This is a genomic window from Azospirillum doebereinerae, from assembly GCF_003989665.1.
GTDB classification, from domain to species: Bacteria; Pseudomonadota; Alphaproteobacteria; order Azospirillales; family Azospirillaceae; genus Azospirillum; species Azospirillum doebereinerae.
In genome coordinates, this window is sequence record NZ_RZIJ01000029.1 from 1 (window position 1) to 57,671 (window position 57,671).

Below are 57,671 nucleotides of genomic sequence, written 5' to 3' on the forward strand. Positions count from 1 at the left end.
GCCAAGGGCCCGCAGGGCAGCGTCAAGGCCGGCTCGGCCGAGGACGCCGCCTACATCATGAAGAACGCGCAGTCGGTGATCGTCGTGCCGGGCTACGGCATGGCGGTGGCGCAGGCGCAGCACGCGCTGCGCGAGATGGCCGACACCCTCAAGCACGAGGGCGTGGACGTGAAATACGCCATCCACCCGGTGGCGGGCCGCATGCCGGGCCACATGAACGTGCTGCTGGCCGAGGCCAACGTCCCCTACGACGAGGTCTTCGAGCTGGAGGACATCAACCGCGACTTCGGCACGGCGGACGTGGCTTTCGTCATCGGCGCCAACGACGTGACCAACCCGGCCGCCAAGACCGACCCGTCGAGCGCGATCTACGGGATGCCGATCCTCGACGTGGAAAAGGCCAAGACGGTGTTCTTCATCAAGCGCGGCATGGCCGCCGGCTACGCCGGGGTCGAGAACGAGCTGTTCTTCCGTCCCAACACGATGATGCTGTTCGGCGACGCGAAAAAGGTCACCGAAGAGGTGGTGAAGGCGATGGAGTAAGGGCCATCGCCAAACTCGGGCGCGCCGCCTTTCCTCTGGGGCGGCGCGCTTTTTTCGTTTGAGGGTCCGGCCCGCCTTCCGGCTATCCTGTTGGCCGTCACAACGGGTGCAGTCCGCGATGTTCCGCAAGTTCGTCTATCTCCTGGCCCTGGCGCGCGAGCGGCATTTCGGGCGCGCGGCGGAGAGCTGCCACGTCTCGCAGCCGACCCTGTCCAACGCGATCCGCCAGCTCGAGGAGGACCTCCAGGTCCCCATCGTCGAGCGCGGCCAGAAGTTCGGCGGCTTCACTCCGGAGGGGTTGAAGGTGCTGGAATCCGCCCGCCGCATCGTCGCCGAGCGGGACAACCTGACCCACGAGCTGCTGGCGCTGGCCCAGGGCGTCACCGGCCATCTGCGGCTCGGCGCCATCCCCACCGCCCTGCCGGTGATGCCCCATGTGCTGGCGCCCTTCAGCACGCGCTTCCCGCACATCCGCGCCACAGTGACCTCGCTGAGTTCCCGCGAGATCCAGCGGGGGCTCGACGAGTTCGAGCTCGACGCCGCCGTCACCTACCTCGACAACGAGCCGCTGAACAACGTCCGCACCCTGCCGCTCTACTCGGAACGCTATTACCTGCTGGCCCGCCGCGCCGACCTGGCGCCGGAGACCATCGCCCAGGGCGCCGTCAGTTGGGAGAAGGCCGCGTCCCTGCGGCTCTGCCTGCTGACGCCGGACATGCAGAACCGCCGCATCGCCGAGATCGCCTTCCGCATGACCGGCCGGGCGGTCGAGCCGGCGATGGAAACCAACTCCATCGTCACCCTCTACACCATCGTGCGCTTCGGCAACTGCGCCAGCATCGTGCCGGGGCAACTGTTGACCTTCGTGCCGCCGCTGCCCGAGGTGGTGGCGCTGCCGCTGGTCGATCCCGACTTGAGCCACGTCGTCGGGCTGGCCTACGCCGACCGCGACCCGCCCTCGCAGCTGGCCAAGGCGCTGGCCGCCGCCGCGTCGGACGACGACATCGCCCACACCGTCGCCGTCCTCACCGCCGAGGCGATGACCCCCTGGCGGCTGGCGATCCGCTGACGCCTTGATAGCGAAAAGCTATCAGCCCATCAAAAAATGAAATTTGCTGGTATACCATATACTCCTGCATTCTGACGGTACCGGGCGCCCGAGAGAGCGCCGGCACGGACGATCCGTTCAGGACGACAAGGCAACCCAGGCCAAAACGACCAAGGCCAGCCGAGAGCGAGGAGGGACCCCGATGAACGCCTGCCAACCGTGGAGCGTGGAGCGCGCCCGAACGATTGTCGCCGACAATCGTCATCTGCGCGGCGCCCTGCTGCCGATCCTGCACGCGCTGCAGGAGGAGTTCGGCTACATCGACGAGCAGGCCATCCCGCTGCTGGCCGGCGAGCTGAACCTGTCGCGCGCCGACGTTCACGGTGTGGTGTCCTTCTATCACGAGTTCCGCCGCGAGAAGCCGGGCCGCCACGTCATCAAGGTCTGCCGCGCGGAAGCCTGCCAGGCGATGGGCGCCAACGCGCTGGTCGATCACATCAAGGCGAAGCTCCAGGTCGATTTCCACGGCACCACCGCCGACGGCGCCTTCACCCTGGAGCAGGTCTTCTGCCTGGGCAACTGCGCCCTGTCGCCCGCCGTCATGGTGGACGAGCATCTCTACGGCCGCGTCAGCCCGGCCCGCTTCGACGCCATCGCCGCCGAGACGGCGCACCCGACCACGCGGCCCGCCGGGCAGAAGGAGCGCGCGCAATGAGCGGCCACCTGATCACCGTCTACGTCCCGCGCGACGCCGCCGCCCTGTCGCTGGGCGCCGATTCCGTGGCCGCCGCCATCCGCGCCGAGGCCGCCAAGCGCGAACTGCCGCTCCGCATCGTGCGCAACGGCTCGCGCGGCATGCTGTGGATGGAACCGCTGGTCGAGGTCGAGACCCCCGACGGCCGCGTCGCCTACGGCTCGGTGACGGCGGACGACGTGCCCTCGCTGTTCGAGGCCGGTTTCCTCTCCGGCGGCGACCACCCGCTGGGCCAGGGACTGACCGAGGAGATCCCGTATTTCAAGAAGCAGGAGCGCCTGACCTTCGCGCGCTGCGGCGTCATCGACCCGCTGTCGGTCGAGGATTACCGCGCCCATGGCGGCTTCCGGGGGCTTGAGAACGCGCTGGCGATGACCCAGGCGGAGATCGTCAAGACGGTGACGGATTCCGGCCTGCGCGGTCGCGGCGGCGCCGGCTTCCCGACCGGCATCAAATGGAACACGGTGATGGGCGCCAAGGCGGACGAGAAGTTCGTCTGCTGCAACGCCGACGAGGGCGACAGCGGCACCTTCGCCGACCGCATGATCATCGAAGGCGACCCCTTCTGCCTGATCGAAGGCATGACCATCGCCGCCATCGCGGTGGGCGCCACCTCGGGCTACGTCTACATGCGCTCGGAATACCCGCACGCCACGGAAACCCTGCGCCACGCGATCAAGCTCGCCTACGACGAGGGCTGGCTCGGCGACAACATCCACGGCACCAGCCGCACCTTCCACCTCGACGTCCGCGTCGGGGCCGGCGCCTACATCTGCGGCGAGGAGACCGCGATGCTGGAGAGCCTGGAAGGCAAGCGCGGCATGGTCCGTGCCAAGCCGCCGCTGCCGGCGCTGGAGGGGCTGTTCGGCAAGCCGACCGTGGTCAACAACGTGCTGTCGCTCTGCTCGGTGCCGATCATCCTCGACAAGGGCGGCGCCTATTACCGCGACTTCGGCGTCGGCCGGTCGCGCGGGACTCTGCCCTTCCAGCTCGCCGGCAACCTCAAGCATGGCGGCATCGTCGAGAAGGCCTTCGGCATCACCCTGCACGAGCTGCTCTACGATTTCGGCGGCGGCACCATCAGCGGGCGGCCGATCCGCGCGGTGCAGGTCGGCGGTCCGCTCGGCGCCTATCTGCCGCCCTCGCAGTTCGACCTGCCCAAGGATTACGAAGCCTTCGCCGCGCAGGAGGCGATGGTCGGCCATGGCGGCATCGTCGTCTTCGACGACACCGTCGACATGGCGCAACAGGCCCGCTTCGCCATGGAGTTCTGCGTCGCCGAATCCTGCGGGAAATGCACGCCCTGCCGCATCGGCTCGACGCGCGGGATGGAGACGATCGACAAGATCATCGCCGGCAAGAACGTGGACGCCAACCTGACCCTGCTGGCCGACCTCTGCGAGGTGATGGTGGACGGCTCGCTCTGCGCCATGGGCGGCATGACGCCCTACCCGGTGCGCAGCGCCGTCAAGCACTTCCCCGAGGATTTCCGCCGCACCCCCGCCGTGCGCGTCACCCACATCGCGGCTGAATAAGCGCGACCAGGAGCACCGACATGACCCTCATCCATGAGACCGATTACGGCACCCCGGCGCGCCTCTCCTCCACTCTGGTGACGCTGGAGATCGACGGCCGCAGCATCACGGTTCCCGAAGGCACCTCGGTCATGCGGGCGGCGATGGACGCCGGCATCACCGTGCCGAAGCTCTGCGCCACCGACAGCCTGGAGGCCTTCGGCTCCTGCCGCCTGTGCATGGTGGAGATCGAGGGGCGGCGCGGCACGCCCGCCTCCTGCACCACCCCGGTGGCGCCCGGCATGAAGGTGGCGACCCAGACCGACCGGCTGGCCCGGCTGCGGCGCGGCGTGATGGAGCTGTACATCTCCGACCACCCGCTCGACTGCCTGACCTGCCCGGCCAACGGCGATTGCGAGTTGCAGGACATGGCCGGCGCGGTCGGTCTGCGCAACGTGCGGTACGGTTTCGACGGCGAAAGTCACCTCAAGGCCGGCAAGGACGAGAGCAACCCGTACTTCACCTTCGACGCGTCCAAATGCATCGTCTGCTCGCGTTGCGTGCGGGCCTGCCAGGAGACCCAGGGCACCTTCGCGCTGACCATCGACGGGCGCGGCTTCGCCTCCTTCGTGGCGGCCGGCGCCAACGAGGGCTTCATGGACAGCGAGTGCGTGTCCTGCGGCGCCTGCGTCCAGGCCTGCCCGACCGCGACGCTGACCGAGAAGTCGATCATCGAGAACGGCCAGCCCGAGCACAGCGTCATCACCACCTGCGCCTATTGCGGCGTCGGCTGCTCCTTCAAGGCGGAAATGCAGGGCACCACCGTGGTCCGCATGACCCCCTGGAAGAACGGCGGCGCCAACGAGGGGCATTCCTGCGTCAAGGGCCGCTTCGCCTGGGGCTACGCCAGCCACAAGGACCGCATCATGAAGCCCATGGTGCGCGAGCGGATCTCCGACCCGTGGCGCGAGGTGTCGTGGGAGGAGGCCATCGCCTACGCCGCCGAGCGGCTGAAGGCGGTGCAGGCCAAGCATGGCCGGGGCTCCATCGGCGGCATCACCTCGTCGCGCTGCACCAACGAGGAGGTCTACGTCGTCCAGAAGATGATCCGGGCGGCCTTCGGCACCAACAACATCGACACCTGCGCCCGCGTCTGCCATTCGCCGACCGGCTACGGGCTGTCGCAGACCTTCGGCACCTCGGCCGGCACGCAGGATTTCCGCAGCGTCGACAAATCCGACGTGATGCTGGTCATCGGCGCCAACCCGACCGACGGCCACCCGGTGTTCGGCTCGCGCATGAAGAAGCGTCTGCGCGCTGGGGCCAAGCTGATCGTCATCGATCCGCGCCGCATCGATCTGGTGCGCAGCCCGCACGTCCAGGCCGATTACCACCTCCAGCTCCAGCCCGGCACCAACGTCGCCGTGGTCAACGCCATCGCCCACACCATCGTCACCGAGGGGCTGGTAGACCGTCCCTTCGTCGAGGAGCGCTGCGACCCCAAGGAGTTCGCCAAGTGGGAGGCGTTCATCGCCGAGCACCGCAACTCGCCGGAGTATCTGGAATCCCGCACCGGCGTCCCGGCCGAGCAGGTCCGCGCCGCCGCCCGGCTCTACGCCACCGGCGGCAACGCCGCGATCTACTATGGCTTGGGCGTGACCGAGCACAGCCAGGGCTCCAGCACGGTGATGGCGATCGCCAACCTCGCGATGGCGACCGGCAACATCGGCCGCGAGGGCGTGGGCGTGAACCCGCTGCGCGGCCAGAACAACGTGCAGGGCTCCTGCGACATGGGCTCCTTCCCGCACGAGCTGCCGGGCTACCGCCACGTCTCCGACGACACCGTCCGCCACGAGTTCGAAACCGCCTGGGGCGTCACGCTGGACCCGGAACCCGGCCTGCGCATCCCCAACATGTTCGACTCGGCGCATGACGGCAGCTTCCGCGGCCTGTTCGTGCAGGGCGAGGACATCGTCCAGTCCGACCCCAACACCCACCACGTCACCTCCGCCCTGGAGGCGCTGGACATCGTCATCGTGCAGGACCTGTTCCTGAACGAGACGGCGGCCTTCGCCCATGTCTTCTTCCCCGGCACCTCCTTCCTGGAGAAGGACGGCACCTTCACCAACGCCGAGCGCCGCATCAACCGCGTCCGCAAGGCGATGCCGTCCAAGGTCGGGCGGGACGAGCATTGGGTGGCCTGCGCGCTGGCGACGGCGATGGGCTACCCGATGCACTACGACAGCACGTCGCAGATCATGGACGAGATCGCCTCGCTGACCCCGACCTTCCGGGGTGTCAGCTTCGAGAAGCTCGACCGCGTCGGCAGCGTGCAGTGGCCCTGCACCGGGCTGGAGGACGACGACACCGGCATGGCGATTATGCACGGCGAGAAGTTCATGCGCGGTCTCGGCCGCTTCGTGATCACCGAGTATGTGCCGACCGACGAGCGGACCACGCGGATGTACCCGCTGGTGCTGACCACCGGCCGCATCCTCGCCCACTACAACGTCGGCGCCCAGACCCGCCGCACCGCCAACGTGGCCTGGCACCCGGAGGACGTGCTGGAGATCAACCCGGTGGACGCCGAGATCCGGGGCGTCAAGGACGGCGACATGGTGTCGCTGGCCAGCCGCATGGGCGCCACCACGCTGCGCGCCGTCCTGTCCGACCGCATGCCGGCGGGCGTCGTCTACACCACCTTCCACCACCCGGTGACCGGCGCCAACGTCATCACCACGGAAAATTCGGACTGGGCGACCAACTGCCCCGAATATAAGGTGACGGCGGTGCAGATCTCCCGCAGCAACCAGCCCTCCGACTGGCAGGTGGACTACGCGAAGAACGACGTCGAGCGCAAGCGCATCGGCGCCGCCAACGTGTTGGCCGCCGAGTAAGGAGGCCTACAGGGCATGACCGCGATGACCTTGGGTTCCCTCCGTTCCGGCACGCCGGATCTCTGTTCCATCGCCGTGACCGGCACCGGCTTTCCGGCGGCGGACGGTGGTGTCGGAGACGTGACGTGGCGGATCCCCGAGGAGGTCGCGATCGCCTTCGAGTACAACGGCCGCTCGCACGCGGTGATGATGGCGACCCCCGCCGATCTGGAAGACTTCGCGCTGGGCTTCAGCCTGGCCGAGGAGATTGTCGGCGAATCCTCCGACATCGAGCGGATCGTGGTGCAGGAGACGCCGCTGGGCCGGGTCGTCAACATGACGGTCGATCCCCTGCGGCTCCTGCGCGGCAGCCTGCGCAGCCGCTCCATGGAGGGGCGGAGCGGCTGCGGCCTGTGCGGCGTGGACAGCCTCGTCCACGCCGTCCGGGAGCCCCGGCGGGTCACGTCCACCCTGGCGGTGGAACCGGCGGCGGTGGCCGCCGCCTTCGCCGCGCTGCCGGACCACCAGCCGATGAACCGGGCCAACCGGTCGGTCCACGGGGCGGCGTGGTGCGAGCCGGACGGGACGATCCGTTTCGCCCGCGAGGACGTCGGCCGCCACAACGCGCTCGACAAGCTGATCGGCGCGGTGGTGGGGGCGGGCGTCGATCCGGCGTCCGGCTTCGTCGTCATGACCAGCCGGTGCAGCTTCGAGCTGGTGCAGAAATCGGCGGCGGTCGGGATTCCGCTGCTGGCGACCATCTCGGCCCCGACGGCGTTGGCGCTGGAACTGGCGCGCAACGCGGGGCTGACGCTGGGCTCGCTGTCGCGGGGGGACGGGGTCGTCCTGTTCCGCTGAGACCTTACTGAACGCTGGACGTCACGGGAGACAACCGATGAACCACACCAAGGAACTGGTCCGGATGGCGAACCAAATCGCCACCCACTTCTCCACCTACCCGCGTGAGGAGGCGGTGGCCGAGACGGCGACCCACATCCGCAAGTTCTGGGACCCGCGCATGCGCGCCAGCCTGTTCGCCCACGCGGACGCCGACGGCACCGACCTGCACGAGGTGGCGCGCAGCGCGGTCGGGGTTTTGCAGCAGGCGCGGTGAAGGTAGGGGGAAGCGTCGGCTGACGAATGCCCCCACCCTTCCTCCCCCGCTGGGCGGGGGAGCGGACTGCCGCTGGACTTTTGCAAAGCTCCTATCCCCTCCCCCGCCCAGCGGGGGAGGGATGGGGTGGGGGCATTCGCCAGCCAATACCCACCCGCCTCGACACCCCACGCGCCCGCAACCCATAGCTGGATTGTGCGCCGCACACTTCCCATGACCGGCTTCGCGCGTTACATGGCTCAGGATCGCTGTATCCCGGAGCTATGAACGATGATCCGCGTCCCCCGCCCGAACCTCGACGGCTTCACGCTGGCCCTGCTGGCGACGGTCGGTCTGGCGAGTGTCCTGCCGGTGCAGGGTCCCGCCGCCGAGGGGGTGCATTGGGTCGCGGAGGCCGCCATCGCGCTGCTGTTCTTCCTGCACGGCGCCCGGCTGCCGCGCGAGGAGGTGACGGCGGGGCTGTCCCACTGGCGGCTGCACCTGCTGATCTTCTCGCTGACCTTCGTCGCCTTCCCCCTGATCGGCTGGCTGGTGGTGGCGACCTTGCCGGAACGGCTGCTGCCCCCGGCGCTGGCCATCGGGGTGCAGTTCCTCTGCCTGCTGCCGTCCACGGTGCAGTCCTCCATCGCCTTCACCTCGATGGCGCGGGGCAACGTCGCGGCGGCGGTGTGCAGCGCCACCCTGTCCAACATCGGAGGCATCCTGATGACGCCGCTGCTGGTGGCGCTGTTCCTGAAGGCGCAGGGCGGCGGATTCTCGCTGGATGCGGTGCAGACCATCGTCGTCCAACTGCTGCTGCCCTTCGTCGCCGGACAGTTGCTGCGCCGCTGGGTCGGCGCCTGGGCGGCGCGGCACAAGACGCTGCTGAAGGCCACCGACCGGGGCTCGATCCTGCTGGTCGTCTACATCGCCTTCAGCGAGGCGGTGGTCGGCGGGCTGTGGCACCAGGTGCCAGTGGAATCCCTGGCGATGGTGGTGCTGATCGACAGCGCGATCCTAACGCTCTTCCTGGTCGGCACGACCCTGCTCAGTCGCCGTCTGGGCTTCTCGACGGCCGACGAGACAGCCATCGTGTTCTGCGGCTCGAAGAAGTCGCTGGTCAGCGGCGTGCCGATGGCGGGCGTGCTGTTCGCGCCCGCCACCGCCGGTCTGGTGCTGCTGCCGGTGATGATCTTCCACCAGATCCAGCTGATGGTCTGCGCCGTGCTGGCCCGCCGCTACGCCGAGCGCGACGCGGAGGCGCGGGACGCGCTGCCGGCGGCGTCTTGAGGGGGAAAAGAGCCCTTCTCCCCTTGCGGGAGAAGGGTTGGGATGAGGGGTATTCCGCCGAAGGCGGAAGAATTTGCGGCACCCCTCACCCCAACCCCTCTCCCGCAAGGGGAGAGGGGCTTCTAAGCGCGTATGGGAGGGGCACCCGCCCCCCGATCAATCCTCTTCGAGCGACACCAGCGAGGTGTTGCCGCCGGCCGCCGTGGTGTTGACGGTCAGCGTGCGCTCCGCCGCGAAGCGGGTGAGGTAGCGCGGGCCGCCGGCCTTCGGGCCGGTCCCCGACAGCCCCTCGCCGCCGAAGGGCTGCACCCCCACCACCGCGCCGATCATGTTGCGGTTGACGTAGATGTTGCCGACCGGCATGCGCTCCGCCACCTTGCGGGCGGTGCGGTCGATGCGGGTGTGGACGCCCAGCGTCAGTCCGTAGCCGGTGGTCTCGATGGCCTCCAGCACGCTGTCCAGCTTGTCGCCCTTGAAGCGGATCACGTGCAGGACCGGGCCGAACACCTCGCGCTCCAGCCGGTCGAGCCGGTCGATCTCGAAGGCGTGCGGGGCGAGGAAGCTGCCATTGGCGCAAGACGGGGGCAGAACGCCCTCGAACAGGGTCGTCGCCTCGCGCTTCATTTTCTCGACATGCTGGCGCAGCACGCCCAGCGCCTCGCGGTCGATGACCGGGCCGACGTCGGTGGTCAGCAGGGCCGGGTCGCCGACGCGCAGCTCGGCGGCGGCGCCCTTCAGCATCTCGATCACCTTTGGCGCGATGCCGTCCTGCACGAACAGCACCCGCAAGGCCGAGCAGCGCTGCCCGGCGGAGCGGAAGGCGCTGGTCACCACGTCGTCCACCACCTGCTCGGGCAGGGCGGAGTTGTCGACCAGCATGGCGTTCTGCCCGCCGGTCTCGGCGATGAAGGGCACGATGGGGCCGCCGCGCGTCGCCAGCGTCCGGTTGATGAGGTGCGCCGTGTCGGTCGAGCCGGTGAAGGCGACGCCCGCGACCCGGCGGTCCGACACCAGCCTGCCGCCCACCGTGGCGCCGTCGCCCGGCAGCAGGTGCAGCACCTCCGGCGGCACGCCCGCTTCCAGCAGGAGGCGGACGGCGGCCGCCGCGATCAGCGGGGTCTGCTCGGCCGGCTTGGCGATGACCGAGTTGCCGGCGACCAGCGCGGCGGCGACCTGACCCATGAAGATCGCCAGCGGGAAGTTCCACGGGCTGATGCAGACGAACACCCCGCGCCCGGTCAGGCGCAGCTCGTTGCGCTCGCCGGTCGGGCCGGGCATCGTCATCGGCGCGAAATCGGCGCAGGCGCGGGTGGCGTAGTAGCGGCAGAAGTCCACCGCCTCGCGCAGCTCGGCGATGGCGTCGGGCAGCACCTTTCCGCCCTCGCGGGTCAGCAGGGCCAGCAGGTCGTTGCGGTTGCGCTCCATCAGGTCGGCGGCGCGGGTCAGGCAGTCGGCGCGCTGCACGACCGGCCGGGCGGCCCAGGCGCGGTGACCGGCGGTGGCCAGCGCCAGCGCGCGCTCCACGTCGTTGGCCCCGGAATCCAGCACTGTGCCGACGCGGCGCGCGTTGTCGGACGGGTCGGCGACGGACCGGGCATTGCCCTCCGGCGTCAGCCCGCCGACGATCGGGCCGGCGGTCCAGGACTTGGCGAAGGCGGTCTCCATGCCGGCCAGCAGCGGGCCGACCACGGTGGGATCGCTGAGGTCGGCGCCCTCGCTGTTCAGCCGCTCGGCGCCGTAGAGGTCCTTGGGCAACGGGATGCGCGGGTGCGGCTTGACCGAAAGACCGGCGATGCGGGCGACCGGGTCGGCGACGATGTCGGCCACCGGCACCTGCTCGTCCTGGATGCGGTTGACGAAGGAGGAGTTGGCGCCGTTCTCCAGCAGGCGGCGGACCAGATAGGCCAGCAGATCCTCGTGGCTGCCGACGGGGGCGTAGACGCGCACCGGCATCTCCGGCCCGACGATCTGGTGGTAGAGCGGCTCGCCCATGCCGTGCAGGCGCTGGAACTCGAAGCCCGTGCGGTCGCCGGCCATCTCCAGCACCGAGGCGACGGTGTGGGCGTTGTGGGTGGCGAACATCGGGTGGAACACGTCCCGCCGGCCCAGCAGCTTGCGCGCGCAGGCCAGATAGGACACGTCGGTCGAGGCCTTGCGGGTGAACACCGGGTAGGCGTCCAAGCCCCGCTCCTGCCCGCGCTTGATCTCGCTGTCCCAATAGGCGCCCTTGACCAGCCGGATCATCAGCTTGCGCCCGACCCGCGCCGCGAGGTTGCCCAGCCAGTCGATCACCGGCAGGGCGCGCTTCTGGTAGGCCTGCACCGCCAACCCGAAGCCCTCCCAGCCGTCGAGCGACGGGTCGGCGAACACCGCCTCGATCACGTCGAGCGACAGGTCGAGCCGGTCGGCCTCCTCGGCGTCCACCGTCAGGTGGATGCCCGCCGCCTTGGCCTTCTGCGCGAGGACGAGCAGGCGGGGGCACAGCTCCGCCATCACGCGGCCCTGCTGGGCGATCTCGTAGCGCGGGTGGATGGCCGACAGCTTCACCGAGATGCCGGGGCTGGTGAGCATGCTGCGGGTGCCGCGCGCCTTGCCGATGGAGTCGATGGCGCGGGCGTAGGTCTCCTGGTAGCGGTCGGCGTCGGCCTGGGTGCGCGCCGCCTCGCCCAGCATGTCGTAGGAATAGCGGTAGCCGAGCTTCTCGGGCTCGCGGGCGCGGTCCAGCGCCTCCTCGATGGTGCGGCCCATGACGAACTGGCGGCCGAGGATGCGCATCGCCTGCATCATCGCCTGCCGGATCACCGGCTCGCCGGCCCGGCTCACCAGCCGGTCGAGCAGCCCGGCTGGCTGGCGCTGGTCGGTGTCGTCCAGCCGCACCACCTTGCCGGTCAGCATCAAGGCCCAGGTGGAAGCGTTGACGAACAGGCTGTCGGCCTTGCCGAGATGGCGGGTCCAGTCGGCGCCGCCGATCTTGTCGCGGATCAGGCTGTCGGCGGTCTCGGCGTCGGGGATGCGCAGCAGCGCCTCGGCGAGGCACATCAGGGCCACGCCCTCCTTGGTGGACAGCCCGAACTCCTGCAAGAATGCGTCGAGCGCGCCGAAGCGCGGCCGGGTCTCCCGCACCTTCTCCACCAGCCGGGCGGCGCTGTCCATCACGCGGCGGCGCGCCTCGGGCGGCAGCGAGGCGGCCTGGATCAGCCCGTCGACCACCCGCGCCTCGTCGGCCCGGTAGGCGGCGGTGATGGCGGCGCGGTCCGGACGCAGGGCGGGGAACTCGGCGTGTGCAGGCATGGGGGCGATCCATCGCGGATGTGGTGAAGATAATTCAGTATAGAAAGAACGACGCCGATGATGGTACGTTTGATAAGGGAACGAACGGAATTTACTCCTTAATAGCAAGAATTCAGCCGAAGAAAGTTCAGATCGCACCGTGGACCGCAACCTCGACCCCACCGACCTGAAGATCCTGCGCGAATTGCAGGAGGACGGGCGCCTCAGCAACGTCGAGCTGGCGCGCCGCATCAACCTCAGCCCGGCCGCCTGCCTGGAGCGGGTGAAGCGGTTGCAGAACGACGGGGTGATCCAGCGCTACGTGGCGCTGCTCGACCCGCACCGGCTCGACGCCGGGATGCTGGTCTTCGTGGAGGTCGTGCTCGACCGCACCACCCCGGACAATTTCGACGACTTCAAGAGCACGGTCCTGCGCATGCCGCAGATCATGGAGTGCCACATGGTGGCCGGCGGCTTCGACTATCTGGTCAAGGCCCGCGTGCGCGACATGAACGAGTATCGGCTGTTTCTGGGCGAACTGCTGTCCACCGCACGCGGCGTGCGCGAGACCCACACCTACGCGGTGATGGAGGAGGTCAAGAGCGTCACCGCCATCCCACTCGACGGGCTGATCCGCTGAGGCCCCGGCCCGCCGACTCTGGCGCAAGCCCCAAGACGGCGTCCAAGACAGGCGGGGCCGTTCCACGCCGGGACAATGCCCTTTTCCCTCCTCAAAAGCACGAGCCTCTCGTTTCATGGAGAGGAATATTCCCGCCAATGGGAAGATCAGCCCACGGCGGCGATTCTTCTCGTTGCAAATCCGTACGGAAAACGCCCTTGACCGCCTGTTTGCATCAAAAGTACGATTGTTTGACGCGAGAAAACGCGCATGAAATCATCGAAAGAGAGTGCGCCGAATGACTGATGGTGTGGAAGTTGCTCTTCCGAACGCGGTTGACGTTCACGTGGCCTCCGAAGACGGCCTTCTTCTTGTGTCGAACGCGACCGCTGTCGTGATCACCGCCAGCATCGGCGCGATCACGGTGAAGGTCAACGTGGACCGGGAACGCCCGGCCTTCGTGGAAGGCGCCCATTACAGCGTCGGCGGCCAGTTGAACGGCAAGGGCGAATTCGCCCTGCCCAAGGCGGTGTTCAAGGGCTATGGCCTCGGCCCCGACGACCATGTGGCCTCGTTCCTCGGTCAGGTCGTCGTTCCGAAATAACGCGGCCCCGCAACCGGCCGATGAAAACGCCCTGCGGTGCCGTCCGCGGGGCGTTTTGCCGTTCCGGACCGTCTGCCCGCTGCCGTTCCTGCGGTCGATAGACTCCGAAGCGATTCCCGTTTTGCAGAGGTTTGTTCTTTCCAGACGCAAAATGCGAGGGAAGGAAGCGCCCCCGGTTCCAAATTTTCCGGCGCGCGCCGTGCGTTTCCATATCTTTATGGTTGCGGTCCCAACGGTATGGCGCTTGCATTTGGACCGAACCGGTCGTGCCGGGGATGGTTCGTGTCGGAAACGCTTCGCGATACGATCCCGCCTCCCGGCACAGGCTTGCGGGAAAACGGGGAAGCAGGACAGAATCATGCGCGTCAACGAACCGATCACCGACACCGAGATCCTTCTGACCGATGGCGTGCCGCTCGTTTCCCGCACCGACACCGGCGGCCGGATCACCTTCGTGAACGCGGCCTTCGCGGCCATCAGCGGCTTCACCGAGGAGGAACTGCTGGGCGCTCCCCACAACCTCGTGCGCCATCCCCACATGCCCAAGGAGGCCTTCGCCGATTTGTGGGCGACGGTCAAGGCGGGCGATCCCTGGGAGGGTCTGGTGAAGAACCGGACCAAGGGGGGCGATTTCTATTGGGTGCGGGCCAACGTCACGCCGGTGGTCGAGAACGGGGCGGTGACGGGCTACGTCTCGATTCGCTCCAAGCCGTCGCGCGACGAGGTCGCGGCGGCGGAGACGCTCTACGCCGCGCTGCGCGCGGGCAAGGCCAAGGTCGACCTGTCGCGCGGCGAGCCGGTCGCGCGCGGGATGCGCCGTCGCCTCGCCGCCGCCGGGTCGAGCATCGGTGGGCGGCTGTCCGCCATCTTCGCCCTGCTGATCCTGGCGATGCTGCTGGTCGGCGGGCTGGGGCTGGGCGGCATGGCGGAGTCCAACTCCGCGCTGAAGCGCGTCTACGCCGACCGCACGGTCGCCGCCGGCAAGTTGGGCGACATCCTGGCGCGCATGGCCGAGACCCGGCAACTCGTGACCTTCCTGATCCTCGACACCCGCGACGGCGCCGAGCCGAAGATCGTCGCCGACCGGATCAGGCAGGTCGAGGCCAACATCGAGAGCATCGGCGGGCTGTGGGGCGAGTTCAAGGCGACCGCGCAGTCGCCCGAACAGGCCGCCATCGCCCAGCGCTTCGAGGACCAGCGCGGGCGTTTCGTGCGCGACGGGCTGAAGCCGGCGCTGGACTTCGCCAAGGCGGGCGACGCCCTGCCGCTGGAGACGCATGTCCGCCGCAAGGTGCTGCCGCTGTTCGACCTCGCCTACGCGACCAACCGAGAGCTTCTGGCCCGCCAACTGGCGTCGGCGCAGGCCGAATCGGCGCAAGCCGAGAGCGACTTCGACAGCCGCGTGGTCGAGATCTCCATCGCGGCCGTCGTCGCGGCGCTCGGCGCCGGGCTGCTCGGGCTGGTGCTGCTGCGCACGGTGCGGCGCCCGCTGCGCAGCCTGGAGGGCAGCTTCGGGCAGATCGCGCGTGGCGACCTCGTCAGCCCGCTGGCGCCCATCGGCGTGCCGGAGTTCAAGCGCGTGGCGTCCGAGTTGCGGGCGATGCGCGCCAAGCTCGCCTACGGGCAGCACGAGAAGCAGGAGATGGAGGCCCGGCAGAAGGATCTGACCCGGCAGGCCCTGCTGGAGACCTGCAAGGCCATCGAAAGCGACCTCGACGCCACCTGGGTCGGGGTGGAGCAGGCGGGCCAGCGCGCCGGGGCCGGGTTGCAGACCCTGATGGACTCGCTGGGCGTGGTCCGCGAGAACACCGTGGTCGTCTCGGCCGCCTCGGAACAGGCGAGCGCCAACGCCGCCTCCGTCGCCGCCGCGACCGAGGAGTTGAACTCCGCCGGGCACGAGATCGCCCGGCAGGCGGCGCGCTCCAGCGAGGTGGCGCGCAAGGCGGTGGACAGCGCGCGGGATTCGGCGGCGGCCATCGAGCGGATGGAGGTCGCGACCGAGCAGATCGGCAAGGTCGCCAGCCTGATCAACGAGATCGCCGGCCAGACCAACCTGCTGGCGCTCAACGCCACCATCGAGGCGGCGCGCGCGGGGGAAGCCGGCAAGGGCTTCGCGGTGGTGGCTGGCGAGGTGAAGAATCTGGCCGGGCAGACCGCCAAGGCGACCGGCGACATCGCTCACCAGATCCAGGAACTCAAGCAGGCGGTGGACGGCAGCGTGTCGTCCATCCGGACCGTCATCGCCGTCATCCAGGAGATCGACGAGGCCGCCACCGCCACCGCCGCCGCGGTGGAGGAGCAATCGGCCGCCAACGGCGAGATCGGCCGCAGCGCCACCAACTCGGCCGGCGGCGCCTCGCAGGTGTCGGGCAGCGTGCTGCGCATCCGCGACCAGGCCGACGAGATCACCGGCGTCGCGATGGACGTCAGCCGCCGCATGACCGACACGCAGACCGCCGTGTCCGACCTGAAGCGGCGCCTGGTCATCGCGCTGCGCCAGTCGGTGGCCGGCGACCGCCGGACCTCCGACCGCATCCCCTGCGAGGAGGCGGTCACCCTGGCGATTGGGAGGGCGATCGGCGGAGAGCGCAAGTCCACCACCATGCTGGATCTGTCGCTGGACGGGCTGCTGCTCGACCCCAAGGGGCTGCCGGAACTGACCGAGCAGACGCGGGTGACGGTGTCCCTGCGCGACGCGGGCGATCTGCCCGCCGTCATCGCCGGGCACAGCGACCTCGGCCTGCATCTGGCCTTCCGCAACCTGTCCGAACCGCAGACCGAGGCGTTGGAGACGCATTACCGCAAGCTGGTCGAGGCCGACACCCCCTTCATCAAGACCGCGCAGGACGCGGCGGCGGCGCTGACCAAGGCGCTGGAGTCGGGCTTGGCGACCGGCGCCATCAGCGAGGCGGCGCTGTTCTCGACCGAGCTGACCACGATCCCCGGCACGGCGCCGGAGCAGCACCTGTCCCCCTTCACCGAGCTGACCGACCGGCTGTTCCCGGCGATCCAGGAATCGGTTCTGGGCTCGAACCCGCGCTTCCAGTTCTGCGCGGCGGTCAACAGCATCGGCTACCTGCCGACCCACAACGCCCGCTATTCCGAACCGCAGCGGCCGGGCGAGACGGACTGGAACGCGGCGCACAGCCGCAACCGGCGGGTCTTCGCCGACCGCTCCGGTCTGGCGGCGGCGCGCAACACGCGGCCCTTCCTGCTGCAATCCTACCGACGCGACATGGGCGGCGGGCAGATGGTGCGGCTGAAGGAGGTCGACGCCCCGATCGTCGTCCGTGGCCGTCACTGGGGAAGCCTGCGGCTGGCCTATCGGGCGTGAAAAGCAAGGGGGTGTCGGCTCCGGATGCCCCCTCCCCATCCCTCCCCCGCTTCGCGGGAGAGGGGGCTGGAGCTTTGCAAGGGGCCAGCGGCAGGTCCCTCTCCCGCGAAGCGGGGGAGGGTCAGGGAGGGGGTGTCGAAGCCGACACCCCCCTCACGACCCAACCCGCTCCGGCACCAGCACGGCCCCGCAGATCGTCCGCACCGTCTCGGCCCGCTCCGCCGCCGAATTGCTCGCCAGCAGCCCTTGTCCGAAGGCGAAGGCGTAGAACAGGTAGGCGCGGGCGAAGGACTGGTCGGGCGGCAGGCCCAGCGCCGCGAACAGATCGCCGACGCAGCGCAGCCGTTCCCGGTCCACCTCCGCGATGATGCCTTCCGCCTCGGGCGCCCGGCGCGCCCAGTCGCGCACCGCCAGCTCGATCGCCATGCCGCGCGGGTTGCTGCCGTTGTAGAGCGCCAGCAGGTCGTGCAACTGCTTGGTCGGCTCGCGGCCGTCCAGCCGGGTCTGTTCCTTGATCGCGGCGATGCGCCCCTGCTTCCAACTGTCGAGCAGCGCGTCGAGCAGCTCGGTCCGGTCGCGGAAATGCCAGTAGAAGCTGCCCTTGGTGACCTTCAGCTTCTTCGCCAGCAATTCGATCCGCACCTGATCGACGCCGCCCTCGGCCAGCGCCGAAAAGGCGGCGGTCAGCCAGGAGTCGCGGGTTTTCGTTTTTGGTTCCATCGCCGCCGTTCACCGTTCCTCGCCCTGGACGATCTATAGCCGAGAAGGAGCCGGTTGGGCAGCGTCGCCGCCCGTTTCCCGCCCCCTTCGCCGCCCCGTCATTCGCCTTCCTGCATCGGGATCGCGTCGGACGCCCGCCCCCGGTAATGGATGCTGCCGTCCCCGTCCAGGAAGGCCCAGTCGCCCGTCAGGTAGTAGCGCCGCCCGTGGCGGAAGCGCCGGGCGGTGCGGTCGGGATCGTTGGCGTAGGCCTCGAACCAGAAGAGCGGCGAGTTCTCCACGTCGATGGCGATCTCGCCGGCCCCGCCGACCGGCGCCTCGGCGCCGCCGTTGTCCAGCACCACCACGCGGAAGCCCGGCATCGGCCGCCCGAGCGAGCCGTCGCCCGGCCGGTCGCCGCCGTCGGGGTCGTAGCGGTTGACGATGAAGATGCCGGTCTCGCGCTGGCCGTACTGGTCGAGCAGCGGCACCTTCACCGTGCGGTTGGCCCAGGCGATCAGGTCGGCCGGCAGCGGCTCCCCCACCACCGACAGGATGCGCAGCGCGAACTGGTGCTCGCCCGCCGGATCGGCGCCGTGCCACGCGCGGATCTGCGACGGGGCGGCGGTCAGGTTGGTGACACCGTATTTGGTCAGCATCCGGTAGCCCTGCCGCACGTCGTAGGGGCCGTCGCAGAAGATCGTCGTCCGCCCCAGCAGCAGCGGCCCGACCAGCCCATAATAGACCCCGTAGGCCCAGCCGGGATCGGCCATGTTCCAGTAGATGTCGTCGTCGCGCAGATCGAGGCCGATGCGCATGTACTGCTCGATCCCCGACAGCGCCTTGACCGGCATCGGCACGCCGAGCGGCGTCGGCTCCGATTCCGAGGTGTAGATCAGGGCAAAGGCGTCGCTTTCCCGGTAGCGGGCGACCTCGCTCCGGGGCTCGGCGGCGTGCAGCGACGACCAGAAGGGCGTCACCTCGGGGCCGAAGGCCTCGTCGCCCTCCACCGTCACCACGGGCCGGGCGTTGTCGCGCGGGATCTTGCGGCGCAGGAAGCCGTTGGTGACGATGGCCGCAGCATGGCTGTCGGCCAGCCGGTAGGCGACCGCCGAGGCGGTGTAGGTGGTGAACAGCGGCATGTAGACCCCGCCCAGCCGCCAGATCGCCAGCGCCGCGATCAGCAGCTCCGACCCCTTGGGCAGCAGCACGGCGACCCGGTCGCCCGGCCCCACCCCCATGCCGGCCAGCACCGTGGCGAAGCGCGCCGAATCGCGGGCGAGCCGGGCGAAGCTCAGCTCTGTCGTCTGGCCCGCCACGCTCTCGTGCAGCAGCGCGGCGCGCGCCCCGTCGGCGGCGCGGACGTGGCGGTCGCACAACAGGGTCGCCAGCGCGATGGCGTCGCCCCGGTATTCCGGCCGCAGAAAGGCCGAGGGGCGGGCCACCGCCTCGGGCGGCTGCGGGACGGCGGGCGGAGCCGGGGCGGGCGGTAGCGGCGGGCGGTGGCGGGCGGCGGCCAACTGCCCCAGCGCGTCGAGGTCGGGGCCGGGGTGGTAGCGCCGGCTGCCCGCATCCTGCTCGATCAGCCCCTCGCGGGCGAGTGCCGTCAGCAACCGGTGGGTGGTGGCCTTGGACAGCCCCGCCCCGGCCATCAGGTCGGCCAGCCGCGCGCCCTCGGGGTCGGAGGCGGCGACCGCGCGCAGCAGGGCGATGGCGCGCTCCAGACTTTGCGTGCCGCCGGCGGCGGCGGGGGTGGGCGTGTCGGTGTCGATCGTCATGATGGTCCACAATATGGACTGATCGGCCCGACGGAGCCAGAAAAAACATGCGCTGGCGGAATGTCAGTGTTGATAACAGAACGGATCACGGTATATGATGCCCATGTTGCCCCAAGAGAGGTCCACAATATGGACCCAACCGGCCAAGCAAGAGCCGGCGCAGGCGTTCGAGAAGCCGAACCAACAGCAACGGAGGAGGAAATGTCCGGCGCGCCCGTCGCATCGCACCGTGGCCACGCATCATCGGCCCCCGCCAGCAAGAACGCGTCTTCCACGGCGGAGACCATCTTCGAGGCCAGGGGCGTGAATCTGCGCTTCGGCGGCGTGCAGGCTCTGACCGACGTCAGCTTCGGCATCCGCAAGGGTGAGTTGTTCTCCATCATCGGACCGAACGGTGCGGGCAAGACCTCGATGGTCAACTGCATCTCCGGCCGCTACAAGCCGACCGACGGCAAGGTCTATTTCAAGGGCCGCGACGTGACGGGGATGACCCCGAACCACCGCGCCTCGCTGGGCATCGGCCGCACCTTCCAGAATCTGGCGCTGTTCGGGCACATGACCGTGCTCGACAACATCATGGTCGGCCGCCACCACCTGCTGAAGAACAACTTCCTCACCGGCTCGCTCTACTGGCTGACCGGTGCCCGCAAGGAAGAGCTGGCCCACCGCCGCGAGGTCGAGGAGATCATCGACTTCCTCGAAATCCAGCACGTCCGCAAGGCCACCGCCGGGACTCTGTCCTACGGCCTGCGCAAGCGGGTCGAGCTGGCCCGCGCCATCGCGCTGAAGCCCGACCTGATCCTGCTCGACGAGCCGATGGCCGGCATGAACCTCGAAGAGAAGGAGGACATGGCCCGCTACATCGTCGACCTCAACGAGGAGTTCGGCATGACCGTGGTCATGATCGAGCACGACATGGGCGTGGTCATGGACATCTCGCACCGGGTGATGGTGCTGGAGTTCGGCAAGAAGATCGCCGAGGGCATGCCCGAGGAGGTGCTCGCCAACCCGCGCGTCCGCCGCGCCTATCTGGGCGAGGACGACGAGGACGAAGCGGCGCCCGCGACCGCCGTTCGGAAGGAGGTCGCGTGATGGCCGGGAACAAGGCCGTGGGATCGAGCATGAACCTGCCCGATCTCGCCGTGAACGACACGCTGGCGAAGCTGGTCACCCTGCACGCCCGCGAGCATGGCGACGAGATCGCCATGCGCGAGAAGGATTTCGGCATCTGGCGCACCTTCACCTGGTCCCAGGTCCACGCCCGCATCCGCGCCTTCGCGCTGGGCATGACCAAGCTGGGCGTGGTGCCGGGCGAGGTGGTCGGCCTGCTGGGCGACAACCGGCCCGACTGGGTGATGGGCGAGGTCGCGACCCACGCGCTGCGCGGCTACAGCCTGGGCATCTACCGCGACGCGCTGGACGAGGAGGTCGCCTACCTCATCACCTACGCCGACGTGAAGGTGGTCTTCGCCGAGGACGAGGAGCAGGTCGACAAGCTGCTGAACCTCGCCGAGCGCCTGCCGACGCTGAAACACATCGTCTATTCCGACCCGCGCGGCATGCGCAAGTACACCGACCCGCGCCTGCTGCCGGCGACCGAGCTGGTGGCCATGGGCGAGGCGCTGCACGCGCAGCAGCCCGACCTCTACGAGCGCATGGTCGCCGCCACCAGGGGCGACGAGGTGGCGATCCTCTGCACCACCTCGGGCACCACCTCGAACCCGAAGATGGCGATGCTGCCGGCGGGCAACCTGATCCGCCACGTCGCCAGCTACCTGTCGGTCGATCCCAAGGGGCCGGAGGACGAGTACGTCTCGGTCCTGCCGATGTCCTGGATCATGGAGCAGGTCTACGCGGTCGGCATGGGCATGGTGTCGCGGATGCGCGTGAACTTCGTCGAGGAAGCCGAGACGATGATGCACGACTTCCGCGAGATCGGGCCGAGCTTCGTGCTGTTCGCGCCGCGCCTGTGGGAGGCCATCGCCGCCGACGTGCGCGCCCGCATGATGGACGCCTCGCCCTTCAAGCAGAAGATGTTCGAGCTGGGCATGAAGCTGGGGCTTGAGGCGCTGGCCAAGGGGGAGCGTTCGGCCATCGCCGACCACATTCTCTTCAAGGCGCTGCGCGACCGGCTGGGCTTCACCAACCTGAAATCGGCCGCCACCGGCGGCGCCGCGCTGGGGCCGGACACCTTCAAGTTCTTCCAGGCGCTGGGCGTGCCGCTGCGCCAGATCTACGGCCAGACCGAGACGATGGGCGCCTACACCGTCCACCGCGCGGACGACGTGGATTTCGACACGGTGGGCCTGCCCTTCGACGCGGGCGTGCAGGTGAAGGTGATCGACCCCGACCACAACGGCGTCGGCGAGATCGTCACCACCCACCCCAACATGTTCGCCGGCTATTACCGGAACGAGAACGCGACCGTCGCCGACGTCCGCGACGGCTGGATGCACACGGGCGACGCCGGCTACTTCAACACGAAGGGCCATCTGGTCATCATCGACCGCATCAAGGACATCGCCACCACCGCGAAGGGCGACCGCTTCAGCCCGCAATACATCGAGAACAAGCTGAAGTTCAGCCCGTATGTGGCCGAGGCGGTGATCCTGGGCGACAAGCGCGACCACCTGTCGGCGATGATCTGCATCCGGCTGTCGATCCTGTCCAAATGGGCGGAGAAGAACCGGATCGCCTTCACCACCTACGCCGACCTGTCCTCGCGCCCCGAGGTCTACGAGCTGCTGCGCAGCGAGGTCGAGCGGGTGAACGCCACGCTGCCCGAAGCCCAGCGCATCGCCAAGTTCCTGCTGCTCTACAAGGAGCTGGACGCCGACGACGGCGAGCTGACCCGCACCCGCAAGGTGCGCCGCAGCGTCATCGGCGAGAAATACGGGACGATCATCGAGGCGATGTACGCGGGCCAGCCCAAGATCGACGTCGACACGATGATTTCCTTCCAGGACGGCACCAAGCAGCGCATCCGAACCACGCTGACCGTCATCGACCTCGTGCCGGTCAAGGCGAAGACGCCGCAGCCGGTCGCGGCGTAAGGGGACACTTTCATGACCCTTTTCTTCCAGCTTCTCGTCAACGGCCTGATCGTCGGCGCGCTGTACGGCGTGGTCGCCATGTCGTTCGTGCTGATCTACAAGGCCAGCCGCATCGTCAACTTCGCCCAGGGCGAGTTCCTGCTGATCGGCGCCTGGACCTGCTGGTGGCTGCTGACCTCCTGGCAGCTTCCCTTCTGGCTGGGCTTCCCGATCACGCTCGTCTTCATGCTGATCTTCGGCGTCGTGCTCCAGGTCGTCGTGCTGCGGCCGATGATCGGCGAGCCGATCATCTCGGTCATCATGGTGACCATCGGCCTGTCCATCGTCTTCCAGGCGGCGATGAAGTGGATGTTCGGCGTCTTCGCCAAGCCCTTCCCGCCGATCTTCGCCCACGCCACCATGGACGTCTTCGGGCTCCAGGTGCAGACGGTCTACGTCGTCTCGCTCGGCATCTCGATCCTGATCATGGCCGGCTTCGGCTGGTTCTTCAAATACTCGCGGCTGGGTTTGGCGATGCGGGCGACCGCCTTCGACCAGCAGGTGGCGCAGTCGCTCGGCATCTCGGTGCGCCAGATGTTCGCGATGAGCTGGGCCATCTCCGCCATGGTCTCGGCGGTGGCGGGCGTCACGGTCGGCGTCGTCAACGGCGTGTCCTCGGCGCTGTCCTTCTTCGGCATCAAGGTCTTCCCGGCGGTGATCCTCGGCGGGCTCGACAGCGTCATCGGCGCGGTCGTCGGCGGCCTGATCGTCGGCGTGCTGGAGAACGTGGCGCACTACCTGGACAGCCAGTGGCTGAACTGGGGCAACATGTACGAGATCGCCCCCTTCTACGTCCTGATCGCCATCCTGATGGTCAAGCCGTACGGCCTGTTCGGCACCAAAGACATCGAGCGCGTGTGAGGCCAAAATGGCGAACGTCAGCATCATCCCGAGCGGCGATTTCAAGACGTCCTACGGGACCGACACCACCATCTTCCCGACCACCACCAGCCGCAACTTCGCGATCCTCGGCGTGGTTCTGCTGCTGGCCTGCCCGGCCTTCATGGACCGCTACTGGCTCAGCCTGCTGATCCAGATCGGCTATCTCGGCATCGCGGCGCTGGGGCTGAACATCCTGGTCGGCTTCACCGGCCAGATCTCCATCGGCCATTCCGCCTTCTTCGGCTTCGGCGCCTTCGCGTCGGCCTGGCTCAACAACCGCTGGGGCGTCCCGGTGGCGCTGGCCATCCCGCTGGCCGGCGTGCTGACCACCGGCGTCGGGCTGATCTTCGGCGTGCCGGCGGCGCGGCTGAAGGGGCTGTACCTCGCCATCGCGACGCTGGCTGCGCAGTACATCCTGCAGGACTTCTTCGGGCGGGCCGACTGGTTCACCGGCGGCAGCGCCGGCACCATCGCCGAGCCGCTGACCGTCTTCGGCTTCGCCTTCGACACCGACGAGCGCTATTTCTATGTCGTGCTGGTGGCGATGGTGGTGATGTACATCCTCGGCACCAACCTGATGCGGACCCGCGACGGCCGCGCATTGGTGGCGGTGCGCGACCATTATCTCTCCGCCGAGATCATGGGCATCAACCTCACCAAGTACCGGACGATGTCCTTCGGCATCTCGGCCTTCTACGCCGGCATCGGTGGCGCGCTCTACGCCCACTATTTGCAGTTCGTCTCGGTCGAGAACTTCACCATCCTGTTCTCGATCCAGTTCCTGGGCATGATCATCATCGGCGGGCTGGGCTCGATCATGGGCACGCTGATGGGCACCGCCTTCATGGTGTTCCTGCCCGAGCTGATGCAGGCGCTCACCAAGATGGTCAGCGGCACCGCCATCGACACCGCGCTGAACCTCCGCGAGAACATCGCCTTCCTGCGCGAGATGTCGGTCGGCATCGTCATCATCCTGTTCCTGGTGTTCGAGCCCGACGGGCTGGCCCACCGCTGGAAGCAGATCAAGGCCTACTGGAAGCTCTACCCCTTCTCGCACTGATCCCGGTTTCGCAGACCCCGTTTCCGTCGGCATCCCAACAAACAGAATAGAATAGGGAGTAAACGCAGCATGACGTTCCAAACCGGCTCGCTGAAGACCGCGCTGTTCGCCTCCGCCGCCATCCTGCTGGGCACCGCCGCCACCGCGCAGGCCGACATTCCGATCGGCCACCTCGCCGACCAGTCCGGCGGCACCTCGGACGTCGGCGTTCCCTACGCGCAGGGCGTCTCCGACGCGCTCGCCTACATCAATTCCAAGGGCGGCATCAACGGCACCAAGATGGCCGTGGACTCCGTCGACTATGGCTATCAGGCGCCGCGCGCCATCAGCCAGTACAAGAAGTGGTCGTCGGGCAGCGACAAGATCGTCGCCCTCCAGGGCTGGGGCACCGCCGACACCGAGGCGCTGACCGCCTTCGTCGGCAAGGACGAGATCCCGGCCTATTCCGGCTCCTACTCCGGCCACCTCACCGACCCGACCGGCAAGGGCCCGCACGGCTCCAAGCCGGCCCCCTACAACTTCTTCTACGGCCCGTCCTATTCCGACGCGCTGCGCGGCATGCTGACCTGGGCGGCCGAGGACTGGAAGAAGAAGGGCGGGGCGGGCAAGCCGAAATACGTTCACATGGGCGCCAACCATCCCTTCCCGAACGCGCCCAAGGAAGCCGGCGAGCAGATCGCCAAGGAGCTAGGCTTCGACGTGCTGCCGGCGGTCCAGTTCGCGCTGACGCCCGGTGACTACACCGCCCAGTGCCTGACGCTGAAGGAGGCCGGCGCCAACTACGCCTATCTCGGCAACACCGCCGGCTCGGGCATCTCGGTGCTGAAGGCCTGCCAGACGGTCGGCGCCAAGGTGCAGTTCATGGGCAACGTCTGGGGCATGGACGAGAACGCCGCCAAGGCCGCCGGCGCCGCCGCCGACGGTGTCGTGTTCCCGATGCGCACCGCCGTGACCTGGACCGGCGACGCGCCCGGCATGGCGCTGATGAAGGAGATCTCCAAGGTCTCCGACGCGGCCGGCACCGCCTACCGCCCGGTGCACTACATGGCCGGCGTCTGCACCGCCTATTACATGAAGGAGGCGTTGGACTGGGCCGGCAAGAACGGCGGCCTGACCGGCCCGAACATCCGCAAGGCGATGTACCAGAAGAAGGACTGGGTTCCGGCCGGGCTGGAAGGCGTCTGCATCCCCTCGACCTGGACCGAAAACGACCACCGCGGCATGACGGCGGTCAACATCTACCGCGCCTCGGTCAAGGCCGACACCGGCGCCAGCGTCGACGAGTTGGTGAAGAACGGCTCGATCAAGCTGGAGAAGGTCGCCACCGAGGACGTGCCGCGCAAGCCGGAATGGCTCGGCTGGTAAGCCGCTCCACCGAGACGCCCCCTTCGCCCATCCGGGCGGAGGGGGCGGTTCCCGCCTCTTCCACTGCCGGTTTTTCACTGCCAGGTGCCGCATGCTGAACACCGCCACCGCCGCCCCGGTCGCGCCGCCGGTCACGACCGCCAAGAAGCTGATGCTGTCGGTCAACAACATCGAGGTCGTCTACAACGACGTGATCCTCGTGCTTCGCGGCCTCAGCCTGGAGGTGCCGGAGGGCGAGATCGTGGCCCTGCTGGGCGCCAACGGCGCCGGCAAGTCGACGACGCTGAAGGCGATCTCCGGCCTGCTGAAGACCGAGGACGGCGAGGTCACGCGCGGCGACATCACCTTTGCCGGCGAGCGCATCAACGGCATCGACCCCGACAAGATCGTCCGCAAGGGCATCTTCCAGGTGATGGAGGGCCGGCGCATCATCTCCGACATGACCTGCCAGGAAAACCTGCGCCTGGGCGCCTTCACCCGCCGCGACAACGGCGTGAAGGACGATCTGGAGATGGTCTACCAGTATTTCCCCCGCCTGAAGGAACGCACGGGCCTTGCCGGCTACCTGTCGGGCGGCGAGCAGCAGATGCTCGCCATCGGCCGCGCGATGATGGCGCGGCCCAAGCTGATCCTGATGGACGAGCCGAGCATGGGCCTGTCGCCGCTGATGGTGAAGGAGGTGTTCGGCATCATCCAGCAGATCAACCGGGATCTCGGCGTGACCATCCTGCTGGTGGAGCAGAACGCCCGCATGGCGCTCCAGGCCGCGACGCGCGGTTACATCATGGAGAACGGCAAGGTCGTGCTCGACGGCACCGCCGAGGAACTGCGCAACAACGAGGACGTGAAGGAATTCTACCTCGGCGGCGGCAACGAGGAGCGCAAGAGCTTCAAGAACCTCAAGAGCTTCAAGCGGCGCAAGCGCTGGATTTGAGGCGGGGCGCGCCGCCCCCTCCCTAACCCTCCCCCGCCTTCGGCGGGAGAGGGGACTGCCGCCGGATTTTTGCAAAGCTCCTGTCCCCCTCTCCCGCGAAGCGGGGGAGGGTCGGGGAGGGGGCAGCGCGGGCGACCCCTTAACGGACGAACGACCATGACCGACTTCTACGACGCGCTCGAAACCCGTTCCTCCGACCAGCGCGAGACCGAGCTGTTCGCGGCGTTGCCGGGCCACATCGCGCACGCCAAGGCCGCCGCCCCGCATTTCCGCCATCTGTTCGCGGACATTGACGCCGAGGCGATCCGCGACCGCGCGGCGCTAGCGACCCTGCCGGTGACCCGCAAATCGGAACTGATCGCCCTGCAACAGGCAGCCCCGCCCTTCGGCGGCTTGGCGGCGGTGGAGATCGGCCGTCTGGCCCGCGTCTTCGCCTCGCCCGGCCCGATCCACGACCCGGAGCCGCACGGCAAGGATCCCTGGCGCAGCGCCCGCGCGCTGTTCGCCGCCGGCTTCCGCGCCGGCGATCTGGCGCACAACTGCTTCGCCTACCACCTGACCCCCGCCGGCTCGATGTTCGAGACGGGCGCCCACGCCATCGGCTGCGCCGTCATCCCCGCCGGCACCGGCAACACCGAGACGCAGGCCCAGGTCGTCGCCCATCTGAAGCCGCGCGGCTACATCGGCACCCCCGATTTCCTCAAGATCATCCTGGAGAAGGGCGACGCGCTGGGGCTGGACACTTCCTCGATCCGCATCGCCAGCGTGTCGGGCGGCCCCTACCTGCCCGACGCCCGCGCCTTTTACGAGGCGCGCGGGGTGGACGTCTACCAGTGCTACGGCACCGCCGATCTCGGCATCGTCGCCTACGAGACCCAGGCCCGCGCCGGTCTGGTGGTGGACGAGAACGCCATCATCGAGATCGTCCGCCCCGGCACCGGCGACCCGGTTCCCGAGGGCGAGGTCGGCGAGGTCGTCGTCACCATCTTCAACCCGGCCTACCCGCTGATCCGCTTCGCCACCGGCGACCTTTCGGCGGTGCTGCCGGGGACCAGCCCCTGCGGCCGCACCAACAGGCGGCTGAAAGGCTGGATGGGCCGCGCCGACCAGACCACCAAGGTCAAGGGCATGTTCGTCCACCCCGGCCAGATCGCCGAGGTGCTGCGCCGCCACCCGCAGATCGCCAAGGCGCGCCTTGTGGTCGGCCGCCAGGACGCCAGCGACGTGATGACCCTGCGTTGCGAGGCGTTGGAGAGCGGCGAGGCCCTGTCCGCCGCGTTGCGCGACAGCCTGTCCACCGTGACCAAGCTGAAGGGGCTGGTCGAGTTCGTCCCCCCCGGCGGGCTTCCGAACGACGGAAAAGTAATCGACGACACAAGGGTTTAATGAATCACAACGGCGTTTGAACGGCGTCCGCCGCGTTCGACCGCCCGTGATTCGGCAGGGGCCGGGAATTGGGGTCAGGAATGCGGCGGACGCAAACCCGCCGCCCCTTGCCACAGCCGCCCCCATACGGTAACGTATGGTCAAGCAACGGATAATCGCCCAGGGGAGTGATACGCGCATGCTGTCCAATCAATACCCGAGCCTGAACTTCGACCTCGGCGAATCCGCCGACATGCTGCGCGATTCGGTCCGCAACTTCGCCGCCGCCGAGATCGCCCCGCTGGCCGAGGAGGTCGACCGCTCCAACGAGTTCCCCAACCACCTCTGGCGCAAGATGGGCGACCTCGGCATCCTCGGCGTGACGGTGGAGGAGGAGTACGGCGGCGCCGCCATGGGCTACCTTGAGCACGTCGTCGCGATGGAGGAGGTCTCCCGCGCGTCCGCCTCGGTGGGGCTCAGCTACGGCGCGCACTCGAACCTCTGCGTGAACCAGATCCGCAAGAACGGCACCGAGGAGCAGAAGCGCCGCTACCTGCCCAAGCTGATCTCCGGCGAGCACATCGGCGCCCTGGCGATGTCGGAGCCCAACGCCGGCTCGGACGTGGTGTCGATGAAGCTGCGCGCCGAGAAGAAGGGTGACCGCTACGTCCTCAACGGCACCAAGATGTGGATCACCAACGGCCCCGACGCCGACACGCTGGTGATCTACGCCAAGACCGACATCGCCGCCGGGCCGCGCGGCATCACCGCCTTCCTGGTGGAGAAGGGCTTCAAGGGCTTCTCGGTGGCGCAGAAGCTCGACAAGCTCGGCATGCGCGGCTCCAACACCGGCGAGCTGGTGTTCGAGGACTGCGAGGTCCCGGAGGAGAACGTGCTGGGCGGCGTCGGCCGTGGCGTCAACGTGTTGATGTCCGGTCTGGACTACGAGCGCGCGGTGCTGTCGGGCGGGCCGCTGGGCATCATGCAGGCTTGCATGGACATCGTGATTCCCTATCTGCACGACCGCAAGCAGTTCGGCCAGCCGATCGGCGAGTTCCAGTTGATGCAGGGCAAGCTGGCCGACATGTACACGATCATGAACGCCGCCAAATCCTACGTGTACACCGTCGCCAAGGCCTGCGACCGGGGCGAGACCACCCGCAAGGACGCCGCCGCCGCCATCCTCTTCTCCGCCGAGAAGGCGACCTGGATGGCTTTGGAGGCGATCCAGACGCTGGGCGGCAACGGCTACATCAACGAATACCCGACGGGCCGCCTGCTGCGCGACGCCAAGCTCTACGAGATCGGCGCCGGCACCAGCGAGATCCGCCGCATGCTGATCGGGCGCGAGCTGTTCAAGGAAACCGCGTGATCTGAGACCGTCCCTTCGCTTTTCATTTCCCTCTCCCTCCCGGGGAGAGGGTTAAGGTGAGGGGGAAGCACAGCGACCGGCGTCCGGCAGACGAAACCCCCTCACCCAACCCTCTCCCCGGGGGGGAGAGGGCCAAGACAAGAGCATCGAGGGAAGAGGAACCGACCACCATGAGCACCGACAGCATCGTCATCGCCGCCGCCGCCCGCACGCCGATGGGCGGCTTCCAGGGCGACCTGCAAGGGCTGACCGGCCCGCAGCTCGGATCGGCCGCCATCAAGGCGGCGCTAGAGCGCTCGGGCCTGCCGGCGGACGCGGTGGACGAGGTGTTCATGGGCTGCGTGCTGTCGGCCGGCGTCGGCCAAGCTCCGGCGCGCCAAGCCTCGCTCGGCGCCGGCATCCCCAAGGCGGCGGGCTGCACGACCATTTCCAAGGTCTGCGGCTCGGGCATGCGGGCGGTGATGTTCGCCCATGACGTCATCAAGGCCGGCTCGGCCAAGGTGATCGTCGCCGGCGGCATGGAGAGCATGTCGAACGCCCCCTATCTGCTGGACCGCGCGCGCGTCGGCTACCGCATGGGGCACGGCAAGGTGCTCGACCACATGTTCTTCGACGGGCTGGAGGACGCCTACGAGAAGGGCCGCCTGATGGGCACCTTCGCCGAGGAATGCGCGTCGAGCTACAGCTTCTCGCGCGAGGCGCAGGACGCCTTCGCCATCGAGAGCCTGAACCGCGCCCGCAAGGCGACGGAGAACGGCTCCTTCGCCGGCGAGATCGCCGCCGTGATGGTCAAGGGCCGCAAGGGCGACACGGTGATCGACAAGGACGAGCAGCCGCTGAAGGCCGACCCGGCCAAGATCCCGACGCTCAAGCCCGCCTTCGCCAAGGACGGCACGGTGACGGCGGCCAACGCCTCCTCAATCTCGGACGGCGGCGCCGCGCTGATCGTGACGACGCGCAGCGAGGCCGAACGGCGCGGCCTGCGGGTGATCGCCGAGATCAAGGGCCACGCCAACCACGCCCAGGCCCCGGCGCTGTTCACCACCGCCCCGGTCGGCGCGATGCGCACCCTGTTCGAGAAGACCGGCTGGAGCGCCGGCAGCGTCGATCTTTTCGAGATCAACGAAGCCTTTGCCGTGGTCACCATGGCGGCGATGCGCGACCTCGACATCCCCCACGACAAGGTCAACGTCCACGGCGGCGCCTGCGCGCTGGGCCACCCGATCGGTGCCTCGGGCGCCCGCATCATCGTGACGCTGCTGGCGGCGCTGGAGAAATACGACCTCAAGCGCGGCGTGGCATCCTTGTGCATCGGCGGCGGCGAGGCCACGGCCCTCGCGGTCGAGCGGGTGGGCTGAAACGGCGCGCTTGCCCCCTCCCTAACCCTCCCCCGCCTCTGGCGGTGGAGGGGACTGCCGCCGCCTCTGCACAAGGCCCCCTCTCCCGCGCAGCGGGGGAGGGTCGGGGAGGGGGCAAAGACGGCTCCCCAAAAAGAACGTCACGGGAAGGAACCCCCATGCACCTGACCGAAGAACAGACCATGGTCCGCGACATGGCCCGCGCCTTCGCGCAGGACCGTCTCGCGCCCACCGCCGCCGAGCGCGACCGCACCGGCGCCTTTCCCAAGGCGGAACTGGCGGAGATGGGCGGCCTCGGCCTGATGGGCATGCTGGTGCCGGAAGCCTTCGACGGCGCCGCCGCCGACCACGTCGCCTACGCGCTCGCCATTGAGGAGATCGCGGCCGGCGACGGCGCCGTCTCCACCATCATGAGCGTGCACAACTCGGTCGGCTGCATGCCCATCCTGAAGTTCGGCGACGCCGAGCAGAAGGAACGTTTCCTGAAACCGATGGCGCGCGGCGAACAGCTCGGCGCCTTCTGCCTGACCGAGCCACAGGCGGGATCCGACGCCTCGGCGATCAAGACGCGCGCCCGCCGCGACGGCAACCACTGGGTTCTCAACGGCACCAAACAGTTCATAACCTCGGGCGCCAACGCCGACGTCGCCATCGTCTTCGCCGTCACCGACCCCGAGGCCGGCAAGAAGGGCCTGACCGCCTTCATCGTGCCGACCGACACCGCCGGCTACACGGTGGCGCGCACCGAGGAGAAGCTCGGCCAGCACTGCTCCGACACCTGCCAGATCGTCTTCGAGGATTGCCGGATCTCCAGCGACCTGATGCTGGGCGCCGAGGGCGGCGGCTACAAGGTGGCGCTGGCCAATCTGGAGGGCGGGCGCATCGGCATCGCCTCGCAGTCGGTCGGCATGGCGCGCGCGGCGCTCGACCACGCGGTGCGCTACGCCCAGGAGCGCCAGAGCATGGGCGTGCCGATCATCCAGCACCAAGCGGTCGCCTTCCGGCTGGCCGACATGGCGACCCGCGTCGAGGCCGCCCGCCAGCTCGTGCTGCACGCGGCCTCCCTGCGCGACGCCGGGGTGCCCTGCATGAAGGAGGCGGCGATGGCCAAGCTGTTCGCCTCGGAGATGGCCGAGAAGGTCTGCTCCGACGCCATCCAGGTCCATGGCGGCTACGGCTACCTGAACGATTTCCCGGTGGAGCGCATCTACCGCGACGTCCGCGTCTGCCAGATCTACGAGGGCACCAGCGACATCCAGCGGCTGGTCATCAGCCGCGCGCTGGTCCAGTGAGCATCACCCAACAAACGCGTCAAAACACCGCAAAACGGGGAGGGTGACGGCATGACCGTCCTGAAGAGCGCCATCAACGCGCGCTCCGCCGAGTTCCAGACCAACGCCGACGCCATGGCGGCGCTCGTCGCCGACCTGCGCCAGAAGGTGGCCGCGATCCAGCAGGGCGGCGGCGCGAAGGCCCGCGACAAGCACCTCGCGCGCGGCAAGCTGCTGCCGCGCGAGCGCGTCCGGCAACTGCTCGACCCCGGCTCCCCCTTCCTGGAGCTGTCGCAGATGGCGGCGCACGAGGTCTACGACGACAACGTGCCGGCCGCCGGCATCATCACCGGCATCGGCAGCGTCGCCGGCCAGGAATGCATGATCGTCGTCAACGACGCGACGGTGAAGGGCGGCACCTACTACCCGCTGACGGTCAAGAAGCACCTGCGCGCGCAGGAGATCGCCCAGCAGAACAACCTGCCCTGCATCTATCTGGTCGACAGCGGCGGCGCCAACCTGCCCAACCAGGACGAGGTCTTCCCCGACCGCGAGCATTTCGGCCGGATCTTCTTCAACCAAGCCAACATGTCCGCCGAGGGCATCCCGCAGATCGCGGTGGTGATGGGAAGCTGCACGGCCGGCGGCGCCTATGTCCCGGCGATGTCGGACGAGGCGATCATCGTCCGCAACCAGGGCACCATCTTCCTCGGCGGCCCGCCGCTGGTGAAGGCGGCGACCGGCGAGGTCGTGTCGGCCGAGGATCTGGGCGGCGCCGACGTGCATTCCCGCACCTCCGGCGTCACCGACCATTACGCGATGAACGACCCCCACGCCCTGGCGATGGCGCGCAAGGTGGTGTCGAACCTGAACCGCACCAAGCGCATCGACCTCGATCTCCGCGAGCCGGAGGAGCCGGCCTTCGACCCCCGCGAACTCTACGGCGTCATCCCCAGCGACGCCCGCAAGCCCTTCGACGTGCGCGAGGTCATCGCGCGGGTGGTGGACGGCTCGCGCTTCGACGAGTTCAAGCCGCTCTACGGCACGACGCTGGTGACCGGCTTCGCCCACATCCACGGCTACCCGGTCGGCATCATCGCCAACAACGGCATCCTGTTCAGCGAATCCGCGCTGAAGGGCGCGCATTTCATCGAGCTGTGCTGCCAGCGCCGCATCCCGCTGGTCTTCCTCCAGAACATCACCGGCTTCATGGTCGGCCGCAAATACGAGGCCGGCGGCATCGCCAAGGACGGCGCCAAACTGGTCACGGCGGTCGCCTGCGCCAAGGTGCCGAAGTTCACCGTCGTCATCGGCGGCAGCTACGGCGCCGGCAACTACGGCATGTGCGGCCGGGCCTACAGCCCGCGCTTCCTGTGGATGTGGCCGAACGCCCGCATCTCGGTGATGGGCGGCGAGCAGGCGGCCGGCGTGCTGGCCCAGGTCAAGCGCGACGCGCTGGAATCCCAGGGCAAGAGCTGGCCGGCGGAGGAGGAGGAGGCGTTCAAGGCGCCGATCCGCCAGCAGTACGAGCACCAGGGCCACCCCTACTACGCGAGCGCCCGGCTGTGGGACGACGGCATCATCGACCCGGCGGACACCCGCATGGTGCTGGGCCTCGGCCTGTCGGCCTCCCTCAACGCGCCCGTGCCGAAGACTCCCTTCGGCGTGTTCCGGATGTGAGGGGACGGCCATGAGCGAGATCCTGATCGAAACCGCCGCCAACGGCGTCGCCACCGTCACCATGAACCGGGGCGAGGTTCACAACGCCTTCAACGAACAGGTCATCGCCGACCTGACCGCCGCGTTTGGCAAGGTTGGCGCCGACCCGGCCGTCCGTGTCGTGCTGTTGCGCGGCGTTGGGAAGAGTTTCTCCGCCGGGGCCGACCTCGGCTGGATGAAGAAGATGGCCGGCTACTCCCACGAAGAGAACCTGACCGACGCGATGGGCCTTGCCGGCATGCTGCGCGCGCTCGACGAATGCCCCAAGCCCACGGTGGCGGTGGTGCAGGGGCCGGCCTTCGGCGGCGGCGTCGGGCTGGTCTCGGCCTGCGACATCGCCATCGGCGTCGAGACCGCGACCTTCGCGCTGTCCGAGGTGCGGCTGGGCATCATCCCCGCCGCCATCAGCCCCTACGTGATCGGCGCCATCGGCGAGCGCGCCTGCCGCCGCTACTTCCTGACCGGCGAGCGCTTCTCCGCCGCCGAGGCGCACCGCATCGGCCTGCTGCACGAGGTCGTGGGTGCGGATGGGCTGGAGGCGGCGGTCGCGGCGACGGTGAAGAACCTGCTCGACAGCGCCCCGACCGCCGTGTCCGCCGCCAAGGAACTGGTCCGTGCCGTCGCCCGCCGTCCCCTGACCGACGCCGTGGTCCGCGACACCGCCGAGCGCATCGCCCGCCAGCGCGCGAGCGCCGAGGGCAAGGAGGGCATCGGCGCCTTCCTCGACAAACGCAACCCGTCCTGGCGGAGCTGAGATCACCATGTTCGACAAGATCCTCATCGCCAACCGCGGCGAAATCGCCTCCCGGGTCATCCGCACCGCCCGCCGCCTGGGCATCAGGACCGTCGCCGTCCATTCCGAGGCCGACACCAAGGCCATGCACGTCCAGATGGCCGACGAGGCCGTCTGCATCGGCCCGGCCCCGGTCGGCGAGAGCTACCTGCGCGGCGACGTCATCCTCGACGTCGCCAAGCGCACCGGCGCGCAAGGCATCCACCCCGGCTACGGCTTCCTGTCGGAGAACGCCGGCTTCGCGGCGGCCTGCGCCGAGGCGGGCGTCGTCTTCATCGGCCCGCCCATCGAGGCGATCCGCGTCATGGGCTCCAAGGCCGAATCCAAGCGGCTGATGGCCAACGCCGACGTGCCGCTGGTCCCCGGCTACCACGGGCAGGCGCAGGACTTCGCGACGCTGTCGGCCGAGGCGGAACGCATCGGCTTCCCGGTGCTGGTCAAGGCCTCGGCCGGCGGCGGCGGCAAGGGCATGCGCGTGGTGCGCGAGGCCGGCGAGCTGGCCGACGCGGTGGCCGGCGCCCAGCGCGAGGCCAAGGCCGCCTTCGGCGACGACAGCCTGCTGCTGGAGAAGTATCTCGCCCGCCCGCGCCACGTCGAGATCCAGGTCTTCTGCGACACCCACGGCAACGGCGTCTACCTGTTCGAGCGCGACTGCTCGGTCCAGCGCCGCCACCAGAAGGTGATCGAGGAGGCCCCGGCCCCCAACCTGCCCGACGATCTCCGCCGCCGCATGGGCGAGGCCGCCGTCGCCGCCGCCAAGGCGGTGAACTACGTCGGCGCCGGCACGGTGGAGTTCCTCTACGAGGACGGCGGCTTCTACTTCATCGAGATGAACACCCGCCTCCAGGTCGAGCATCCGGTGACCGAGAAGATCACCGGCCTCGATCTGGTCGAGTGGCAGCTCCGCGTCGCCTCCGGCGCCGAACTGCCGCTGCGCCAGGAGCAGTTGACGAGGCGCGGCCACGCCTTCGAGGCGCGGCTCTACGCCGAGGATCCCCAGCGCGACTTCCTGCCGGCCATCGGCACGCTGGTCCGCCTGCGCCCGCCCGCCGAGAACGACCACGTCCGGGTGGACACCGGCGTGCGCGAGGGCGATGCGGTGACCATGTTCTACGACCCGATGATCGCCAAGCTGATCGTCTGGGACGAGGACCGCGAGTCGGCGCTGCGCCGCCTGCGCGTCGCGCTGGCGGCCTACGAGGTGGTCGGCGTCACCACCAACATCGGCTTCCTCGGCGCCATCGCCGGGCACCCGGCCTTCCGCGCGGTGGAGATCGACACCGGCTTCATCGAGCGCCACCGCGCCGACCTGCTGCCGCCCCCGGCCCCGGTCGCCGACGAGGCGCTGGCCGCCGCCGCCCTGTCGGTGCTGCTGCGCCGCCGGAAGGAAACGCGGGAGTCGTTGCGCGCCCGTCCCGACCCGCATTCGCCCTGGCTGTTCGCCAACGGCTGGCGGCTGAACGAGGAGAGCCATTACGACCTGTCCCTGATGGACGGCGAGACCGCCCGCGCGGTGACCCTGCATTTCCGCCCCGATGGGTACGAGGTCGTGGTGGACGGCGGCGCCCCGATCCGGGCGACCGGCGTGTCCTTCGAGGACGGCGTGCTGACCGCCGGCATCGGCGGAGCGCGGGTGCGGGCGACGGTGGTGCAGCAGGGGCTCGACCTGACCGTGCTGATCGGCGGCGCCGTGTCGCGGCTGAAGCTGGACGACCCCAGCGCCCGCGCGGCGGAGCAGGAGGGCGGCTCCGGCCGTCTGACCGCGCCGATGCCGGGCACCGTGGTGCGCGTGCTGGTCGAGGCCGGGCAGGTGGTCGAGGCCGGCGCGCCTTTGATGTTGCTGGAGGCCATGAAGATGGAGCACACCATCAAGGCCCCGGCGGCCGGGACCGTCTCCGCCGTGAACTTCGCGGCGGGCGACCAAGTGTCCGAGGGCGTCGACCTGCTGGTTCTCGACATCGCGGAGGCCTGACCGATGATCCTGCCCAAATTCGTCCGCATGGTGGAGGTCGGTCCGCGCGACGGCCTCCAGAACGAGAAGACCATCGTCCCGACCGCCGTGAAGATCGCGCTGGTCGAGAAGCTGGCCGACGCGGGGCTGGGCGTCGTCGAGGCGGCCAGCTTCGTCTCCCCCAAATGGGTGCCGCAGATGGGCGACAGCGCCGATGTCCTGGCGGGCATCGCGCGCAAGCCCGGCGTGCGCTACGCCGCGCTGACCCCGAACCTGAAGGGGCTGGAGGGCGCCCTGGCCGCCAAGGCCGACGAGGTGGCGGTCTTCGGCGCCGCCTCCGAGAGCTTCAGCCAGAAGAACATCAACTGCTCCATCGCCGAGAGCCTGGACCGTTTCGCCCCCGTGATGGAGCGGGCCAAGGCGGCCGGCGTGCCGGTGCGCGGCTATGTCTCCTGCGTGCTCGGCTGCCCTTACGAGGGCGAGATCGCGCCCTCGGCGGTGGCCGACGTCGCGGCGCGCCTCTACGCCATGGGCTGTTACGAGATCTCGCTCGGCGACACCATCGGCACCGGCACGCCGACCAAGACGCAGACGATGATCGCGGCGGTCGCCCAGCACGTCCCGATGGACAAGATCGCCGTCCATCTCCACGACACCTACGGGCAGGCGTTGGCCAACATCCTGGCGGCGTTGCAGATGGGTGTGGCGGTGGTGGACAGCTCGGTGGCGGGGTTGGGCGGCTGCCCCTACGCCAAGGGGGCGTCGGGCAACGTGGCGAGCGAGGACGTGCTCTACATGCTGAACGGCCTCGGCATCGAGACCGGGGTCGATCTGGACCGGCTGGTCGCGGCGGGGGCGTTCATCAGCGACGCCATCGGCCGGCCGACGGCGTCGAAGGTGGCCCGCGCTCGTGGTTGTGCGTGAGGGCTGCCGTCGTGAGGGCGAAGGGCCGCACCCCCAAGGATGCGGCCCTTCGTGTCTCGAAAGACGGGCGCTTTTCCCGAACGTTCAGACCGCGAACGCCAACGTCCGGCGATGAAAGAAATAACCCGCCAGGGCCGCGACCGCCGCGGCGCACAGCACCAGCAGAAACAGCAGGCCGTCGTAGCCGAACGGCTGGATCACCAACGCACCAAGATAGGGGAACAGGTAGCGCGCCAGCAGATAGGACATGCTGACCGTAACCAGAACCTGCGACCTCATCGCGTCCGGCGCCTGGGCCGTCGCCTGGGCCTGGATCATCGGCACGATCAGGCCATAGCTGAGGCCGAACAGGATCGCCGAGGCGGCGTAGAAGGCGACCGACAGCGCGGCGCCGTACAGCAGCAGCATCGCGGCCAGCATGACGCCGCCGAGCGCCGGGACGGTCCGCTCGGGTGGAAAGCGGGAGACCAGAGTCCCGAGCGAGAAACGCGCCAGGATGATCGACGCGGTGAAGAAGACGAAGAAAACCTTGTGATCGATCCGGTTCGCCTGGGCGAAGCTGATCTGGAAGTTCGTCATGCTGGTGTAGATGCAGCCGCACAGCATCATCATCCCGAAGAAATAGACGCAGGGCAGGGCAAACACGCGGAAGATGGCGTTGCGATTGCCGTCGACGGACACCTCCCGGCTGACCGTCGCGTAGGATTCGTTCCCGCGCGCCACGAGCCACGACAGCAGGAAACCGGCGAAGCTCGTCAGGCAGGCCAGACCGTACAGCGCGCCGAAGGTCAGATTCAGATGCGCCATCGCGATGCTGCTGAAAATCGGCGCCAGGCCGATGCCCAGCGTGTTGAAGGCGCCGTAGAAGGCGAAGAATCGCGGCCTTTCCCGCGCTTCGACCATGGATGAGATGCAGATCGGGCCGATGGGCAGAAACAGGCCCCAACCCGCTCCTTGCAGAAGGGAGGCCGCGTACAGCAGCGCGTCCACATCCGCGTACCGGTGAGCCGCCACCGCGTAGAGGCCGCTTCCCAGGCAGAAGACCAGGCTGCCCGCCGGGGCCATGCGGCGCAACCCGAATCGCCGCAACAGCCAGTGCAGGGCGACTACGCAGGTGAGGGCGCCGACCGCGCCGACCGCGAAGATCTGCCCGAAGACGATCTCCGTCCGACCCTGCTGCTGGAGATGGATCGGCAGGGTCAGGAAAAGGCCGACGGAAAAGGTGATCAGGAAATTTTCGGCATACAAAAGTTTTTTTGCCAATTCGGTGTGCACGGAACTATCCATTTTGCGTGTTCGATCGAACGGACCGCCCGGACCGGTGGCGAAACCAGCAAGATTTTTCCGTTCAGGTTGAAGCACCGCACAGGCGCCGCCGAATAAGTGGCAAGCTGCAAAATGCCGAGCTTCGCGTTCTCAGCGCGAGGTGCCGGAGCGGCGCTCCGCGATCATCCCCATCACCTGCCACGCCACGCACACCGCCTGGATCCCAACCACCCCCAGCATCGCCAAACGATGGCCCTCCACCGCGTAGCCCGTCGCCGTCGGAAAGAACCCGAGCAGCCCGCCGATGGCCGGTTGCAGGGTGAAGGCGACGACGAACATCAGCAGGTTGACCGCCGTGTTGACCCGCCCGGCCAGCTCCGCCGAAAAGCGCTGGGTCAGCACGGAATAACCCATCACCGAGGCGCTGGCGAAATAGGCGTAGAGCGCCCAGCCCGCCAGCGGCGACAGCCCCAGATCCAGCGCCATCGCCCCCTGCACGGCGACGGCGGCGGCCACCCCGACCGTCTGAACCGCCAGCGGCGTCAGCCCGATCCGCCGCGCCGCGTCGGCGATCAGCCCGAAGGAGGCGTAGCCCGCCACCATCGCCACCGCCGCGTGTTGCAGATGCGTCGCCACGCCGATCCGGTCCATCGCCTCGACGTCGCGCAGCCATGGTCCCGCCCACAGGCTGATGTAGGCGAGGAACGCGCCCTGGACCGAGGCGCAGGTCGGCGCCAGCCGCCAGAAGACCGGGCTGCGCAGCACCGCCACCGTGCCGCGCAGCATCTCGCCCAGGGTGGCGCGCCCGCTGCCCTCCAGCCGCCGTTCCGGAACGGCGACGAACAGCAGCGCCGCCACCGCGACGGTGGCCGCCGCGATGCCGAGGAACAGTCCGCGCCAGTCGGTGATCTCCAGCAGCGCCCGCACCGGCGTGGTGGCGAAGACGGCGCCCAGCCCGCCGCAGGCCATGAACAGCCCGTTGACCAGCGGCAGCCGCTCGCGCGGCCACCACATCACGTTGGCGGTCAGCGCCGCCATCAGGCAGGCCGATACCCCCAGCCCGATCAGCGCGCGTCCCACGGCCAGCGCCGCCAAATCCCCGCCCAGCGCGAACAGCGCCGCCCCGGCCGCCGCGACCAGCAGCAACGCGGCTTCCACCCGGCGCGGCCCGTAGCGGTCGAGCAGCAGCCCGAGTGGCGGCTGGAACAGCCCGAAGGCGATGAAATAGGCGCTGGTCAGGAAGCCCAGCCCGGCCGCCGTGACGCCCAGCGCCGCCGTCAGCTCGTCGGCGATCACCGCGTTGACCGTGCGGTACAGGTAGGACAGGAAATAGGCCAGCGCGAAGGGCAGGAAGACGGTCAGGACGCGGCGGGCGACGCCGGGAACGGCGCTGCCCCGCGCGGTCGGGCTGGCGGCGGTCGTCTCGGTCACCGGCTTTGCTCCACGCGGCGTTTTCCGCCGCTGTTTCGTTGCGAGCGCGCGGACGGGTCCGCGCGGCATCTCAGGGCATCTCCCAGGGGGGCAGCTAACCGCAGCCGGGTTGCCCCGTCCAGCAAAACGTCTCCCAAATTGTTCGTGATGCGAACTTGACGCAGGCGGCGAAGCGGCGCAGGCTTCGTCCTGTGAAGAATGGTGCCCGACACGCATTGTTCGCACAGCGCCGACCGCCCTGACGGGCCGGCCGGATTGAAGGCTGGAGTTCAAGCGGCAACGACCCAATGGCCGCCTCCGCGCGGACCATGAACACAGACACGTTGCCCGTCCGGCTGACCGGCGGCGGAACCATCATCGCGTGGTTCCGCCGCCGATTGTTTTTGGGCCTTGGTCTTCCGCCGGTCCCACCCGCTCTCCCAACCCATCCCGCAACGCCTCACTCGCTTGTGATGCGTATGCCGTAAGTCGAACACACGCGTGACGGAGGGGCCGCGCGCCGCCTCGCTGCGTCGGTTGACCGGATTGGAGTTCTTTGATCCTCAGATGGTTAACAATTACCAATATCGATTGGGAATAAAACGAAAATCGAAGAAATACTGATCGGCTTTTGCAAAATGGGGGTAGGGGCTGTGGCTTTAACGGGCCATTAACCAGGTTGGTCTCAATTTAGGCCCATCAGACGCGGCCAGTTCACTCGATCACATGACGTAGATTTGACGTTGTTATCGCAGGGGACGCACCGCATGGCAATGGATCCCGGCGATCCGCTCCGTTTCCGAAAGGTCCGCCCCCATGACCGTGACGCGCGCCCTCCGCAAGGTGGCCGATGCCGGCGCCGACACGATCGGCCAGGCCCGTCACGCGGGCCTTCTGCTGGCGGTCCTGCTGCTGGCCGGCTGCCCCGGCACCACCGGCGCCCCCGGCGCCGGCTACCCGGACCCGTCCGCCATGGCGAACCGGGTGGCGGTGCCGCCGGTGCCACGCGTCAAGCCGGCCCCGCCGCCGGTCGCGCCGCTGGCGACCACCACGACCTCGGCCTCGGCTGTCGCGGCTCTGCCCGACCCGCTGGCTACCGAATTTCCGGCCGCTCAACCCACCGTTCAGACGGCCTCCACCCAACCTTCCACCCCCAACGCCGACCCCGACGCCCTCGTCGGGCTGGACGAAGTCCAGACACTTCACCTCCTGGGGTCCCCTGTTGCGCGGGAAGAGGCGCCGCCGGCCAAGGTCTGGCGGTACGCCAAGGGCGATTGCACGCTCAAGGTCTTCTTTTTCATGGATATGACCTCCTCCCAGGACTTCCGAGCCCTCTCCTACGACATGAAGAGTAGCCCCAATGTCCCTGATGCAGACCATCGATGCTTCGCCCAACTCCTCGCTCAAGCCGGCGCTCCCGGAAATTAAGGGGGGGATGTCCATGATGACCGATCCGACGATCGCCCGCATCGCCCTGGTGGACGATGACGATCTCTTCCGCGAATCCCTCAGCCTGAACCTGGGCGACGAGGGTTACGAGGTCCTCACCTTCGACCGTGGCGAGCCGGCTCTGGACTTCTTCGCGGCCGGCGGCTCGGTGGACATCGTCCTGCTCGACTGGCGGATGCCGAAGATGGACGGCATCGACGTCCTGCGCCAGATGCGGGCGCGCGGCATCGACGCCCCGGTCATCTTTCTGACCGTGCTGTCCGACCAGATCTATGAGGAAGCCGCTCTGGCCGGCGGCGCGCTGGACTTCGTCGAGAAGTCGCGCAGCCTGCCGATCCTGCTCAAGCGCATGCGCCTGATCCTCGACGCCCGCAAGGGCGCCAACGACGACGTTGCCGAGACCGCCGCGCCGCAGCCGGTCCACACGCTGGGCGAGCTGGAGCTGCGCCTGGACAACAGCCGCGCCTTCTGGATGGGCAAGCGCATCGACCTGACGCTGACCGAGTTCAACATCGTCAAGCTGATGTCGACCCGCCCGGAGGAGGACGTCTCCTACCGCGAGATCTACGATCTGGTGCACGGCAAGGGCTTCATGGCGGGTTATGGCCCTTCGGGGTACCGCGCCAACGTCCGTGCCTTCATCAAGCGCATCCGTCAGAAGTTCCGGGCGGTCGATGCCGGCTTCGGCTGCATCGAGAACTACCCCGGCTTCGGCTACCGCTGGGGCAAGGGCGAGGGCGGCGCGGCCCAGACCCGCGACGACGACTCCGCCACCGCCGAGGATGTGCTGATCGATGGCGCTGCTGCCGATTGAGAGCAAGATGCGGGCATCGGACCGCTCCCGGGGACACGCCACGGCCGACCGCTTGCGGTGGCTGTGGCGGTCGCTGGCCAGCCGGCTGGTCCTGCTGACCCTGGTCTTCCTGGCGGTTCCGGTCCTGCTCTACGACCAGTTCCAGCGGGCCGATGAAGCCACGCAGCTCTTGCTGCTGCACAGCGCCCAACGCCAGGGCGAACTGATCGCCCGCGCGATGGAGACCGAGCTGGCCGGGGTGGACCGCGCGGCGTTGCCGACGTTGAGCGGTACGCTGGCCCGTTTCGCCGATGAGCGCACGCGTTTGAAGCTGTTGGTCCGGCCGCGCGCCGGATCGGGGGCCGAAGCCTTCTACTACGTCGCCGCCGCCCCCAACCTGCCCACCGCCGATCTCGACGCTGAACGCCGGCTGCTGCTGGGGCAGGGGGTGTTGGACCGGCTGGGCACGAGTTGCGCCGGCAATTCCACGCTGGCGATGCGGGTGCCGCACGCCTCGGGCGGCGAGGAGGTCCTGTCCTCCATCACCCCGATCAAGACGACTTTCGGCTGCTGGGCGCTGGTGACCAGCCACGCGACGGAGGGCTACGTCGCCTCCTCGCTCGGGCGGCCCTATTGGCGGACTCCGGCGGTCCAGGCGGCGGCGGCGGTCTATCTGGCGATGGCGGTGCTGGTGCTGGCCGTGTTGGCCGGCGTTTGGCGCAACCTGCACCGCTTCGGCGACCTCGCCCGCAACATCGTCAACGGCGAAGAGACCGGCGGCGACAAACCCAACTCCTTCGCGGCCCGCAACACGGTTCCCGAACTCTCCGCCGTCGCCGAGGACTTCGACCGGCTGGTCGACACGCTGCGCGACAGCGCCCGCTCGCTGCGCCGCGCGGCGGAGGACAACGCCCACGCCTTCAAGACCCCCATCGCGGTGATCCGCCAGTCGGTGGAGCCGCTGCGCCGCGCCCTGCCGGCCGAGCATCCGCGCAGCCAGCGCGCGCTCGCCATGATCGAGAAGTCGGTCGACAAGCTCGACGGTCTGGTTTCCTTCGCCCGCCGGATGGACGAGGCGGCGGCGGACCTGCTGGCCCCGACCCGCCGCCGGGTCGATTTGTCCGGACTGGTGGAGCGGATGGCCAGCGGTTACACCGGCCTGCTCGCCGAACGGCAACTCCACATGCGCTCGCGGATCGACTCCGGCCTGACGGTGCGGGCCAGCGAGGAGACGCTGGAGACCATCGTCGAGAATCTGGTCGAGAACGCCATCAGCTTCTCGCCGGCCGACGGCGCCGTCAGCGTGCGGCTGACCCGCAGCGGTCCCTGGGCCGAACTGGTGGTCGAGGACGAGGGGCCGGGCGTCGATCCGGCCAATCTGGAGCGCATCTTCGAGCGCTACTTCTCCCAGCGCGAGCCGGGGCGCGGCATGCCGGAGGACGAGGCGGCGGCCCAGCAGGCCGGATCCACCCATTTCGGGATCGGCCTGTGGATCGTCCGCCGCAACATCGAGGCCTTCGGCGGGCGCGTCCGCGCCGAAAACCGCCCGACGGGCGGGTTCCGGATGACGGTCGCGCTGCCGGTCGCCGCTTAAACGCCACCCAAACCGTTGTCGAACGGGTGTCAGCACTCCGCATCCTGGGTCGGCATCAGGTCGTATTGCGGCTTGAAGCCGGGCTGCGCCCGGATGCGGGCCGCCCAGGCCTGGATGTTGGGGTATTTGGCGGCGTCCACCCCCGATTCCTCCAGAAGATCGATCCAGGGGAAGGCGAAGATGTCGGCGATGGTGACGCGGCCGCCCTCGATGAAGTCGTGGCCGGCGAGATGCTGGTCGAACAGGGCCAGCCCGTTGGCGGCCGAAGCTTCGACCCAGGGCAGGGCGTTGGGATCGCCCTTGAACTTGCGCAGCGCGCGGCAACGCTGCACCGGCAGCAGCACATCGGCCAGCCAACTCAGCCATTCGGCTAAGCGCAGTTTCTCGCCCGCGTCCCGGCCGCCGAACTGGCCAGTCTGTTCGGCCAGATAGGTCAGGATGACGCTCGATTCCGACAACGAACGGCCCTCGTGCACCAGGGTCGGCACCCGGCCGAAGCGGTTGATCGCCAGATACCCTGGCGTCTTCTGCTGCTGGGTCGGCAGATCGACGTGGCGGTACGAGAAGGGCAGGCCGGCCAGACGGAAGAACAGGGCGATGCGGGCCGCCGGCTGCGAGTTGACGTTTCCATACAGGGTGAAGGCGGCGGTCACGGTCTTTGGTCTCCTTCCGGTTGCGCGGCGTTGCGCCGCGTTTGTCGGAATCATGGACGGAACCCCGCAGCCGCGCCAGCGGAAACGGCGGCGCGGGCAAGAAGAGGTGTCAAGATACGGGTGTGTGTCGTGAAGTTCGAAATGCATAGATTTCAAAGGAATTCACCGCGCCAAGCTTGGCGGCGGCCGCGCCCGGTGATGACGGCGTGTCGCGGCAAAGACCCGATTCCACGCAGGTGATTGTTCCGATTGGGGGTATCCCGCATAGGACCGGGCGTGCCTTGACCACAACGCATAATTTCACTACAGAATTTTCCATCGAAACCCACTTTTCCTGATTATGAACCGGCTGCGGAGCCGGAGTTTTCTTTCCCGATGGCATGGACGCATGGACACGCTCGAAAAGACGCAATCGATTCTGGTGGTCGAAGACAACGTGCTGATGCGCAAGCTCTTCGTCCGCTGCCTGGAGGAAGGCGGCTACAACGTCGTCGAGGCGCTGGACGCCCGCGCCGCCCTGGATCTGATGCGCGACCTCCGGCCCGATCTGGTCGTCATGGACATCGTGATGCCGAACCTCTCGGGGGTGGAGCTGATCAAGCAGATCCGCGCCGACGCGGAGCTGTCGGCGACGCCGGTGGTGGCGGTGACCAATCTGGCCTCGCCCGCCGACAAGCGCCGGCTGGCCGACGCCGGCTTCAACGGGCACGTCTCCAAGCCGATCAAGCCCAAGGATTTCCAGGCGGTCGTCGCCGGCTTCCTCAAGCCCCCGGCCGACTGATCCCGAGCCGATCAACACCCCACGGGCGCCGGTGATCCGGGTCCGGCGGCGGCGCGTAGAAAACGTTCCGACACAACAGCAGGGGAAACCGCGAGCATGGCGCGTTATCTGGTCACCGGCGGTTGCGGCTTCATCGGCTCGCACCTGATCGAGCGTCTCCTGGCAGCCGGGCACGAAGTGCGGGTTTTGGACGACCTGTCCACCGGCAAGCGCGAGAATCTGTCCGAAGGCGTCCCGGTGACGGTCGGCAACGTCGCCGATCCGGCCGCCGTGGAGGCCGCGATGGCCGGCACGGACGGCTGCTTCCACCTTGCCGCCGTCGCCTCGGTCGACCGCTCGCGCGAGGCGTGGCTGGAGACCCACCACGCCAACCTGTCGGGCACGGTCGCCGTGCTCGACGCGGCGCGGCGCGCCAACCCCAGGGGGCCGGTGCCGGTGGTCTACGCTTCCTCGGCCGCCGTCTACGGCGACAACCCGAACATGCCGCTGACCGAGGACGCTGCGACCCGCCCGCTGTCGGCCTACGGCGCCGACAAGCTGGGCTGCGAGCTGCACGCGCGGGTCGCCGACGGGGTGCATGGCGTGCCGACGACCGGCTTCCGCTTCTTCAACGTCTTCGGGCCGCGCCAGGATCCGAAATCGCCCTATTCCGGCGTCATCTCGATCTTCGCCGGCCGCATCGCGCGGGGCGAGCCCATCACCGTCAACGGCGACGGCGAGCAGGTGCGCGACTTCGTCTACGTGAAGGATCTGGTGCGTTACCTGACCGCCGCGATGGACGACGCCAAGCCGGGCGCCCCGGTCTTCAACGTCTGCACCGGCAAGCCGACCACCGTGAACCGGCTGGCCGAAGTGCTGGCCGAACTGTCGGGCCGTCCGCTCGACCGCCGTTTCGGTCCGGCGCGCACCGGCGACATCCGTGTCTCCATCGGCGATCCCTCCCGGCTGGTAGCCGCCTTCGGCATGACCTGCGACACCTCCCTGGAGGACGGGCTGCGGGACACGTTGGCCTGGCTCGGGTGAGGCACCGATGATCGTCGGACGGCGCGCGGTGACGGGGGGCCTGCTGGCCGGCATGGCCGCGCTGGGCGTTCCCCGCTTCGGCCACGCCGCGCCGGCCGGCGATTCCTGGGCGGTCTACTACGCCGACAAGGAGTCGGCGCGGGCCTTCGAGTCCTACAAGCTTCTGGTCCTCGACAGCCGCACCCATCCGCCGCTGCGCCCGCTGAAGGACCGCGGCAAGACCCTGCTGGGCTACATCAGCGTCGGCGAGGTCGAGACCCACCGGCCCTGGTTCGCCAAGGTGAAAAGCTGGGGCATCCTGGACCAGGAGAACCCCAACTGGCCCGGCAGCTTCTACGTGGACGTCCGCGACCGCCGCTGGGTCAAGCTGGTGGTGGAGGAGCTGGTCCCGGCGCTGCTGCGCGACGGCTTCGACGGGGTGTTCCTCGACACGCTGGACAACCCGCCGCATCTGGAACGCACCGACCCCAAACGCTGGGCCGGCATGACCGAGGGGGCCGCGCGTCTGGTCCTGGCGATCCGCGCCAACTGGCCGCGCATCCCGATCATGCAGAACCGCGCCTACGAGATCCTGCCCAGGACCGCCCGCGCCATCACCCACGCGCTGGGGGAAAGCGTTTACGCCGGTTGGGATTTCGAGGCCAAGCGGCCACACTTGCAAAGCGACGAGGACTACAAGTTCCAGGTCGATGCGTTGAAGGCGGCCAAGGCGCTGAACCCGCAGCTCGGCCTCTATTCCCTGGATTACTGGGATCCGGACGACGCCGCCGGCATCCGCGCTCTCTACGCACGCCAGCGGGCCAACGGCTTCGCGCCCTACGTCTCTGTCGTCGAGCTCGACCGGCTTGTGGCGGAGCCGCCGCCGTGACGGGATTGCTCCGCGCCGTCTGCCTGATCCTGCTGCTGACGGGGGCCGCGCGGGCGGCGGAACCGGTGGTTCCGCGCACCGTGCTGGCCCTGGTCGACCTCCGCGAGGAGGAGATCATCCGGCTGACGCGGGTCCATTCCCTGGTGGAGATGCCACTCAATCATCTCGGCCTCTCGGTCGTCTACTGGAACGTGGCCGACGGCCTGCCCGACCTGTCGCGCTACCCCGACCTGCGCGGCGTCCTCACCTGGTTCACCGGGGAGCCCTTCGCCAACGCCGAGGCCTACATCGCCTGGGCGGCGGGGGCGATGGACCGTGGACTGCGTTTTGTCGTGTTGGGAGAGCCGGGGATCCGCGCTTCGGCGGGCGGACGGGCGGTGCCGATGGCGCTGGTCAACCGCTTCCTCGCCCGCTTCGGCCTGCGCGACGACGACGGCTACTCCGACCTCACCTACAAGTCCAAGCCGGTGTTGGCCGACGCGATGATCGGCTACGAGCGGAAGCTGATCGGCGTGCTGCCCGGCTACCCGCTGTTCCGCAAGACCGACGACCGGTTCGTCTCGCACCTCGTCATGCGGCGGGGCGGCGATCCGGGCAGCGACAGCCATCTGGTCGTCACCGGCCCGGCCGGCGGCATGGCCGCCGAGGGCTACACCCGCCATTACGACCCGGAGATCAACCGGCGGCTCTGGATCCTCGACCCTTTCGCCTTCCTCCGCGAGTCCTTCGCCACCGACGACCTGCCCAAGACCGACGTCACCACCCTGTCCGGGCGGCGGATGTATTTCAGCCACATCGACGGCGACGGCTGGCGCAACGTGACCGAGGTGGCCCCCTACGCCAAGGACAAGACGCTGTCCGCCGACATGGTGCGGATCGCGGCGATCGAGCCGTTTCCCGAGCTGCCGGTGTCGGTGGCCCCCATCGTCGGCGACGTCGACCCGGCCTGGAAGGGCACGCCGGAGTCACGCGGGGCGATGGACCGGCTGTTCGCGCTGCCGCAGGTCGAGCCGGCCAGCCACACTTGGACCCACCCCTTCCAATGGGCCTTCTTCCAGGACTACACCCCGCAGAAGGAAGCGGTCTTCAAGAGCCGCGAGGGCGACCCCGACGCCAGCGCGCTCGACAAGGTGCTGGGCCGCAACCGGCCGGACCACGCGGCCGAGGGCGGCGAGGGCGCCAACATCGGCCGCTACGCGATTCCCCGCGCCTATCTGGAAACCCCCTTCGACCTCGACCAGGAGATCGGCGGCGCGCTCGACTACTTCACCAAGGCGGCGCCGGGCGGCAAGACCGCGACGCTGGTGCAGTGGTCGGGCGACACCTCCCCCTTCGAGGCGGCGCTGGCGGCGGTGCGCAAGGCCGGCGGCCACAACATGAACGGCGGCGACGCGCGTTTCGACGCCGACTACCCCTCCATCACCACGGTGCCCCCGGTCGGTCGGGCGGTGGGGGCGGAGCAGCAGATCTACTCGGCCGGCAGCAACGAGAACACCTACACCGACCTGTGGACAAACCGCTTCTATGGGTTTCAAAACCTCGTCAACACGCTGCGCAACACCGACAGCCCGATCCGGCTGAAGCCGTTCAACATCTATTACCACATGTATTCCGGCCAGAAGGCGGCGAGCGTCAACGCGCTGCGCCGCAACCTGAGCTTCGCGCGGTCGTCGGAGCTGGCGCCGGTCGCCGCCTCCACCTACGCCCGCATCGCCGAGGGTTTCTACAAAGCCCGCTTCGCGCCCGCCGGGGAGCGCCCCGGAGAGCGGCGCTGGCGGGTGCTCGACCGGGGCGCGTTGAACACGTTGCGCTTCGATGAGGCGAGCTTCACCGCCGTTGACTTCACCCGCTCCACCGGGGTTCTGGGGCAGCGGCACGCCCAGGGCAGCCTCTACGTGGCGCTCGATCCCGCCGTGGCGGAACCGGTCGTCGCGCTGGTCGAGGTCGAGCGCGCCGACCTCGATCCGCCGGCGGCGCAGCCCTATCTGGTCGAGGGGCGCTGGGCCTTCTTTGGCCGCCAAACGGAGGGCAACGGCTTTCGCGTCGGCGCAACGGGCTACGGCGACGGTGCCATGGTCTGGCGCGTTCCGGCGCCCGGCCGCTACACGGTCAGCGCCGAGCGCGACGGCTCGGTGCTGTGGAGTGGTACGGCCGAGGCCGGCGCCGACAACCGGCTGTCCGTGACGGTGGCGGCTTCGGCGATCCGGCCGCTGACGCTGCGCGTCTCCCCCGTGGCGCGGTAGGGGCGGAGCCATGCGCACGAACCTCCTCGTCGTCCTGTTGGTCCTGCTGTTCGGCGGCGGCGCCAGCCTGCTGCTGATCCCGCGCGGCGGCGAGCTGGCCCTGCAGAAATTCCGCGACAACGACTACGAGAGCGCACGGGCCGATTACGAGAAGCGCTTCGCGGCGGGTGACCGCGGCGCCGCGACGGTGATCCCGCTGACCAAGCTGAATGTGGCCGAGGGCGAGGTCGAGGGCGCCATCGCCCTGATGGAGGATTTCGTCGCCCGCGCCCCGAAATCCATCGACGGCTGGGAGTTGCTGAGCCGCCTGTACCAGGACGCGCAGCGCCAGGGCGATTATCTGGAAAGCCTGCGCGAGCTGGCCCGGCTGCGCGGCAGCGACGACGCCTACCGCGAGCTGGCCTATCTCGCCGGCTTCCAGGGCCGGCTGGATGTCCAGACCGAGGCGCTGGTTCGCTACTGCGAGCGCCGCCCCGACGATGCCCAGGCGCAGCAGGAACTGGCGGCGTTGCTGGCCGCGCAGGGCGACCACGAGGGCGCGGTGGACTGGCTGGTCCGGGCCGACGACCGGGCGAAGGGCAACATCAGCCCTGACAGCCGCGAGCTGCTGATGAGCCTGCTGACCGACCTCGACCGCGAGGCCGACGCCTTCCAGCGCGCCCAGCGCTGGCTGGGGGAGACCCCGAGCGTCACCGACATGATCGGTCTGGCGAGCCAGCTCTCGGCCGGCGGCCGTCCCGATCTCGGGCTGCGGCTGCTGGAGCCGCAGGTCGCCAAGCCCGGCCGCGCGTTGGCCCTGGAGCTGACCGTCATCGACCTGCAACTCGCCACCGGACGCACGGACGACGCGCGGGCGCGTTTGACCGCGTTGAAGGACCCGGTGGACGACGTGATGCTGGGCCGGCTGCTGTCCTTGCAGATGAACGCCGGGCTCGGCCGGCTGGCGCTGACCACGGCGCAGGGGCACGACCTCAAGCTGATCCCCGACTGGGTCTTGGCCGGTCTGGCCGAGGCGGCTTTCCGCGACCGCGACCGCGCCTTCCTGAACCGGCTGGTCGGCGAGTTGGGCGAGGGCTTTCTGGAGGAGCGCCCGATCCTGGCGGCCAACATCGCGCTGGGGCGCGGCGACGCCGCCGCCGCCGTGCGCTGGGCCTCGCGCGGTCTGGCCGACGCCCACCAGCCTTTGTCCGAACGGCTGGCCGCCGTCCGCATCCTGACGCTGGCCGGCAAGCGGGTCGACGCCGTGGCCGGCTTCGACCGGCTGCCGCTGGGCAACGCCATCGGCGACGATTCCCTGGACGAGCTGGCCTCGATGTTCCTCGACCTCGACCGCGCGCCGGCCGGTCTGGCGTGGTTCGAGACGCGGCGGCGGAGCGTGCCCTCGCTTCCGGCCGATCTCGGCTGGGTCCGGCTGGCGGCGAAGGCGGGCGACCCGGCGGCGGTCGTGGCGTGGCTCGACGCGCACCCGGAGCCGCTGGGGGCCGCGCTGCTGCAGGACATCGCCGGTTTCGCCTCCGAACGCGGCGCCGGGCAACTGGCCCTGAAGGCGGCGGAGCGGGTCTTCGCCATGGCGCCGACCGCGCGCAGCCGCTTCGCGCTGGCCAGCGCGCTGCTGGCCGCCGGGCGGGGCGTCGAGGCGCTGCCGCATCTGACCCTGCTGCTGGCGGGCGGCGGGACGGAGATCGAGACCGCCTACGTCGCCGCGCTCGACGCCGCCGGCCGGACGGAGGAGCTGACCCGCTTCCTCTCCGCCAAGCTCGCCAGGGGGGGCCTGTCCGACGAGGAGGAGCGGGCGATCGTCTTCACCCTGCTCGACCGCAAGGCCTACGGCGCGGCCCTGCCGGTGCTGCGCTCGCTGGCGGAGCGGCTGGGCGGCGAGTGGCTGTTCGGCTACGCCGACGCCGCCCGCAAGGTTGGCGCCCTGCCGGACCTGATCGCCTTGCTGGAGCGGCAGCTTGCCGATCCCGCGCTGACCGCCGAAGGGCGCGAGCAGCGCGCCACTTTGCTGCTGGAGGCCGCCGGTCCGGTCCGCGCCTTGCCCATCCTCAAGCAACTCGCCACGGCGAGCGCCGGCGGGCCGTGGGATTCGCTGTACCGCGAGACGCTGGCCAAGCTGGGCCGCAAGGACGAACTGCGGCGCTACCTGCTGGCGCGGGCCGCCGACGACCGGCTGGCGGCGAAGGACCGCCGCGAGGTCGCTTCCGCCCTGATCGAGCTGGGCGACAAGGCCGGGGCCGAACAGGCGCTCCGCCGGCTGGCCGCCGCGCAGGGGCCGCAGGGTGACGATTTCAAGCAGTTGCTCTTCTTGTGGGGACCGCGCCCGCCGGCCGAGGCGCTGGACTGGATCGAAGCGCGGGCCAAGGCCGCCGGGTCGCCCGCCGACCAAACGGCGTGGTACGCCTCGCTGGCCGATCTGGGCGGCGCCCGCCGCGTCACCGAAAAGCTGGGAAGCACCGGCACGCCGGACGCCCCCGCTCTGAAGACCCCCTACATCGAGGCGCTGGCCGCCGAGGGCAAGGGCAAGGAATTGGCCGAGGCCGTGCGTTCGGCCCTGGCGACGGAGCGCGCGCCCGACCGGCTGCGCCGCTACGCCCGGCTGGCCGAGCAGGTCCGCGAGCGCAAGGCCGCCGCCGACGCCTGGACCGTGTTGCTGGCGCAGAAGCCGGACGACAGCGAGGCGTTGCGCCAGCTTGGCATGTTGGCTTATGACGAGAACCGTCTGGAGGACGCCGAGCGGTTGCTGCGCCGTTTCGTCGCGCGTGGCCCGAACGATTACGAGGCGCATTATTTCCTGGGCGAAGCGTTGACCGCGTTGAAGCGGCCGGGCGCGGCCTTCCCCTTCTACACCACCGCTCTGGCGCAGCTGCGGGCCGGCAAGACCCGGAACGACGCGACCGCCCAGACGGAAGCCAATCTTCTCAATCGCTTAGGCAAGTTGGACGAGTCGGTCGCGCTGTTTGAAAACCTGCGCAAACGCCGGCCCAACGACCGCCAGCTCAAGGCGGACTACGCATCGATGCTGATCGAGAACGGACGTTTGCAGGAGGCCCGCCGTGTGCTCAGCCTTCAATAGATGGGCGCTGAACCATTGGGTATTGAACCGGTGGGCGCTGGCGCTCGCGGCGTTCCTGTGCTTCGTCGCGGTCCTGCCGATGCGGGCGCAAACCCCCGTGCCGGTCGCCCAGGTGGAGGCGGTGCGCGACGACGCGAGCGCCCGCTTCGCCCTGCGCTGGCCCGGCAAGATCGCCACCGAGGTCGAGCGCCAGGGCCGCGAGGTGGTGCTGCGCTTCAGCCGGCCGCTCGGCGCCGTGGCGCTGGACACGGTGAACGACCGGCTGCAGGGCTGGGTCGATGGCATCCAATACGGCTACGACAGCGTGCTGCTGGTGCTGGCGCCGGGTATCCTGGCGGAGGTGTCGTCGGATCCCTCCGGCGTCGCCGTGGCCTTCACGCACGAACCCGTTCCCGTCCGCTCCAAGGAGGCGGAGGTCGCGGAGCGGGCGGCGCAACGGCGCCTCGACTACTTCAAGGCGGTCACCATGATCGAGGGCGGCCAGCTGCGGCAGTCGCGCTCGCTGCTGCTCGACGTGCTGCGGGCCGAACCGCGCGACGCCCAGTCCACCGCCCTGCTGGCCCAGGCCGAGGAGCGGCTCGGCCGCTGGCGGGAATCGCTGCGCGCCTACAGCACGGCGCTGAAGCTGACGCCGAACGAACCCTCGCTGGTGCTCGGCAAGGCGCGGCTGCTGCGCGAATACGGAGACCGAGTTCGCATGGATTTCGACCGGCAGGTCGTGAAGGGCGCGGAATCGCAGCACATCCTGCGGCTGACCGGGACGCACGACGTCGGCCAATCGACCTCGCTGGTCTACGCGCTGGAGAACCGCTTCGTCGACGCCGACGCCGTCCAGCGCAAGGATGGCTCGCAGCGGCCCTTCCATGGGAAACGGCAGAAGCTGGAGCTTGGCCTCGCAAAGGACTGGCCGGAGCTGCAACGCTCCACACTGTCCTTCCACGTGGCGCAACGCACGCTGGGCGTCGGCCTGACCCACGCTTGGCGCGGCGACACCTCGGAGACCCGCGCCGGCGTCGCCTGGAACGAGCCGAACTTCGCTTTTCTGGAGGGCATCGTCGGGGCCGGGCAGCGCGACCGCGTCTTCCTGCAGCACGACGAGCGGCTGTCGGAGCGCTGGAACCTGACTCTGGGCGCCGGCTACAACCGTTATGGGTTGTCGGGGGCCAAGGATCTGGCGCGCAGCGCCACGGTGGAAGGCTCGCTGCGCTACACCTTCAATCGGGAAGGGCCGCTCGCCAGCATCGCCTATGTGCTGGACGCCGAATACGTGTCCAAACGGGTGGAGCGCGAGATGCCCCAGGGCCAGCGCTTCGTCCCGCTGCCGGCGGCGACGCGGGAGGTCCACGGCATCCAACTCGCCGTGGCGGATTCGCTGACCGACTACGTCCGCTACGAGGCGCAGGTCGGCTACGCCTACGACCGAAGAGGCAAGAGCGGACCGCAGGGTTCCTTCACCGTGGCCTGGGACGCGACGGACTCCGTCGAGATCGGGCTGAAGGCCAGCCACGCCCGGTCGACCGCGCGCGGGACCGCCAGCGCCGTCAGTTCGGTGGGCGCGTACATGACCTTGCGGGTTTAGCCGCGCGGCGACTTAACCGTCCGGTAACGGGCTTGGGGGGAAGACATGGGGATGCGACGGACGATGATGGGAAAGGCGAGGGGGATGACGGGGGGGATGGCCGTGACGTCTTGGAGAAAGCCGCTGCTGGCGGCGGCGGTGGCCGTGCTGGCGCTGTCGGGGTGCAGCCGTGTCGGCAGCCGCGACTTCGCGCCGCCGGGAAGCGGCTTGGCAGCGGGGGGCTCGGTCGCCGTGCTGCCCTTCGAGAATCTCACCAACTACCCCAGCGCCGGCCAGATCGCCGCCGATCTGGTGTCGACCGAACTCTACAGCCAGGGGATCTACCGCGCGGTGGAGGCCAGCCGCGTCCGCAACCAGTTGATCGCCGCCAAGGTGGACGTGGAGAAGCTGTCCGACAGCACCTCCGCCCAGGCCGTCGGCCGCACGCTGGGGGTCGACGCGGTGCTGATCGGCAGCGTGTCGGAATACGGCTACCAGCATGGCCTGCGCGAGGAGCCGGTGGTGGGATTGAACGCGCGTCTGGTGCGCAGCGCGGACGGCGCCGTGCTGTGGGCGTCGAGCCAGTCCGCGACCGGGCGCGGGTATTTCAGCCGTGACAGCGTCAACAACGTCGCTCAACGCGTGGTGACGCGCATGCTGGACAGCCTGCGCGTCTCGGCCGGCACGCCCTGACGGAGTCCCCATGAGCGCCGCCTCCCAGACGTCCGCGCCGCCCGCCGCCGCGCCCATGGACAAGGCGGGCGACGCCCCGGTCCCGGCGCCGCGCCGGCTGCTGGGCTTCCGTCGTGTGGCGTTGATCGAGTTGATCCTGTTTTTCGCCGTTGCCTTAAGTTTGGATTGGGCGATGGGAACGGGGTTGCGGTTCGAGGGGGTGCAACCGCATCCCTTCTGGATCCCGGTGCTGCTGCTGGCGGTCCAGTACGGCACCAACGAGGGGGTGCTGGCGGCGCTGGTGGCGACGCTGGCCTTGCGGCTGGGCAATTTGCCGGAACAGACCATCGCGCAGGACTTCTATCAATACCTGTTCGTGCTGACCCGCGAGCCGATCCTGTGGCTGGTCTCCGGGGTGCTGATCGGCGAGCTGCGCATGCGCCAGATTCGCGAGCGCGAGGAACTGCGCGCCAGCCTCGATCTCGCCCGCAAGGAGGCCGAGGCGATCACGCGCTCCTACCGGGCGCTGAAGTCGGTGAAGGAGACGCTGGAAACCCGCGTCGCCGGCCAACTGCGAACGGTCTTCACGCTCTATCAGGCCGCCAAGTCCATCGACCGGCTCGACGAGGGCGAGGTCATGCTGGGCGTCGCCGATCTGGTCCGTTCGGTGATGAAGCCGGAGAAGTTCTCGCTGTTCCTGCTGAACGGCGACGTTCTGGAATCGGTGACCAACGAGGGCTGGGACGACGAGCAAGACAGCTACGCCCGCTGGTTCGACCATTCCTCGCTGCTGTTCGAGACGGTGGTCGGGCGCCAGCGCCAGCTCTGCGTCACCCGCGTCGAGGACGAGCGCATTCTGGCCGGCGAGGGCGTGCTGGCGGGGCCGCTGATCAGCAGCGACACCGGCGAGGTGGTCGGCATGGTCAAGATCGAAAGCCTCGGCTTCGCCGACTTCAGCGTCAACACGGTGGACAATTTCCGCATCCTCTGTGAGTGGATCGGCACGGCGCTGGCCAAGGCGCGGCGCTACCGCGAAGCCAATGAGCAGCGGGTCTTCACCGACGACGCGCTCTACTCGTCGAGCTTCATCGGCCGACAGGCGGAGTTCCTGGCGCATCTCGGCCGCCGCATGGGATTCGAGACGACCTCGATCTCCATCCGCCCGTCCGGCCTATCGCGCCTGTCCGCCGCCCAGCGGGCGGAGCTGGCCAGCGCCATCGGCCGCGCGGTGCGCAGCAGCCTGCGCGACACCGATCTGGCCTGCGACTTCGGGCAGCAGGGCGCCTCCTTCGGCGTGGTGCTGACCGGCACGGGTCTGGACGGCGCCAAGCTGGTCGAGGCGAAGCTGGAAAAATCGGTGCGGCAATCCCTGCCCACGGAGCTGGCGGACATCCCCATCGTCTTCACCACCAAGAAGGTCGAGGTGTCGGCATGAGCCGCGCCCTGGCGATGAGCGCCGAAAGCGTTCTGGAGGAGGCGCCGAACGCCGGCGGCGCCGAGTTGACGCTGGTCGGGCTGTCGGCGACCGCCGCCGGGGCCACCGTGGGCGCCCTGGCTGCGTTGGGGGGCGTTTACGCGGTTGTTGGGGCCGTTGTTCTTCACGTTGCGCTGTGTGGAGCGTTGGCGGTGTGGGTGCGGTCCCGCGCGCGGCGTGGGTTGGATTTGCGTTTGGCCGGGTTGATGCTGGTGACCACGCCGGTGTTGGGGCCGTTGGGCCCCCTCTTTACCTTGGCGACCGCCGCGCTGCACGCGCTGTTCCGCCGCTACGCCACCGGCTTTCAGGATTGGTACTTGTCCCTGTTCCCCGACAGCGAGATGGAGCCGGCCCAGGAGCTGTATGAACTGATCGTCTCCGGCCGCGAGACCTCGCATCTGGCGGCGGGCGATTCCTTCACAGACGTGATGTCGGTCGGCTCACCGCAGCAGAAGCAGGCGGTCATCGCTCTGGTCGCCCGGCATTTCCGCCCGGCCTTCACCCCGGCCCTGCAAGCCGGGCTGGCCGACGCCGATCCCTCCGTCCGCGTCCAGGCCGCCACCGCCACGGCGCGGGTGGAGCACGAGTTCAACGAGCGTTGGCTGGCGTTGGACCACGCTGTGCAAACGCGGCCCGACGATGCGGAGAGCCGCGCGGCGCTCGCCCGGCATCTCGACGACTACGCTTTCTGCGGCCTGCTCGACAGCAACCGTGAGGCGGAGATCCGCGAAAAGGCGCTCGACGGCTACCGGCGCGGTCTGGAACAAGCCCCCGACGACGACGACCTGCGCCACGATCTCGGCCGGTTGTTGATGCGTTGTGGGTTGGCAAACGAAGCTGCGGAGCGTTTGGAGCCGTCGGTCGACCGCACGAAAGACCGGCGCATCCTGTTCTGGTACGCCGAGAGCCTGTTCCGCCTGGGCCGCTACGCCGAACTGCGCGACCTCTCCCGCCGCCGGTCGGATCTGTTGGGCGACGTTGAGGCGCTGCCTCCCTCGTTGCGCGATGTGTTCGTCCTGTGGCGCGCGGACGAAACGGCGATGGCGGAGGTGGCGGCATGAGCCCGGCCCGGACCAAGATGCCCGCCCAGACCCTTCCGCCCGAGGCGCCCCACGCTCCGTCGGCCGATGTCTGCCTGCTGATGGAGGGGTCCTACCCTTACGTCGCGGGCGGCGTGTCGACCTGGACGCACGACCTGATCAAGGCCCACGCCGACCTGACCTTCCACGTCGTGGCGCTGGTCGCCGACCGCAGCGCGCGCACGCTGGCCTACGAGTTGCCGCCCAACGTCACCGGCATGACCCAC

44 protein-coding genes (1 of these 44 running past the window's edge) are annotated in these 57,671 nt (G+C 69.0%); 38 read left to right on the plus strand and 6 right to left on the minus strand.

Annotated elements, in window-relative coordinates:
* The 8 genes from EJ913_RS26290 to EJ913_RS26325 form a co-directional block, all read left to right on the plus strand.
* On the plus strand, positions 1-543 hold a 543-nt coding region (locus EJ913_RS26290), incomplete at its 5' end, for an NAD(P)(+) transhydrogenase (Re/Si-specific) subunit beta (protein ID WP_148125303.1).
* 118 nt (positions 544-661) lie between these two features.
* The gene (locus tag EJ913_RS26295) at positions 662-1,612 is read left to right on the plus strand and encodes a LysR family transcriptional regulator (RefSeq protein WP_127003536.1); all 951 of its coding nucleotides are present in this window, start codon (positions 662-664) and stop codon (positions 1,610-1,612) included.
* 181 nt (positions 1,613-1,793) lie between these two features.
* A complete protein-coding gene (locus EJ913_RS26300) occupies positions 1,794-2,306 on the plus strand; it encodes a formate dehydrogenase subunit gamma (protein WP_127003538.1) in 513 nt (170 codons plus the stop codon).
* Positions 2,303-3,880 carry a formate dehydrogenase beta subunit gene (locus EJ913_RS26305; protein WP_127003540.1) on the plus strand — a complete coding sequence of 526 codons (1,578 nt, stop codon included), beginning with the start codon at positions 2,303-2,305 and terminating at the stop codon, positions 3,878-3,880. Before EJ913_RS26300 ends, EJ913_RS26305 begins: the two co-directional genes overlap by 4 nt.
* Positions 3,881-3,900: 20 nt before the next feature.
* Entirely contained in the window at positions 3,901-6,756 is a 2,856-nt protein-coding gene (gene fdhF, locus EJ913_RS26310; protein ID WP_127003542.1) for a formate dehydrogenase subunit alpha, read from the plus strand.
* Between the two features lie 15 nt (positions 6,757-6,771).
* Positions 6,772-7,593 carry a formate dehydrogenase accessory sulfurtransferase FdhD gene (gene fdhD, locus EJ913_RS26315; protein ID WP_127003544.1) on the plus strand — a complete coding sequence of 274 codons (822 nt, stop codon included), beginning with the start codon at positions 6,772-6,774 and terminating at the stop codon, positions 7,591-7,593.
* 37 nt (positions 7,594-7,630) lie between these two features.
* Complete coding sequence (locus tag EJ913_RS26320; RefSeq protein WP_127003546.1) at positions 7,631-7,849, plus strand: formate dehydrogenase subunit delta; 219 nt, start codon at positions 7,631-7,633, stop codon at positions 7,847-7,849.
* Positions 7,850-8,119: 270 nt separating this feature from the next.
* Positions 8,120-9,118 (plus strand): bile acid:sodium symporter family protein, encoded by a 999-nt coding sequence (locus EJ913_RS26325; RefSeq protein ID WP_127003548.1) that lies wholly within the window; start codon positions 8,120-8,122, stop codon positions 9,116-9,118.
* 156 nt (positions 9,119-9,274) lie between these two features.
* Here the strand turns inward: EJ913_RS26325 and putA are convergent, their stop codons facing one another.
* On the minus strand, positions 9,275-12,409 hold the full coding sequence (gene putA / locus EJ913_RS26330) for a bifunctional proline dehydrogenase/L-glutamate gamma-semialdehyde dehydrogenase PutA (RefSeq protein WP_127003550.1): 3,135 nt from the start codon (positions 12,407-12,409) through the stop codon (positions 9,275-9,277).
* A 139-nt stretch (positions 12,410-12,548) separates the two neighbouring features.
* On the opposite strand from putA, the gene EJ913_RS26335 reads away from it, so the two are divergent.
* The 3 genes from EJ913_RS26335 to EJ913_RS26345 all read left to right on the plus strand — a co-directional run bounded on the left by EJ913_RS26335 (position 12,549) and on the right by EJ913_RS26345 (position 16,945).
* Positions 12,549-13,028 carry an Lrp/AsnC ligand binding domain-containing protein gene (locus EJ913_RS26335; protein WP_127003552.1) on the plus strand — a complete coding sequence of 160 codons (480 nt, stop codon included), beginning with the start codon at positions 12,549-12,551 and terminating at the stop codon, positions 13,026-13,028.
* 373 nt (positions 13,029-13,401) lie between these two features.
* Positions 13,402-13,611, plus strand: a complete 210-nt coding sequence (locus tag EJ913_RS26340; protein WP_127003554.1) for a hypothetical protein — start codon at positions 13,402-13,404, stop codon at positions 13,609-13,611.
* A 358-nt stretch (positions 13,612-13,969) separates the two neighbouring features.
* Positions 13,970-16,945: a methyl-accepting chemotaxis protein gene (locus EJ913_RS26345; protein ID WP_127003556.1), complete on the plus strand. Its 2,976-nt coding sequence runs from the start codon at positions 13,970-13,972 to the stop codon at positions 16,943-16,945.
* Between the two features lie 153 nt (positions 16,946-17,098).
* Here the strand turns inward: EJ913_RS26345 and EJ913_RS26350 are convergent, their stop codons facing one another.
* Positions 17,099-17,665, minus strand: a complete 567-nt coding sequence (locus EJ913_RS26350) for a TetR/AcrR family transcriptional regulator (RefSeq protein ID WP_127003558.1) — start codon at positions 17,663-17,665, stop codon at positions 17,099-17,101.
* A gap of 98 nt (positions 17,666-17,763) precedes the next feature.
* Positions 17,764-19,422, minus strand: a complete 1,659-nt coding sequence (locus tag EJ913_RS26355) for an AMP-binding protein (protein ID WP_127003560.1) — start codon at positions 19,420-19,422, stop codon at positions 17,764-17,766.
* A gap of 201 nt (positions 19,423-19,623) precedes the next feature.
* Between EJ913_RS26355 and EJ913_RS26360 the strand changes: the two genes are divergently transcribed.
* The 14 genes from EJ913_RS26360 to EJ913_RS26425 all read left to right on the plus strand — a co-directional run bounded on the left by EJ913_RS26360 (position 19,624) and on the right by EJ913_RS26425 (position 37,508).
* Entirely contained in the window at positions 19,624-20,514 is an 891-nt protein-coding gene (locus tag EJ913_RS26360) for an ABC transporter ATP-binding protein (RefSeq protein WP_211099044.1), read from the plus strand.
* Positions 20,514-22,475 (plus strand): long-chain fatty acid--CoA ligase, encoded by a 1,962-nt coding sequence (locus tag EJ913_RS26365; RefSeq protein WP_238521384.1) that lies wholly within the window; start codon positions 20,514-20,516, stop codon positions 22,473-22,475. The genes EJ913_RS26360 and EJ913_RS26365 overlap by 1 nt, the downstream gene beginning before the upstream one ends.
* A gap of 12 nt (positions 22,476-22,487) precedes the next feature.
* Positions 22,488-23,375 (plus strand): branched-chain amino acid ABC transporter permease, encoded by an 888-nt coding sequence (locus EJ913_RS26370; protein ID WP_127003562.1) that lies wholly within the window; start codon positions 22,488-22,490, stop codon positions 23,373-23,375.
* Between the two features lie 7 nt (positions 23,376-23,382).
* The gene (locus tag EJ913_RS26375; protein WP_127003564.1) at positions 23,383-24,456 is read left to right on the plus strand and encodes a branched-chain amino acid ABC transporter permease; all 1,074 of its coding nucleotides are present in this window, start codon (positions 23,383-23,385) and stop codon (positions 24,454-24,456) included.
* Positions 24,457-24,525: 69 nt separating this feature from the next.
* Positions 24,526-25,821 (plus strand): ABC transporter substrate-binding protein, encoded by a 1,296-nt coding sequence (locus tag EJ913_RS26380; protein ID WP_127003566.1) that lies wholly within the window; start codon positions 24,526-24,528, stop codon positions 25,819-25,821.
* Between the two features lie 91 nt (positions 25,822-25,912).
* On the plus strand, positions 25,913-26,755 hold the full coding sequence (locus EJ913_RS26385; protein ID WP_127003568.1) for an ABC transporter ATP-binding protein: 843 nt from the start codon (positions 25,913-25,915) through the stop codon (positions 26,753-26,755).
* A 156-nt stretch (positions 26,756-26,911) separates the two neighbouring features.
* Positions 26,912-28,141, plus strand: a complete 1,230-nt coding sequence (locus EJ913_RS26390; protein WP_127003570.1) for a phenylacetate--CoA ligase family protein — start codon at positions 26,912-26,914, stop codon at positions 28,139-28,141.
* 178 nt (positions 28,142-28,319) lie between these two features.
* Entirely contained in the window at positions 28,320-29,492 is a 1,173-nt protein-coding gene (locus tag EJ913_RS26395; RefSeq protein ID WP_127003572.1) for an isovaleryl-CoA dehydrogenase, read from the plus strand.
* A 170-nt stretch (positions 29,493-29,662) separates the two neighbouring features.
* Complete coding sequence (locus tag EJ913_RS26400) at positions 29,663-30,850, plus strand: acetyl-CoA C-acyltransferase (protein ID WP_127003573.1); 1,188 nt, start codon at positions 29,663-29,665, stop codon at positions 30,848-30,850.
* 158 nt (positions 30,851-31,008) lie between these two features.
* Complete coding sequence (locus EJ913_RS26405) at positions 31,009-32,142, plus strand: acyl-CoA dehydrogenase family protein (protein WP_127003575.1); 1,134 nt, start codon at positions 31,009-31,011, stop codon at positions 32,140-32,142.
* 51 nt (positions 32,143-32,193) lie between these two features.
* Positions 32,194-33,801 (plus strand): carboxyl transferase domain-containing protein, encoded by a 1,608-nt coding sequence (locus EJ913_RS26410; RefSeq protein ID WP_127003577.1) that lies wholly within the window; start codon positions 32,194-32,196, stop codon positions 33,799-33,801.
* 10 nt (positions 33,802-33,811) lie between these two features.
* Positions 33,812-34,594 (plus strand): enoyl-CoA hydratase/isomerase family protein, encoded by a 783-nt coding sequence (locus tag EJ913_RS26415; RefSeq protein WP_127003579.1) that lies wholly within the window; start codon positions 33,812-33,814, stop codon positions 34,592-34,594.
* Positions 34,595-34,601: 7 nt separating this feature from the next.
* A complete protein-coding gene (locus tag EJ913_RS26420) occupies positions 34,602-36,605 on the plus strand; it encodes an acetyl-CoA carboxylase biotin carboxylase subunit (RefSeq protein WP_127003581.1) in 2,004 nt (667 codons plus the stop codon).
* Between the two features lie 3 nt (positions 36,606-36,608).
* The gene (locus tag EJ913_RS26425) at positions 36,609-37,508 is read left to right on the plus strand and encodes a hydroxymethylglutaryl-CoA lyase (RefSeq protein WP_127003583.1); all 900 of its coding nucleotides are present in this window, start codon (positions 36,609-36,611) and stop codon (positions 37,506-37,508) included.
* 84 nt (positions 37,509-37,592) lie between these two features.
* Here the strand turns inward: EJ913_RS26425 and EJ913_RS26430 are convergent, their stop codons facing one another.
* Both EJ913_RS26430 and EJ913_RS26435 read right to left on the minus strand, forming a co-directional pair.
* Complete coding sequence (locus tag EJ913_RS26430; protein WP_127003585.1) at positions 37,593-38,870, minus strand: MFS transporter; 1,278 nt, start codon at positions 38,868-38,870, stop codon at positions 37,593-37,595.
* A 54-nt stretch (positions 38,871-38,924) separates the two neighbouring features.
* Positions 38,925-40,205 (minus strand): MFS transporter, encoded by a 1,281-nt coding sequence (locus EJ913_RS26435; RefSeq protein ID WP_185909943.1) that lies wholly within the window; start codon positions 40,203-40,205, stop codon positions 38,925-38,927.
* A gap of 795 nt (positions 40,206-41,000) precedes the next feature.
* Here EJ913_RS26435 and EJ913_RS26440 point away from each other — a divergent pair.
* Genes EJ913_RS26440 through EJ913_RS26450 form a run of 3 tightly spaced genes read left to right on the plus strand, consistent with a single transcriptional unit; the run spans position 41,001 to position 44,020 of the window.
* Entirely contained in the window at positions 41,001-41,612 is a 612-nt protein-coding gene (locus EJ913_RS26440; RefSeq protein WP_127003589.1) for a RodZ family helix-turn-helix domain-containing protein, read from the plus strand.
* Between the two features lie 16 nt (positions 41,613-41,628).
* The gene (locus tag EJ913_RS26445) at positions 41,629-42,447 is read left to right on the plus strand and encodes a response regulator transcription factor (RefSeq protein WP_238521412.1); all 819 of its coding nucleotides are present in this window, start codon (positions 41,629-41,631) and stop codon (positions 42,445-42,447) included.
* Entirely contained in the window at positions 42,428-44,020 is a 1,593-nt protein-coding gene (locus EJ913_RS26450; protein WP_185909944.1) for a sensor histidine kinase, read from the plus strand. Before EJ913_RS26445 ends, EJ913_RS26450 begins: the two co-directional genes overlap by 20 nt.
* 29 nt (positions 44,021-44,049) lie before the next feature.
* On the opposite strand, the gene EJ913_RS26455 is transcribed toward EJ913_RS26450, so the two are convergent.
* Entirely contained in the window at positions 44,050-44,673 is a 624-nt protein-coding gene (locus tag EJ913_RS26455) for a glutathione S-transferase family protein (protein ID WP_127003593.1), read from the minus strand.
* A 388-nt stretch (positions 44,674-45,061) separates the two neighbouring features.
* Here EJ913_RS26455 and EJ913_RS26460 point away from each other — a divergent pair, with 388 nt between their 5' ends.
* The 10 genes from EJ913_RS26460 to pelF all read left to right on the plus strand — a co-directional run.
* On the plus strand, positions 45,062-45,454 hold the full coding sequence (locus EJ913_RS26460) for a response regulator (RefSeq protein ID WP_127003595.1): 393 nt from the start codon (positions 45,062-45,064) through the stop codon (positions 45,452-45,454).
* 96 nt (positions 45,455-45,550) lie between these two features.
* Positions 45,551-46,477 carry an NAD-dependent epimerase/dehydratase family protein gene (locus EJ913_RS26465; RefSeq protein WP_127003597.1) on the plus strand — a complete coding sequence of 309 codons (927 nt, stop codon included), beginning with the start codon at positions 45,551-45,553 and terminating at the stop codon, positions 46,475-46,477.
* Between the two features lie 7 nt (positions 46,478-46,484).
* Positions 46,485-47,345, plus strand: coding sequence for a glycoside hydrolase family 191 protein (locus tag EJ913_RS26470; RefSeq protein ID WP_127003599.1), 861 nt, complete (start codon positions 46,485-46,487; stop codon positions 47,343-47,345).
* Positions 47,342-49,588: a polysaccharide deacetylase family protein gene (locus EJ913_RS26475; RefSeq protein WP_185909945.1), complete on the plus strand. Its 2,247-nt coding sequence runs from the start codon at positions 47,342-47,344 to the stop codon at positions 49,586-49,588. The genes EJ913_RS26470 and EJ913_RS26475 overlap by 4 nt, the downstream gene beginning before the upstream one ends.
* Positions 49,589-49,598: 10 nt before the next feature.
* Complete coding sequence (locus EJ913_RS26480) at positions 49,599-52,661, plus strand: tetratricopeptide repeat protein (protein ID WP_127003600.1); 3,063 nt, start codon at positions 49,599-49,601, stop codon at positions 52,659-52,661.
* Positions 52,642-54,240 carry a tetratricopeptide repeat protein gene (locus EJ913_RS26485; protein ID WP_127003601.1) on the plus strand — a complete coding sequence of 533 codons (1,599 nt, stop codon included), beginning with the start codon at positions 52,642-52,644 and terminating at the stop codon, positions 54,238-54,240. The genes EJ913_RS26480 and EJ913_RS26485 overlap by 20 nt, the downstream gene beginning before the upstream one ends.
* A 96-nt stretch (positions 54,241-54,336) precedes the next feature.
* On the plus strand, positions 54,337-54,912 hold the full coding sequence (locus EJ913_RS26490) for a CsgG/HfaB family protein (protein WP_244939494.1): 576 nt from the start codon (positions 54,337-54,339) through the stop codon (positions 54,910-54,912).
* Between the two features lie 10 nt (positions 54,913-54,922).
* A complete protein-coding gene (locus EJ913_RS26495; RefSeq protein ID WP_244939495.1) occupies positions 54,923-56,326 on the plus strand; it encodes a GAF domain-containing protein in 1,404 nt (467 codons plus the stop codon).
* Positions 56,323-57,426 (plus strand): tetratricopeptide repeat protein, encoded by a 1,104-nt coding sequence (locus EJ913_RS26500; RefSeq protein ID WP_127003603.1) that lies wholly within the window; start codon positions 56,323-56,325, stop codon positions 57,424-57,426. Before EJ913_RS26495 ends, EJ913_RS26500 begins: the two co-directional genes overlap by 4 nt.
* On the plus strand, positions 57,423-57,671 hold the beginning of the coding sequence (pelF, locus tag EJ913_RS26505) for a GT4 family glycosyltransferase PelF (protein WP_244939496.1). Its footprint extends 1,344 nt past the window's final position; 249 of the gene's 1,593 nt are visible here — the first part of the coding sequence; the start codon lies at positions 57,423-57,425; the stop codon falls past the right edge of the window. Before EJ913_RS26500 ends, pelF begins: the two co-directional genes overlap by 4 nt.

Excerpts from the sequence above, each read along its gene's own strand:
- EJ913_RS26380 (WP_127003566.1), top strand. The coding sequence starts at position 24,526 with ATGACGTTCCAAACCGGCTCGCTGAAGACCGCGCTGTTCGCCTCCGCC.
- EJ913_RS26500 (WP_127003603.1), top strand. The coding sequence starts at position 56,323 with ATGAGCCGCGCCCTGGCGATGAGCGCCGAAAGCGTTCTGGAGGAGGCG.
- fdhF (WP_127003542.1), top strand. The coding sequence starts at position 3,901 with ATGACCCTCATCCATGAGACCGATTACGGCACCCCGGCGCGCCTCTCC.
- EJ913_RS26370 (WP_127003562.1), top strand. The coding sequence starts at position 22,488 with ATGACCCTTTTCTTCCAGCTTCTCGTCAACGGCCTGATCGTCGGCGCG.
- EJ913_RS26375 (WP_127003564.1), top strand. The coding sequence starts at position 23,383 with ATGGCGAACGTCAGCATCATCCCGAGCGGCGATTTCAAGACGTCCTAC.
- EJ913_RS26445 (WP_238521412.1), top strand. The coding sequence starts at position 41,629 with ATGACCGATCCGACGATCGCCCGCATCGCCCTGGTGGACGATGACGAT.
- EJ913_RS26360 (WP_211099044.1), top strand. The coding sequence starts at position 19,624 with ATGTCCGGCGCGCCCGTCGCATCGCACCGTGGCCACGCATCATCGGCC.
- EJ913_RS26325 (WP_127003548.1), top strand. The coding sequence starts at position 8,120 with ATGATCCGCGTCCCCCGCCCGAACCTCGACGGCTTCACGCTGGCCCTG.
- EJ913_RS26305 (WP_127003540.1), top strand. The coding sequence starts at position 2,303 with ATGAGCGGCCACCTGATCACCGTCTACGTCCCGCGCGACGCCGCCGCC.
- EJ913_RS26410 (WP_127003577.1), top strand. The coding sequence starts at position 32,194 with ATGACCGTCCTGAAGAGCGCCATCAACGCGCGCTCCGCCGAGTTCCAG.
- EJ913_RS26295 (WP_127003536.1), top strand. The coding sequence starts at position 662 with ATGTTCCGCAAGTTCGTCTATCTCCTGGCCCTGGCGCGCGAGCGGCAT.
- EJ913_RS26405 (WP_127003575.1), top strand. The coding sequence starts at position 31,009 with ATGCACCTGACCGAAGAACAGACCATGGTCCGCGACATGGCCCGCGCC.
- EJ913_RS26420 (WP_127003581.1), top strand. The coding sequence starts at position 34,602 with ATGTTCGACAAGATCCTCATCGCCAACCGCGGCGAAATCGCCTCCCGG.
- EJ913_RS26320 (WP_127003546.1), top strand. The coding sequence starts at position 7,631 with ATGAACCACACCAAGGAACTGGTCCGGATGGCGAACCAAATCGCCACC.
- EJ913_RS26460 (WP_127003595.1), top strand. The coding sequence starts at position 45,062 with ATGGACACGCTCGAAAAGACGCAATCGATTCTGGTGGTCGAAGACAAC.
- EJ913_RS26470 (WP_127003599.1), top strand. The coding sequence starts at position 46,485 with ATGATCGTCGGACGGCGCGCGGTGACGGGGGGCCTGCTGGCCGGCATG.
- EJ913_RS26440 (WP_127003589.1), top strand. The coding sequence starts at position 41,001 with ATGACCGTGACGCGCGCCCTCCGCAAGGTGGCCGATGCCGGCGCCGAC.
- EJ913_RS26400 (WP_127003573.1), top strand. The coding sequence starts at position 29,663 with ATGAGCACCGACAGCATCGTCATCGCCGCCGCCGCCCGCACGCCGATG.
- EJ913_RS26300 (WP_127003538.1), top strand. The coding sequence starts at position 1,794 with ATGAACGCCTGCCAACCGTGGAGCGTGGAGCGCGCCCGAACGATTGTC.
- EJ913_RS26345 (WP_127003556.1), top strand. The coding sequence starts at position 13,970 with ATGCGCGTCAACGAACCGATCACCGACACCGAGATCCTTCTGACCGAT.
- EJ913_RS26495 (WP_244939495.1), top strand. The coding sequence starts at position 54,923 with ATGAGCGCCGCCTCCCAGACGTCCGCGCCGCCCGCCGCCGCGCCCATG.
- EJ913_RS26465 (WP_127003597.1), top strand. The coding sequence starts at position 45,551 with ATGGCGCGTTATCTGGTCACCGGCGGTTGCGGCTTCATCGGCTCGCAC.
- EJ913_RS26415 (WP_127003579.1), top strand. The coding sequence starts at position 33,812 with ATGAGCGAGATCCTGATCGAAACCGCCGCCAACGGCGTCGCCACCGTC.
- EJ913_RS26395 (WP_127003572.1), top strand. The coding sequence starts at position 28,320 with ATGCTGTCCAATCAATACCCGAGCCTGAACTTCGACCTCGGCGAATCC.
- EJ913_RS26355 (WP_127003560.1), bottom strand. The coding sequence starts at position 19,422 with ATGACGATCGACACCGACACGCCCACCCCCGCCGCCGCCGGCGGCACG.
- EJ913_RS26490 (WP_244939494.1), top strand. The coding sequence starts at position 54,337 with ATGGCCGTGACGTCTTGGAGAAAGCCGCTGCTGGCGGCGGCGGTGGCC.
- EJ913_RS26390 (WP_127003570.1), top strand. The coding sequence starts at position 26,912 with ATGACCGACTTCTACGACGCGCTCGAAACCCGTTCCTCCGACCAGCGC.
- fdhD (WP_127003544.1), top strand. The coding sequence starts at position 6,772 with ATGACCGCGATGACCTTGGGTTCCCTCCGTTCCGGCACGCCGGATCTC.
- EJ913_RS26480 (WP_127003600.1), top strand. The coding sequence starts at position 49,599 with ATGCGCACGAACCTCCTCGTCGTCCTGTTGGTCCTGCTGTTCGGCGGC.
- EJ913_RS26450 (WP_185909944.1), top strand. The coding sequence starts at position 42,428 with ATGGCGCTGCTGCCGATTGAGAGCAAGATGCGGGCATCGGACCGCTCC.
- EJ913_RS26425 (WP_127003583.1), top strand. The coding sequence starts at position 36,609 with ATGATCCTGCCCAAATTCGTCCGCATGGTGGAGGTCGGTCCGCGCGAC.
- EJ913_RS26350 (WP_127003558.1), bottom strand. The coding sequence starts at position 17,665 with ATGGAACCAAAAACGAAAACCCGCGACTCCTGGCTGACCGCCGCCTTT.
- EJ913_RS26365 (WP_238521384.1), top strand. The coding sequence starts at position 20,514 with ATGGCCGGGAACAAGGCCGTGGGATCGAGCATGAACCTGCCCGATCTC.
- putA (WP_127003550.1), bottom strand. The coding sequence starts at position 12,409 with ATGCCTGCACACGCCGAGTTCCCCGCCCTGCGTCCGGACCGCGCCGCC.
- EJ913_RS26385 (WP_127003568.1), top strand. The coding sequence starts at position 25,913 with ATGCTGAACACCGCCACCGCCGCCCCGGTCGCGCCGCCGGTCACGACC.